40 protein-coding genes and 1 other RNA gene (2 of these 41 running past the window's edge) are annotated in these 57,671 nt (G+C 59.8%); 24 read left to right on the top strand and 17 right to left on the bottom strand.

Annotated elements, in window-relative coordinates:
- From prpC to prpD, 4 genes are all read left to right on the top strand, one after another.
- Window positions 1-395, top strand: the 3' end of a protein-coding gene (prpC, locus tag ACZ3HH_RS14775) for a bifunctional 2-methylcitrate synthase/citrate synthase (RefSeq protein WP_465805609.1). 733 nt of this gene lie to the left of the window's left edge; only the last 395 of its 1,128 coding nucleotides appear in the window; its start codon lies beyond the left edge, outside the window; its stop codon occupies window positions 393-395.
- 222 nt (window positions 396-617) lie between these two features.
- A complete protein-coding gene (acnD, locus tag ACZ3HH_RS14770; RefSeq protein WP_465805608.1) occupies window positions 618-3,215 on the top strand; it encodes a Fe/S-dependent 2-methylisocitrate dehydratase AcnD in 2,598 nt (865 codons plus the stop codon).
- Between the two features lie 52 nt (window positions 3,216-3,267).
- Window positions 3,268-4,458, top strand: a complete 1,191-nt coding sequence (gene prpF / locus ACZ3HH_RS14765; protein ID WP_465805607.1) for a 2-methylaconitate cis-trans isomerase PrpF — start codon at window positions 3,268-3,270, stop codon at window positions 4,456-4,458.
- A 213-nt stretch (window positions 4,459-4,671) separates the two neighbouring features.
- Entirely contained in the window at window positions 4,672-6,156 is a 1,485-nt protein-coding gene (gene prpD, locus ACZ3HH_RS14760) for a 2-methylcitrate dehydratase (protein ID WP_465805606.1), read from the top strand.
- Window positions 6,157-6,291: 135 nt separating this feature from the next.
- Here the strand turns inward: prpD and ppsR are convergent, their stop codons facing one another.
- Entirely contained in the window at window positions 6,292-7,110 is an 819-nt protein-coding gene (gene ppsR / locus ACZ3HH_RS14755; RefSeq protein ID WP_007902088.1) for a posphoenolpyruvate synthetase regulatory kinase/phosphorylase PpsR, read from the bottom strand.
- 174 nt (window positions 7,111-7,284) lie between these two features.
- Here ppsR and ppsA point away from each other — a divergent pair, with 174 nt between their 5' ends.
- From ppsA to ACZ3HH_RS14715, 8 genes are all read left to right on the top strand, one after another.
- Window positions 7,285-9,660, top strand: coding sequence for a phosphoenolpyruvate synthase (gene ppsA, locus ACZ3HH_RS14750; protein WP_465805605.1), 2,376 nt, complete (start codon window positions 7,285-7,287; stop codon window positions 9,658-9,660).
- Between the two features lie 251 nt (window positions 9,661-9,911).
- Entirely contained in the window at window positions 9,912-10,901 is a 990-nt protein-coding gene (locus ACZ3HH_RS14745) for an alpha/beta fold hydrolase (RefSeq protein ID WP_465805604.1), read from the top strand.
- A gap of 174 nt (window positions 10,902-11,075) precedes the next feature.
- The gene (rraA, locus tag ACZ3HH_RS14740; RefSeq protein WP_465805603.1) at window positions 11,076-11,567 is read left to right on the top strand and encodes a ribonuclease E activity regulator RraA; all 492 of its coding nucleotides are present in this window, start codon (window positions 11,076-11,078) and stop codon (window positions 11,565-11,567) included.
- A gap of 25 nt (window positions 11,568-11,592) precedes the next feature.
- Entirely contained in the window at window positions 11,593-12,588 is a 996-nt protein-coding gene (locus tag ACZ3HH_RS14735; RefSeq protein WP_465805602.1) for a zinc transporter ZntB, read from the top strand.
- Between the two features lie 63 nt (window positions 12,589-12,651).
- On the top strand, window positions 12,652-12,900 hold the full coding sequence (locus ACZ3HH_RS14730; protein ID WP_123360047.1) for a CrfX protein: 249 nt from the start codon (window positions 12,652-12,654) through the stop codon (window positions 12,898-12,900).
- Window positions 12,901-12,902: 2 nt separating this feature from the next.
- Window positions 12,903-13,727 (top strand): mechanosensitive ion channel family protein, encoded by an 825-nt coding sequence (locus ACZ3HH_RS14725; protein ID WP_007902078.1) that lies wholly within the window; start codon window positions 12,903-12,905, stop codon window positions 13,725-13,727.
- Window positions 13,728-13,813: 86 nt separating this feature from the next.
- A complete protein-coding gene (gene sigX, locus ACZ3HH_RS14720; protein WP_032834987.1) occupies window positions 13,814-14,404 on the top strand; it encodes an RNA polymerase sigma factor SigX in 591 nt (196 codons plus the stop codon).
- Between the two features lie 107 nt (window positions 14,405-14,511).
- Window positions 14,512-15,546: an OmpA family protein gene (locus ACZ3HH_RS14715; RefSeq protein WP_465805601.1), complete on the top strand. Its 1,035-nt coding sequence runs from the start codon at window positions 14,512-14,514 to the stop codon at window positions 15,544-15,546.
- A 172-nt stretch (window positions 15,547-15,718) separates the two neighbouring features.
- On the opposite strand, the gene cobA is transcribed toward ACZ3HH_RS14715, so the two are convergent.
- The 8 genes from cobA to ACZ3HH_RS14675 all read right to left on the bottom strand — a co-directional run bounded on the left by cobA (window position 15,719) and on the right by ACZ3HH_RS14675 (window position 27,471).
- Window positions 15,719-16,486: a uroporphyrinogen-III C-methyltransferase gene (cobA, locus tag ACZ3HH_RS14710; protein WP_367372272.1), complete on the bottom strand. Its 768-nt coding sequence runs from the start codon at window positions 16,484-16,486 to the stop codon at window positions 15,719-15,721.
- A 10-nt stretch (window positions 16,487-16,496) separates the two neighbouring features.
- Window positions 16,497-19,214, bottom strand: a complete 2,718-nt coding sequence (locus ACZ3HH_RS14705; RefSeq protein ID WP_465805600.1) for a nitrate reductase — start codon at window positions 19,212-19,214, stop codon at window positions 16,497-16,499.
- Window positions 19,214-19,531: a nitrite reductase small subunit NirD gene (gene nirD, locus ACZ3HH_RS14700; protein WP_038979922.1), complete on the bottom strand. Its 318-nt coding sequence runs from the start codon at window positions 19,529-19,531 to the stop codon at window positions 19,214-19,216. Before nirD ends, ACZ3HH_RS14705 begins: the two co-directional genes overlap by 1 nt.
- Window positions 19,528-21,981, bottom strand: coding sequence for a nitrite reductase large subunit NirB (nirB, locus tag ACZ3HH_RS14695; RefSeq protein ID WP_038979924.1), 2,454 nt, complete (start codon window positions 21,979-21,981; stop codon window positions 19,528-19,530). The genes nirD and nirB overlap by 4 nt, the downstream gene beginning before the upstream one ends.
- A 403-nt stretch (window positions 21,982-22,384) precedes the next feature.
- Window positions 22,385-24,055, bottom strand: coding sequence for a protein kinase domain-containing protein (locus ACZ3HH_RS14690; protein ID WP_465805599.1), 1,671 nt, complete (start codon window positions 24,053-24,055; stop codon window positions 22,385-22,387).
- A 7-nt stretch (window positions 24,056-24,062) separates the two neighbouring features.
- Entirely contained in the window at window positions 24,063-25,274 is a 1,212-nt protein-coding gene (locus ACZ3HH_RS14685; protein WP_008006983.1) for a nitrate/nitrite transporter, read from the bottom strand.
- A 394-nt stretch (window positions 25,275-25,668) separates the two neighbouring features.
- The gene (locus ACZ3HH_RS14680) at window positions 25,669-26,244 is read right to left on the bottom strand and encodes an ANTAR domain-containing response regulator (RefSeq protein ID WP_008006986.1); all 576 of its coding nucleotides are present in this window, start codon (window positions 26,242-26,244) and stop codon (window positions 25,669-25,671) included.
- Between the two features lie 15 nt (window positions 26,245-26,259).
- Window positions 26,260-27,471: a CmpA/NrtA family ABC transporter substrate-binding protein gene (locus tag ACZ3HH_RS14675; protein WP_465805598.1), complete on the bottom strand. Its 1,212-nt coding sequence runs from the start codon at window positions 27,469-27,471 to the stop codon at window positions 26,260-26,262.
- A gap of 230 nt (window positions 27,472-27,701) precedes the next feature.
- On the opposite strand from ACZ3HH_RS14675, the gene ACZ3HH_RS14670 reads away from it, so the two are divergent.
- A complete protein-coding gene (locus tag ACZ3HH_RS14670) occupies window positions 27,702-28,721 on the top strand; it encodes a quinone-dependent dihydroorotate dehydrogenase (RefSeq protein WP_258622590.1) in 1,020 nt (339 codons plus the stop codon).
- A gap of 300 nt (window positions 28,722-29,021) precedes the next feature.
- On the opposite strand, the gene rmf is transcribed toward ACZ3HH_RS14670, so the two are convergent.
- Window positions 29,022-29,237: a ribosome modulation factor gene (gene rmf / locus ACZ3HH_RS14665; protein WP_003223300.1), complete on the bottom strand. Its 216-nt coding sequence runs from the start codon at window positions 29,235-29,237 to the stop codon at window positions 29,022-29,024.
- 528 nt (window positions 29,238-29,765) lie between these two features.
- On the opposite strand from rmf, the gene rlmKL reads away from it, so the two are divergent.
- Together rlmKL and ACZ3HH_RS14655 are read left to right on the top strand one after the other, a co-directional pair.
- Window positions 29,766-32,036: a bifunctional 23S rRNA (guanine(2069)-N(7))-methyltransferase RlmK/23S rRNA (guanine(2445)-N(2))-methyltransferase RlmL gene (gene rlmKL / locus ACZ3HH_RS14660; RefSeq protein WP_465805593.1), complete on the top strand. Its 2,271-nt coding sequence runs from the start codon at window positions 29,766-29,768 to the stop codon at window positions 32,034-32,036.
- 144 nt (window positions 32,037-32,180) lie between these two features.
- The gene (locus ACZ3HH_RS14655) at window positions 32,181-34,571 is read left to right on the top strand and encodes a sensor domain-containing diguanylate cyclase (protein ID WP_465805592.1); all 2,391 of its coding nucleotides are present in this window, start codon (window positions 32,181-32,183) and stop codon (window positions 34,569-34,571) included.
- Between the two features lie 169 nt (window positions 34,572-34,740).
- Here the strand turns inward: ACZ3HH_RS14655 and dacB are convergent, their stop codons facing one another.
- A complete protein-coding gene (dacB, locus tag ACZ3HH_RS14650; protein ID WP_460146979.1) occupies window positions 34,741-36,201 on the bottom strand; it encodes a D-alanyl-D-alanine carboxypeptidase/D-alanyl-D-alanine endopeptidase in 1,461 nt (486 codons plus the stop codon).
- Window positions 36,202-36,435: 234 nt separating this feature from the next.
- Between dacB and ACZ3HH_RS14645 the strand changes: the two genes are divergently transcribed.
- Window positions 36,436-36,780, top strand: a complete 345-nt coding sequence (locus tag ACZ3HH_RS14645) for a YggL family protein (protein ID WP_007896965.1) — start codon at window positions 36,436-36,438, stop codon at window positions 36,778-36,780.
- Window positions 36,781-36,895: 115 nt separating this feature from the next.
- Here the strand turns inward: ACZ3HH_RS14645 and ACZ3HH_RS14640 are convergent, their stop codons facing one another.
- Window positions 36,896-38,086 carry a benzoate/H(+) symporter BenE family transporter gene (locus ACZ3HH_RS14640; RefSeq protein WP_030127887.1) on the bottom strand — a complete coding sequence of 397 codons (1,191 nt, stop codon included), beginning with the start codon at window positions 38,084-38,086 and terminating at the stop codon, window positions 36,896-36,898.
- A gap of 359 nt (window positions 38,087-38,445) precedes the next feature.
- Here ACZ3HH_RS14640 and ACZ3HH_RS14635 point away from each other — a divergent pair, with 359 nt between their 5' ends.
- Window positions 38,446-39,210, top strand: coding sequence for a GntR family transcriptional regulator (locus tag ACZ3HH_RS14635; RefSeq protein WP_465805591.1), 765 nt, complete (start codon window positions 38,446-38,448; stop codon window positions 39,208-39,210).
- A gap of 178 nt (window positions 39,211-39,388) precedes the next feature.
- Here the strand turns inward: ACZ3HH_RS14635 and guaD are convergent, their stop codons facing one another.
- The 4 genes from guaD to xdhA form a co-directional block, all read right to left on the bottom strand.
- Complete coding sequence (guaD, locus tag ACZ3HH_RS14630) at window positions 39,389-40,693, bottom strand: guanine deaminase (protein WP_465805590.1); 1,305 nt, start codon at window positions 40,691-40,693, stop codon at window positions 39,389-39,391.
- A 27-nt stretch (window positions 40,694-40,720) separates the two neighbouring features.
- On the bottom strand, window positions 40,721-41,566 hold the full coding sequence (xdhC, locus tag ACZ3HH_RS14625; protein ID WP_465805589.1) for a xanthine dehydrogenase accessory protein XdhC: 846 nt from the start codon (window positions 41,564-41,566) through the stop codon (window positions 40,721-40,723).
- A 117-nt stretch (window positions 41,567-41,683) separates the two neighbouring features.
- A complete protein-coding gene (xdhB, locus tag ACZ3HH_RS14620; protein ID WP_465805588.1) occupies window positions 41,684-44,083 on the bottom strand; it encodes a xanthine dehydrogenase molybdopterin binding subunit in 2,400 nt (799 codons plus the stop codon).
- A complete protein-coding gene (gene xdhA, locus ACZ3HH_RS14615) occupies window positions 44,076-45,530 on the bottom strand; it encodes a xanthine dehydrogenase small subunit (RefSeq protein ID WP_465805587.1) in 1,455 nt (484 codons plus the stop codon). Before xdhA ends, xdhB begins: the two co-directional genes overlap by 8 nt.
- Before the next feature lie 266 nt (window positions 45,531-45,796).
- Here xdhA and ACZ3HH_RS14610 point away from each other — a divergent pair, with 266 nt between their 5' ends.
- From ACZ3HH_RS14610 to ffs, 6 genes are all read left to right on the top strand, one after another.
- Window positions 45,797-46,456, top strand: a complete 660-nt coding sequence (locus tag ACZ3HH_RS14610) for a GntR family transcriptional regulator (protein ID WP_465805586.1) — start codon at window positions 45,797-45,799, stop codon at window positions 46,454-46,456.
- Window positions 46,457-46,458: 2 nt separating this feature from the next.
- Window positions 46,459-49,947 (top strand): chromosome segregation protein SMC, encoded by a 3,489-nt coding sequence (gene smc, locus ACZ3HH_RS14605; protein WP_465805585.1) that lies wholly within the window; start codon window positions 46,459-46,461, stop codon window positions 49,945-49,947.
- Window positions 49,948-50,205: 258 nt separating this feature from the next.
- The gene (gene zipA / locus ACZ3HH_RS14600; protein ID WP_465805584.1) at window positions 50,206-51,054 is read left to right on the top strand and encodes a cell division protein ZipA; all 849 of its coding nucleotides are present in this window, start codon (window positions 50,206-50,208) and stop codon (window positions 51,052-51,054) included.
- Between the two features lie 236 nt (window positions 51,055-51,290).
- On the top strand, window positions 51,291-53,648 hold the full coding sequence (gene ligA, locus ACZ3HH_RS14595; protein ID WP_465805583.1) for an NAD-dependent DNA ligase LigA: 2,358 nt from the start codon (window positions 51,291-51,293) through the stop codon (window positions 53,646-53,648).
- A gap of 195 nt (window positions 53,649-53,843) precedes the next feature.
- Window positions 53,844-55,007 carry a zinc-binding metallopeptidase family protein gene (locus ACZ3HH_RS14590; RefSeq protein ID WP_465805581.1) on the top strand — a complete coding sequence of 388 codons (1,164 nt, stop codon included), beginning with the start codon at window positions 53,844-53,846 and terminating at the stop codon, window positions 55,005-55,007.
- Between the two features lie 191 nt (window positions 55,008-55,198).
- Window positions 55,199-55,295: signal recognition particle sRNA small type (gene ffs / locus ACZ3HH_RS14585), an RNA gene on the top strand.
- A 186-nt stretch (window positions 55,296-55,481) separates the two neighbouring features.
- On the opposite strand, the gene ACZ3HH_RS14580 is transcribed toward ffs, so the two are convergent.
- Window positions 55,482-55,796 (bottom strand): helix-turn-helix domain-containing protein, encoded by a 315-nt coding sequence (locus ACZ3HH_RS14580; RefSeq protein ID WP_465805580.1) that lies wholly within the window; start codon window positions 55,794-55,796, stop codon window positions 55,482-55,484.
- A 399-nt stretch (window positions 55,797-56,195) separates the two neighbouring features.
- Here ACZ3HH_RS14580 and ACZ3HH_RS14575 point away from each other — a divergent pair, with 399 nt between their 5' ends.
- On the top strand, window positions 56,196-57,671 hold the 5' portion of the coding sequence (locus ACZ3HH_RS14575) for a putative bifunctional diguanylate cyclase/phosphodiesterase (protein ID WP_465805578.1). The gene runs 225 nt beyond the window's last position; 1,476 of the gene's 1,701 nt are visible here — the first part of the coding sequence; the start codon lies at window positions 56,196-56,198; its stop codon lies off the right edge, out of view.

The following is a 57,671-nucleotide window of genomic DNA, read 5'->3' as shown; positions in this document are numbered from 1 at the left end:
GCACCCTCGGCATGCTGGCGCGCAAGGACAAGATCATGGGCTTCGGCCACGCGATCTATAAGGACAACGATCCGCGCAACGAGGTGATCAAGGCCTGGTCGAAAAAACTCGCTGACGAAGTGGGCGACACGGTGCTGTTCCCGGTTTCCGAAGCCATCGACAAGACCATGTGGGAACAGAAAAAACTGTTCCCGAACGCCGACTTCTACCATGCGTCGACGTACCACTTCATGGGCATTCCGACCAAGTTGTTCACACCGATTTTCGTCTGCTCGCGCCTGACCGGCTGGGCGGCCCACGTGTTCGAACAACGTGCCAACAACCGCATCATCCGCCCGAGCGCCGAGTACGTCGGCGTCGAACAGCGCAAGTTCGTGCCAATCGAACAACGCTGACCGGGGGAGGGCGCCGGTAATGGTTATTGGGCAAAACGAGTAACCCTGTGGGAGCGGGCTTGCCCGCGATAGCGGTGGGTCCGTCGACATCTTTGTCGGATGTGACTCAGTCATCGCGGGCAAGTCGAATCGTCGCACCGCCGCTCCCACAGTGGATTGTGTTTGCTTCAATAGCTGCGCCAGGCGTCCACCCTTTGAAACCACCGTGACCGAGTCCTGACGATGAACACTGAATTCCGCAAACCGCTGCCCGGCAGCCATCTGGATTATTTCGACGTCCGCGCGGCGGTCGATGCCATTGCGCCCGGCGCCTACGACACCCTGCCGTACACCTCCCGCGTGCTGGCGGAAAACCTCGTGCGTCGCTGCGACCCGGCCACGCTCACTGAATCCCTGAAGCAATTCATCGAGCGCAAACGCGACCTCGATTTCCCATGGTTCCCGGCCCGCGTGGTGTGCCACGACATTCTTGGCCAGACCGCCCTGGTGGATCTCGCCGGCCTGCGCGATGCCATCGCCCTGCAAGGTGGCGATCCGGCGCAAGTGAACCCGGTGGTGCCGACGCAGTTGATCGTTGACCACTCCCTGGCCGTTGAACGCGGTGGCTTCGATCCCGAGGCGTTCGAGAAGAACCGCGCCATCGAAGACCGTCGCAACGAAGACCGTTTCCACTTTATCAACTGGACCAAAAAAGCCTTCAAGAACGTCGACGTGATCCCGCCGGGCAACGGGATCATGCACCAGATCAACCTGGAGAAAATGTCGCCGGTGATTCAGGTGCGTGACGGCGTGGCCTTCCCGGATACCTGCGTTGGCACCGACAGTCACACCCCGCACGTCGATGCGCTGGGCGTGATCGCCATTGGCGTCGGCGGTCTGGAAGCGGAAAGCGTCATGCTTGGTCGTGCATCGTGGATGCGTCTGCCGGAAAGCGTCGGTGTCGAACTCACTGGCAAGCTGCAACCGGGCATCACCGCCACCGACATGGTGCTGGCGCTGACCGAGTACCTGCGCAAACAAAAAGTCGTCGGCGCGTGGCTGGAGTTTTTCGGTGAAGGGGCTTCGGCTCTGACCTTGGGCGACCGCGCGACCATTTCCAACATGGCCCCGGAATACGGCGCCACGGCGGCGATGTTCTACATCGACCAGCAGACTATCGACTACCTGAAACTCACCGGCCGTGAAGACGAGCAAGTGCAGCTTGTGGAGAACTACGCCAAGCAGACTGGCCTCTGGGCCGATAGCTTGAAAGGCGCGCAATACGAGCGCGGGTTGAGCTTTGACCTGTCCTCGGTGGTGCGCAACATGGCCGGCCCGAGCAACCCGCACGCCCGTGTCGCTACGTCCGATCTCGCGGCGCAAGGCATCTCCGGCCAGTGGGACGATGTACCCGGCCAGATGCCGGACGGCGCAGTGATCATCGCCGCCATCACCAGTTGCACCAACACCAGCAACCCACGCAACGTGATTGCCGCGGGCCTGCTGGCGCGCAACGCCAACAAGCTCGGGCTGAGCCGCAAGCCGTGGGTCAAATCCTCGCTGGCGCCGGGCTCGAAAACCGTGGCGCTGTATCTGGATGAAGCCGGGCTGACTAAAGAGCTGGAGCAACTCGGGTTCGGCGTCGTGGCCTTCGCCTGCACCACATGCAACGGCATGTCCGGCGCGCTGGACCCGCTGATCCAACAGGAAATCATCGACCGCGATCTGTACGCCACCGCCGTGCTCTCCGGTAACCGTAACTTCGACGGGCGGATTCACCCGTACGCCAAAAACGCGTTCCTGGCTTCGCCGCCCTTGGTGGTGGCTTACGCCATCGCCGGGACCATTCGTTTCGACATCGAAAAAGATGTGCTGGGGCTGGACGCGAACGGCAAGGAAATCCGCCTGAAAGACATCTGGCCGAGCGACGAAGAAATCGACGCAGTGGTCAAGGCTTCGGTGAAACCGGAGCAGTTCCGCCAGGTGTACATTCCGATGTTCGCCATCCACGAAGACACCGGTCCAAAGGTCACGCCGCTGTATGACTGGCGCGAAATGAGCACCTACATCCGCCGTCCGCCGTATTGGGAAGGCGCGCTGGCCGGCGCTCGTCCGCTCAAGGGCATGCGCCCGCTGGCGGTGCTGCCGGACAACATCACCACCGATCACCTGTCGCCTTCCAACGCGATCATGCTCGACAGCGCCGCCGGTGAATACCTGGCAAAAATGGGCCTGCCGGAAGAAGACTTCAACTCCTACGCCACGCACCGCGGTGACCACTTGACCGCGCAGCGCGCGACGTTCGCCAACCCGAAACTGTTCAACGAAATGGTTCAGGAAAACGGCAAGGTCAAGCAGGGTTCCCTGGCGCGAGTCGAGCCGGAAGGCCAGGTCATGCGCATGTGGGAGGCCATCGAAACCTACATGGAACGCAAGCAGCCGCTGATCATCATCGCCGGCGCCGACTATGGTCAGGGTTCGTCCCGCGACTGGGCGGCCAAAGGTGTGCGTCTGGCGGGTGTGGAAGCGATCGCCGCTGAAGGTTTCGAGCGCATTCACCGCACCAACCTGGTGGGCATGGGCGTGCTGCCGCTGGAGTTCAAACCGGGCACCGACCGTCACACCCTGGCCATCGACGGCAGCGAAACCTACGACGTGATCGGCGACCGCACCCCGCGTGCGACGCTGACGCTGGTGATCAATCGCAAGAATGGCGAACGCGTCGAAGTGCCGGTGACCTGCCGCCTCGATACCGCTGAAGAAGTGTCGATCTACGAGGCCGGCGGCGTGTTGCAGCGTTTCGCTCAGGACTTCCTCGAAGAATCGGCGGTTGCCGTTTAACACGACGAGCCGCGCGGGATCTGAACTCCCGCGCTGGCCGACAAGGATCAATATGGCTCACGCACCTCAAATCAAAATTCCCGCCACCTACATGCGCGGCGGCACCAGCAAAGGCGTGTTCTTCAGCCTGAAAGACCTGCCCGAAGCGGCACAGATTCCCGGCCCGGCTCGCGACGCTTTGTTGCTTCGCGTGATCGGCAGCCCCGACCCTTATGACAAGCAAATCGACGGCATGGGCGGCGCCACTTCGAGCACCAGCAAAACCGTGATCCTGTCGAAAAGCATCAAGGCCGATCATGACGTCGATTACCTGTTCGGTCAGGTCTCCATCGACAAGCCTTTCGTCGACTGGAGTGGCAACTGCGGCAACCTGTCGGCGGCGGTCGGTTCATTCGCCATCAGCAATGGCCTGATGGACGCCAGCCGCATTCCACACAACGGTGTGGCGGTGGTGCGCGTGTGGCAGGCCAACATCGGCAAGACCATCATCGCCCATGTTCCGATCACCAACGGTGAGGTCCAGGAAACCGGCGATTTCGAACTCGACGGCGTGACCTTTCCGGCAGCCGAAGTGCAGCTCGAATTCATGGACCCGGCGGCGGAAGAGGAGGGGGGCGGTGGCTCGATGTTCCCCACCGGCAACCTCGTGGATGACCTCGAAGTACCCGGCGTCGGTACGCTCAAGGCGACGCTGATCAACGCCGGCATCCCGACCATTTTCATCAATGCCGAAGACATCGGCTACACCGGCACCGAATTGCAGGGCGCCATCAATGGCGACCTGAAGGCCCTGGCAATGTTTGAAACCATCCGCGCTTACGGCGCGCTGCGCATGGGGCTGATTCAGCACCTGGACGAAGCGGCCAAGCGTCAGCACACACCGAAGGTGGCGTTCGTCGCCAAACCGGCGGATTACATTGCGTCCAGCGGCAAGGCGATTGCGGCCACCGACATTGACTTGCTGGTGCGTGCGCTGTCCATGGGCAAACTGCACCACGCGATGATGGGCACGGCAGCGGTGGCCATCGGCACGGCGGCGGCGATTTCCGGCACGCTGGTCAACCTGGCGGCGGGCGGCATCGAACGCAACGCCGTGCGCTTCGGTCATCCCTCCGGCACCTTGCGCGTGGGCGCCGAGGCCACTCAGGTCAACGGTGAATGGACCGTGAACAAAGCCATCATGAGCCGCAGTGCGCGGGTGTTGATGGAAGGTTACATCCGCGTGCCGGGGGATTGTTTCTAACCCCAATCCAGACATACACACAAAACCCTGTGGGAGCGGGCTTGCCCGCGATGAGGCCTTCACATTCAATATCTATGTTGGCTGATACACCGCTATCGCGGGCAAGCCCGCTCCCACAGTGGACTGCATTTCAATAACAAGAATGGCATCACCCACTAAGATTGATCCTGAACCGAGGTCCCATCAGCGAACCACTGACCGAGTGAATCGAACATGAGCGCCAACGTCGACCTGAACAACCGCCCCGACTACGACACGGTCCTGCAGGACATCGCCGACTACGTCCTCAGCTTCAAAATCGAATCTACCGAGGCGCTGGATACCGCCCGCAATTGCCTGATGGACACCCTCGGCTGCGGTCTGCTGGCCCTGCGTTTTCCCGAATGCACCAAACACCTGGGACCTATCGTCGAAGGCACTGTCGTCCCTTTTGGCGCTCGCGTGCCGGGCACCAGTTACCGTCTCGATCCGGTCAAAGCCGCCTGGGATATTGGTTGCATCGTCCGCTGGCTCGATTACAACGACACCTGGCTCGCCGCCGAATGGGGTCATCCGTCCGATAACCTCGGCGCCATTCTCGCGGTGGCCGACCACCTGTCGCAAAAACGCCTGGCCAATGGCGATACCCCGCTGACCATTCGCGTGGTGCTGGACGCCATGATCATGGCTCACGAAATTCAGGGCGTGATCGCACTGGAAAACTCCTTCAACCGCGTCGGCATCGACCACGTCATCCTGGTGAAAGTCGCCTCGACCGCCGTTACCGCCAAGCTCATGGGCGCCAATCGCGAGCAACTGCTGTCGGCGTTGTCCCATGCCTTTGCTGACGGCCAGGCGCTGCGCGCTTATCGGCATGCGCCGAATGCCGGGTCGCGTAAATCCTGGGCGGCAGGGGATGCGTCCAGCCGTGGCGTGCGTCTGGCGGACATTGCGATGCGCGGGGAGATGGGCATTCCCGGTGTACTGACCGCCAAACAATGGGGTTTCTACGACGTACTGTTCAGCCACACCAACAGCGATCTGGCGCTCAAGCCTGAAGACAAGCGAGCCTTCAGATTCTCTCGGCCGTTCGGCAGCTACGTGATGGAAAACGTGCTGTTCAAGATCAGCTTTCCAGCCGAGTTTCACGCGCAAACCGCCTGCGAGGCCGCCGTTACCCTCCACCCCTTGGTCAGGAATCGCCTGCATGAAATCGACCGGATCGTCATCACCACCCACGAATCGGCGATCCGCATCATCTCCAAGGTCGGCCCGCTGGCCAACGCTGCGGACCGTGACCACTGCATCCAGTACATGACCGCCGTACCCCTGGTATTCGGTAATCTGGTGGCCGAACAATACGAAGACAACTTTCACGCCGTGCATCCGATTATCGACGTGCTGCGCGACAAAATGGTCATCGTCGAAGACCCGCGTTTCACCCGCGAATACCTGGAGCCGGACAAACGTTCCATCGCCAATGCGGTGCAGGTGTTTTTCAAGGACGGCTCCAGCACAGAGAACGTAGTGGTGGAGTACCCGATCGGCCATCGCCGTCGCCGAACCGATGGTATTGCGCTGCTGGAAGACAAGTTCAAGGCCAATCTGGCTACGCGATTTACGGTGCAGCGCAGTGCCGAAATCTTTGCGTTGTGCAAGGACCAGGCGCGGCTTGAGGAGACGCCGGTGAACCGGTTTGTGGATTTGTTTGTGATCTAGTTACACCGCGTCATCGTTCAATCGCGGGCAAGCCCGCTCCCACAGATTTTTGGGTTGAGTGCAAGATTTGCAAACGCCAGAAAAAGCTGTGGGAGCGAGCTTGCTCGCGATGAGGCCAGAGCAGGCAATAGAGAACTACTTGAAACGTCGCTCCACCCCTTTCTCCACGAGAATTTTCGCTGAGATCTCTTCTACGGAGAAATGCGTGGAATTGATGTGGGCAATGTTCTCGCGACGAAACAGATTCTCCACCTCGCGCACTTCGAATTCACATTGCGCGTAACTCGAATAACGGCTGTTGGGCTTGCGTTCGTTGCGAATCGCCGTGAGGCGGTCCGGGTCGATGGTCAGGCCGAACAGCTTGTGATGATGGGCGCGCAGCGCGGTTGGCAGTTGCAGGCGCTCCATGTCATCTTCGGTCAGCGGATAATTGGCGGCGCGGATGCCGAATTGCATCGCCATATACAGACACGTCGGCGTCTTACCACATCGCGACACACCCACTAGTATCAGGTCGGCCTTGTCGTAATAGTGCGTGCGGGCGCCGTCGTCGTTGTCGAGGGCGAAGTTCACCGCCTCGATGCGCTCCATGTAATTGGAGTTGCCACCGATGGAGTGGGATTTGCCGACGGTGTAGGAAGAATGCTCGGTCAGTTCCTGTTCCAGCGGGGCCAGGAAGGTCGAGAAAATGTCAATCATGAAACCATTGGACGTTGCGAGGATCTCACGAATGTCCTGATTGACAATGGTGTCGAAAATAATCGGACGAAAACCATCGTTTTCGGCGGCTTTGTTGATTTGTTGTACCATGGCCCGCGCTTTATCCGCGTTGTCGATGTAGGGCCGCGTGATTTTGCTGAAGGTAATGTTTTCGAACTGCGCCAACAGGCTTTGACCGAGGGTTTCGGCCGTAATGCCCGTGCCATCGGAGATAAAGAAAGCAGATCGTTTCATTTGCACCTTGGGCCTTAAGCTAGTGACGATTCTTGGATATAGTAGGCGCGATTTGTCGGCCGCCAGTGGCCAGCATTCTCACTTATTTTCCAGGTCCAGGCCATACAGCCGGCAAATGCTCCCCCGAGTCGCCGGCTTCTGAGCTTTTCCAACACAGTTAGTGGAGAGATCACCTTGGTAGAGTACGTAGTTTCCCTCGATAAGCTCGGCGTCCATGATGTAGAGCATGTGGGGGGCAAGAACGCATCCCTGGGCGAGATGATCAGTAACCTTGCAGGTGCCGGTGTATCGGTGCCCGGTGGCTTCGCCACGACAGCTCAGGCATATCGTGATTTCCTGGAGCTGAGCGGTCTGAACGATCAGATCCATGCCGCCCTCGACGCGCTGGATGTCGACGATGTCAACGCCCTGGCCAAAACCGGCGCCCAGATCCGTCAATGGATCATGGAGGCCGAATTCCCCGAGAAGCTCAACGCCGAGATCCGCACCGCGTTCGCCACGCTGTCGGCCGGCAACCCTGACATGGCCGTTGCCGTGCGCTCTTCCGCTACCGCCGAAGACTTGCCGGACGCTTCCTTTGCTGGCCAGCAGGAAACCTTCCTGAACATCCGTGGTGTCGAAAACGTTATTCGCGCCGCCAAAGAGGTGTTCGCTTCCCTGTTCAACGACCGTGCGATTTCCTACCGCGTCCACCAGGGCTTCGACCACAAGCTGGTTGCCCTGTCGGCCGGCGTGCAGCGCATGGTCCGCTCCGAAACCGGCACCGCCGGCGTGATGTTCACCCTCGATACCGAATCGGGCTTCCGTGACGTGGTGTTCATCACCGGCGCTTACGGCCTGGGTGAAACCGTCGTACAAGGCGCGGTGAACCCGGATGAATTCTATGTCCACAAAGGCACGCTGGAAGCCGGTCGTCCGGCCATCCTGCGTCGCAACCTGGGCAGCAAAGCCATCAAGATGATCTACGGCGAAGTGGCCACGGCCGGTAAATCGGTCAAGACCATCGATGTGGACAAGGCTGATCGCGCACGTTTCTGCCTGAGCGACGCCGAAGTCAGCGAGCTGGCCAAGCAAGCGATGATCATCGAAAAGCACTACAAGTGCCCGATGGACATCGAATGGGCCAAAGACGGCGACGACGGCAAGCTCTACATCGTTCAGGCCCGTCCTGAAACCGTGAAGAGCCGCACTTCGGCCAATGTCATGGAACGTTACCTGTTGAAAGAAACCGGCACCGTGCTGGTGGAAGGTCGCGCCATCGGCCAGCGCATCGGCGCCGGCAAGGTGCGGATCATCAAGGACGTGTCCGAGATGGACAAAGTCCAGCCGGGCGACGTTCTGGTTTCCGACATGACCGACCCGGACTGGGAACCGGTCATGAAGCGCGCCAGTGCCATCGTCACCAACCGTGGCGGCCGTACCTGCCACGCGGCGATCATCGCTCGCGAGCTGGGTATCCCGGCCGTGGTCGGCTGCGGCAACGCCACTCAGCTGTTGAAAGACGGCCAGGGTGTGACCGTTTCCTGCGCTGAAGGCGACACCGGTTACATCTTCGAAGGCGAACTGGGCTTCGACATCAAGAAAAACTCCGTGGATGCCATGCCGGATCTGCCGTTCAAGATCATGATGAACGTCGGCAACCCGGACCGCGCCTTCGATTTCGCGCAACTGCCGAACGCCGGTGTGGGCCTGGCCCGTCTGGAGTTCATCATCAACCGCATGATCGGTGTTCACCCGAAAGCGCTGTTGAACTACGACGGTCTGCCGCAGGACATCAAGGACAGCGTCGACAAGCGCATCGCCGGTTACGACGATCCGGTTGGCTTCTATGTCGACAAACTGGTTGAAGGCATCAGCACCCTGGCCGCTGCGTTCACCCCGAAAAAGGTCATCGTGCGTCTGTCGGACTTCAAGTCCAACGAATACGCGAACCTGATTGGCGGCAAGCTCTACGAGCCGGAAGAAGAAAACCCGATGCTGGGCTTCCGCGGTGCTTCGCGTTACATCAGCGAAGCGTTCCGTGACTGCTTCGAGCTCGAGTGCCGCGCCCTCAAGCGCGTGCGCAACGAGATGGGCCTGACCAACGTTGAAATCATGGTGCCGTTCGTCCGTACACTGGGCGAAGCTAGCCAAGTGATCGATCTGTTGGCCGAAAATGGCCTGGCCCGTGGCGAGAATGGTCTGCGCATCATCATGATGTGCGAGCTGCCGTCCAACGCGATCCTCGCTGAAGAATTCCTCGAGTTCTTTGACGGCTTCTCCATTGGCTCCAACGACCTGACTCAGCTGACGCTGGGCCTGGATCGTGACTCCGGGATCATCGCGCACCTGTTTGACGAGCGTAATCCGGCGGTCAAGAAGCTGCTGGCCAATGCGATTCAGGCCTGCAACAAGGCTGGCAAGTACATCGGCATTTGCGGTCAGGGCCCTTCGGACCACCCTGATCTGGCCAAATGGCTGATGGAGCAGGGCATCGAAAGCGTTTCGTTGAACCCCGATTCCGTACTGGAAACCTGGTTCTTCCTGGCTGAAGGTCAAGCTTCGGCTTGATGGTGTGAGTGAAAGGGCCGATCAGTGATCGGCCCTTTTAGAGATTCTGTGTCCTATCTCGGCAATGCGTTCAATTTTGACGTGTGGATTTTGCTGGCAGGCAAGGCGCCGTGCGAGTCATAGCTTGCTATGGGGAGGAACGGCAACGCAGCATGCCAGCAAAAGACGCCGTCAAAATTGAACAGTCATTGCCGAGATAGGACTCGTGGGCGGGCTCCTCTGGAAGCCGCCCTTTTTTGTGCAAGAGCATTATGCAAAGCAGCAGCAACCTATTTCCTGTCGCCCTGATCAGCGCCGAGCGGCGCGGTGATCTGAGCGAAGACGTCTATCGTTTGAAACCCGGTAACAGCCCCGACGGCACCGTCGAACTGGCTGTGACGCGCCTGGGTCTGGCCGATGAGCCGGCGGTGCGTGGTGTGCCGGTGATTCTGTTGCACGGCAGCTTTTCCAATCGACGATTCTGGTTCTCTCCCAAAGGTCTGGGGTTGGGGGCTTATCTGACGCGTCTGGGGTTCGATGTGTGGATCCCGGAAATGCGCGGTCATGGCCTGTCTCAGCGCAACCAGGACTATCGCAAGAACCGCGTCGCCGACTACGCACGTTACGATCTGCCGGCCATTGGCGCGTTCGTGCGCGAACAAAGCGGCCAGGTCCCACACTGGATCGGTCATTCGCTGGGTGGCATTACGCTGGCGGCGGCGCTGGGTGGGGAATACATCGGCGAGCCTGTCGTCGCGTCTGCGGCGTTTTTTGGCACACAGGTCAGCCGCACCTACTGGCCGTTGAAGTTTCCGCCGGTGGAGTGGAGCGGGCGCTTCATTCTCAAGCGATTTGCCCAACTGTCAGGTTCACGGCTCAAGCGCGGCCCGGAGGACGAGCCGATTGGCCTGGCCCTGGAAAGCATGCGCTGGTACGGGCTGTTCGGGCGTTTTGGCGATGCCGACAAAGACTGGTGGGCGGGTTTGGCCGAGGTTCGGTTACCGATGTTGGCCGTGAGTGCCGCGGGCGATCATCAGGACCCGACCTGGGCCTGCCGCAAGCTGTTCGATCAGGTCGGCTCCGAGCACAAGCAATTCATCACCCTTGGCCGCGAACAAGGCTTTGGCGATAATTTCGGTCATGTGGAAATGCTTGTCAGCAAAGCTGCGCAGACTGAAGTCTGGCCATTGGTGGCGCGTTGGCTGGCGGATCAACAGACGCCGTTGTTGGGTGGAAAGCCGGATTTGGCTGCGGCAGTTTGAGCCTGATGCTCCAAGAAGGGCATTTCGCTCGAAACGGCTTGCGGCTAAGATATGACGCATTAAGCGGTTCTGGTCACTTTTGGTGACTGTTTCGATCGGCGCGTTTGCAGCCGTTCAGCCCTGGCCCGCGTATGCTGCCTACTCGATTGTCTTCCTCTTCACAGGAGTTTCTCGATGAACCATTACATCACGCCTGACCTGTGCGACGCCTACCCGGAGCTGGTGCAGGTGCTGGAGCCGATGTTCAGCAATTTCGGTGGCCGTGATTCTTTCGGTGGCGAAATTGTGACCATCAAATGTTTCGAAGATAATTCGCTGGTCAAGGAGCAAGTCGCGCTCAAGGGTAACGGTAAAGTACTGGTGGTAGACGGTGGCGGTTCCCTGCGCCGCGCGCTGTTGGGCGACCTGCTGGCCGAGAAAGCCGCCAGTAACGGTTGGGAAGGGCTGGTGGTCTACGGTTGCATCCGCGACGTCGACGTCATCGCGCAAACCGATCTGGGGGTTCAGGCCCTGGCCAGTCACCCGATGAAAACCGACCGGCGCGGTGTTGGTGAACTCAATATTGCCGTGACCTTCGCGGGTGTGACCTTCCACCCGGGTCACTATGTTTACGCGGACAACAACGGCGTGATCATTTCGCCAAGCCCGCTGCAGATGCCTGAATAAAGCGCGTTTCATTAAAGGGGTGAGGATGTTCGAGGAAGAAAACGCGCAGTGGGGGCTGGTGCATGCCCTCGTGCTGGACGGTAAGGGCGGTGCGCGTTCGATAGCCCGGACTGAACTCGATGACTTGCAGTTGCAGGCCCATGAAAGCCTGTGGTTGCACTGGGATCGTAGTCATCCGCAAACCCAGACCTGGCTGCGTAAATACAGCGGTCTGAGTGAATTTAGTTGCGACTTGTTGCTGGAAGAGAACACCCGGCCGCGTCTTTTGCCGCTGCCGGACTCCGAGCTTTTGCTGTTTCTGCGCGGGATTAACCTCAATCCTGGTGCCGAGCCGGAAGACATGGTCTCGGTGCGGATCTTCGGTTCGGCCCAGCGGGTGATCTCCCTGCGTTTGCGGCCGTTGCGCGCCACTGATGAGTTGCTGGTGCAACTGGCCGAAGGCAAAGGGCCGAAAACCGCCTCCGAACTCATTCTTTATATGGCGCAATACCTCACCAATAAAGTGCAGGATCTGGTCAGCTGCCTCTCGGAAATCGTCGATGAGGAAGAAGAAAAGCTGGATACCGACGAACGGTATACACCGGAGCATGGGGCCGTTTTGCAGATCCGTCGCAGAGCGGCTGCGCTGAAACGTTTTCTGGCACCGCAACGGGATATTTTCGGTCAGCTAACGCGGATAAAGCTGCCGTGGTTCGTCGAAGACGATGGCGATTACTGGAACGAATTGAACAACAGCCTGACCCGTTATCTCGAGGAGCTGGAATTGACCCGGGAGCGCGTGGGGCTGGTCCTTGAGGCCGAAGACCGGCGTCTGACCGTGCGCATGAACCGCACGATGTACCGCTTCGGGATCATCACCGGGATCTTTTTGCCGATGAGTTTTCTGACCGGTCTTTTGGGTATCAACGTCGGCGGCATTCCGTTCTCCAGCAGCCCTTATGGCTTCCTGATCGCCTGCTTGCTGGCAGGTTCGGTAGCGCTGGCGCAGTGGTGGCTATTCCGACGTTTGCGCTGGTTCTGATGATGAGTCATGTGACCCGACCAAATTTGACCGCGTCTTTCACAGATATCACGAGAGGTGCGTATGCACGATCCGTTTGAACAATCTTTGCGTGACATGCTCAAAGCTTCGCCGTCCACCCGTGACGACGATGCCTGCCTGGGTCGCGTGCTGAAAACCGCCAACCGCCAGGTCGGTGCCGGCGATCTGTTCAGCCTGCTGGGCCGTTGGCTGCCCGCGCTGATGATCGCCCTGAATAACGGATCGGCCCATGTCTCGCCGGTTTCCCGCCTTCGTAAACCTACCGCTCGCACTGCTGATAAGGCTGATTGAATATGGAACTTGATCTCTGGACTCAGAGCCTCGTCACTGCAATGACTGCGTTATGGACCAAAGTTGCGAACTTCATTCCGAACCTGTTCGGCGCACTGGTTGTGCTGCTGCTGGGTTTTGTCGTGGCCAAACTGCTGGACACGCTGCTTTCCAAATTGCTTGCCAAACTGGGCCTCGATCGCCTGATGGGTGGTACCGGGCTGACCAAATTGCTGTCCCGCGCCGGCCTTCAGGTGCCGATCTCGACGTTGATCGGCAAGATCGTCTATTGGTTCGTTCTGCTGATTTTTCTGGTTTCAGCCGCAGAATCACTTGGACTTGAGCGAGTTTCGGCTACGCTGGACATGTTGGCGCTGTATTTGCCGAAAGTATTCGGCGCTGCGCTGGTGCTGCTGGTGGGTGTCTTGCTCGCGCAACTGGCCAATGGGCTGGTGCGTGGCGCGGCAGAAGGCGTAGGGCTTGATTACGCCGCGGGCCTGGGGCGGATTGCCCAGGGCCTGGTGATCATCATCAGTATTTCGGTTGCGATCAGCCAGTTGGAGGTCAAGACAGACCTGCTCAACCATGTGATCGTGATCGTCTTGATTACCGTTGGTCTGGCGGTTGCGCTGGCCATGGGTTTGGGAAGCCGGGAAATTGCCGGTCAGATTCTTGCGGGAATCTATGTGCGTGAGTTGTATCAGGTTGGGCAACAAGTGCGTGTTGGCGAGGTCGAAGGTCAGATCGAAGAGATCGGCACGGTTAAAACCACCGTGCTGACCGATGAGGGTGAGCTAGTATCTCTCTCGAATCGGATTCTCTTGGAGCAGCATGTGAGTAGCCGCTAACCCGGCAAATCCTGCTAATGTATGCCGCCGCAAAATGCCCTGAAGGGCTGCGGCGGACATTGACCTGACTGTCGGCCAGACTTGTTTTGAATAAAGCTCAATCGCTCTCCACGCGCTACGACCCCCGCGAGCTCTCTGATGAGGAGTTGGTCGCGCGCTCGCATACCGAGCTGTTTCACGTAACGCGCGCTTATGAAGAACTGATGCGGCGTTACCAGCGAACATTATTTAACGTTTGTGCACGGTATCTCGGGAACGATCGTGACGCAGATGATGTCTGTCAGGAAGTGATGTTGAAGGTGCTGTACGGCCTGAAGAACTTCGAGGGCAAATCGAAGTTCAAGACGTGGCTGTATAGCATCACGTACAACGAGTGCATCACGCAGTATCGGAAAGAACGGCGAAAGCGTCGCTTGATGGACGCTTTGAGTCTGGACCCCCTCGAGGAAGCGTCTGAAGAAAAGACGCCGAAACCCGAGGAGAAGGGTGGACTTGATCGCTGGCTGGTGTATGTGAACCCGATCGACCGTGAAATTCTGGTGCTACGATTTGTCGCAGAGCTGGAATTTCAGGAGATCGCAGACATAATGCACATGGGTTTGAGTGCGACAAAAATGCGTTACAAACGCGCTCTAGACAAATTGCGTGAGAAATTTGCAGGCATTGCTGAAACTTAGTTCGGCGCAAATATCTCTTACGTGTAGGCAAGTTCTGATAGACTTGCCGCCGAGTTGTCCCCCGGTTTGCGGGACTGCTTCACAATCACCAGATGGGGATTTAACGGATGAAACTGAAAAACACCTTGGGCTTGGCCATTGGTTCTCTTATTGCCGCCACTTCGTTCGGCGCTCTGGCACAAGGCCAAGGCGCAGTTGAAATCGAAGGCTTCGCTAAGAAAGAACAATTCGACAGCGCTCGTAACTTCAAGAACAACGGCAACCTGTTCGGCGGTTCTGTTGGTTACTTCCTGACCGACGACGTTGAACTGCGTCTGGGCTACGACGAAGTGCACAACGTGCGTTCCGACGACGGTCGTAACATCAAGGGCGCTAACACCGCTCTGGACGCTCTGTACCACTTCAACAACCCGGGCGACATGCTGCGTCCATACGTATCGGCTGGCTTCTCCGATCAAAGCATCGGCCAGAATGGCAAAGGCGGTCGTAACGGTTCCACCTTCGCCAACGTTGGCGGCGGTGCCAAGCTGTACTTCACCGAGAACTTCTACGCCCGTGCCGGCGTTGAAGCTCAGTACAACATCGACCAGGGCGACACCGAGTGGGCTCCTAGCGTTGGTATCGGTGTGAACTTCGGTGGCGGCTCCAAGCCTGCTGCTGCTCCAGTTCCAGCACCAGCTGAAGTCTGCGCCGACAGCGACAACGATGGCGTTTGCGACAACGTTGACAAGTGCCCGGACACCGCCGCCAACGTAACTGTTGACGCTGATGGCTGCCCAGCAGTTGCTGAAGTTGTTCGTGTTGAGCTGGACGTGAAATTCGACTTCGACAAGTCGGTAGTCAAGCCTAACAGCTACGGCGACATCAAAAACCTGGCTGACTTCATGAAGCAGTACCCATCCACCACTACTACTGTTGAAGGTCACACTGACTCCGTCGGTCCTGACGCTTACAACCAGAAACTGTCCGAGCGTCGTGCAAACGCCGTTAAGCAAGTTCTGACCAACCAGTACGGTGTTGAATCTTCCCGCGTTCAGTCTGTTGGCTACGGCGAATCCCGCCCAGTTGCTGACAACAAAACTGAAGCTGGTCGCGCTGTAAACCGTCGCGTAGAAGCGCAGGTTGAAGCTAGCGGTAAGTAATTAGCTCGCAGCTCTGGAAAAGCCCGGCTTAGGCCGGGCTTTTCTTTGTCTGCGATTTGGGTTTCAGCGAGGGCTGTGCGCTGCTGCTAAGAGATCGCAGCCTGCGGAAGCTCCTACATGGATTTGGTATTTATCCCTGTAGGAACTGCCGAAGGCTGCGATCTTTTAATTCCTACAAGGATAAACACCGAGCCAATGCAGGAGCTGCCGCAGGCTGCGATCTTTTGATCTCATCACAGGCCGCCACTGCACCGATCACCAGAATCGCCGGGCTTTTGAGCTGGAAGTCGCAGGCATCGTCTTCCATGGCTGCCAAGTCGCTCCGACATTCCCGTTGGTGCGGCAGGGAAGCATTTTCGATCATCGCCACAGGCGTATCGGCAGCCATTCCGCCGGCCAGCAGTTGCTCGCGAATTTCACTGAGCTTCGCCACGCCCATGTAGATCACCAGTGTGGTGCCTCCTTGAGCCAGGGCCTGCCAATTCAGGCTGCTGTCATCCTGAGTGTGCGCCGTGACCAGTGTCACGCCACGCGCGACGCCCCTTAGCGTCAGCGGAATATCGCATTGGGTCGCACCGGCAAGACCTGCGGTGATGCCATTGACCAGCTCAACCTCGACGCCACGCTCACGCAGCCACTGTGCTTCTTCACCACCGCGCCCGAAGATGCACGGATCGCCGCCCTTGAGCCGCACCACGCATTTGCCGTGGCGGGTATAACGCAACATCAGGCGATGAATGAAGGCTTGAGGCGTTGAGCGACAGCCGCCGCGCTTGCCCACAGGAATAATTCGCGCATTCGGGCAATGCTCCAGCACCGCGTCATTGACCAGATCGTCGATCAGCACCACGTCCGCTTCGCGCAACGCTCGAACCGCCTTGAGGGTCAGCAATTCAGGGTCGCCAGGACCCGCACCCACCAGCCAGACTTTTGCGCTCATAGTGTTTTCCTCACGAGATGACGGCGACTGGCTGCGCAGTGGCGGCCAGCAAACGCTTGATTTCCGGAACGCAGGAGCCGCATTGCGTGCCGCAGCCCAATTCTTGTTTCAAACCCTGCAAATCCAGACCACGGCTGATGCCGGCACACACCGCGTTCTGGCTGACGTTCATGCAGTTGCACAGGGTTTTGGTGCCCGATGCCGGACCGCCAGCGCTGCCCGGTGGCGCACTCAAAGGCGCCAGCAGCCAACGGCGTAGCTGTTCGTCGGCGCGACCTTCCAGCCACAGGCTTTGCAGCCAGTGCTGAGCGAGGGTTTCACCGGCCAGGCGAATCGCGGTGATCCGACCGTTCTCGATCCGTACTCGCTTGCCGATCGAGCGCCGAGGATCGTCGTAGGCCAATACCGGGCCGTCGTTGAGCCCCAGGCATTGATCGATATCACGCAACAGCTGCGGCTCTGGCGCGGTGGCGCTGGCAGCGCGTATCAGCAGCGCTGGGCGTTCACGGCCGGTGAGGCTGAGGCTTGCGTAGGAAAACGCCTCGCAGAGCGGTCGCAACGTCTCTAGGTGCTGTTGAACATCACCCTCTATCAGGGCGAAAAGCTGCCAAGGCAATTGCACGGGCTCGAGTCGCACACCGCTGTGTTTGAGTTCCGGTTGTTTCGACAATGGGTCGAAGGCGGGAAGGGTGAGGGTGTTCACGCCGCCCTTGAGAAAGCGGTCGCCCCAGTGCATCGGCAGGAAGGCCTGGCCCGGACGTACGCTGTCGTCGCTGCTGACTGGCACGATCACCGAGCCTCGGCGACTTTTCAGATTGATCAGATCGCCAGGTTGCAGGCGATGCCGACGCAGTTCATCCGGGTGCAGGCTCAACACGGCTTCGCTGACATGGCCGAATAGCTGCGCGGCGGTACCGGTGCGGCTCATGCCGTGCCATTGATCGCGCAGACGGCCGGTGATCAGGGTCAGCGGGAAGCGCGCATCGCGTTGCTCCTTGGCGGCGCGATACGGGTCGGTGACGAACTGTGCACGCCCGCTGGCGGTCGGGAAAACTCCGTCGAGATACAGCCGCGCCGTGCCTTCGCGGGCACCAACGGGGAAGGGCCATTGCTGCGGACCGAGCTGGTCGATCAATTCATGACTGATCCCGGACAAGTCGAGGTCGCGGCCGCGAGTCAGGTGTTTGTATTCATCGAAGACCTGCGCCGGGGTTTCAAAGGCAAACAGGCTGGTTGCTCCAGGGCGCAGATGTTTTTCCAGGCGCTGTGCGAAATCCACGGTGATCGCCCAGTCGGGCCGTGCTTCACCGGGTGCGCCGATGGCCTGACGGACGTGGGAAATGCGTCGTTCGGAGTTGGTGACCGTGCCGTCTTTTTCACCCCAACTGGCGGCGGGCAGCAGCAGGTCGGCGAACGCGGCGGTTTCGGTGGTGTGAAAGGCTTCCTGCAACACCACGAACGGGCAAGCTTGCAGTGCCGCGCGTACAGCGGTCTGATCCGGCAGCGACTGTGCAGGGTTGGTGCAGGCGATCCACAGGGCTTTGATCTTGCCGCTGCGCATCTGCTCGAACAGCTCGATGGCCGTTAGGCCGGTGTTCGCGGGCAGTTGATCAACGCCCCAGTAGTCGGCCACTTGTGCGCGGTGGTCGGCATTGGCCGCTTCGCGATGGCCTGGCAGCAGGTTCGACAAACTGCCGGTTTCCCGGCCACCCATGGCATTCGGCTGACCGGTCAGTGAGAAAGGTCCTGCACCAGGCCGGCCGATTTGCCCGGTGGCCAGGTGCAGGTTGATCAGCGCGCTGTTCTTCGCGCTGCCGGCGGTGGACTGATTCAGCCCCATGCACCACAGCGACAGAAAGCTCGATGAAGTGCCGACCCATTCCGCGCATTGATGCAGTTGCTCGACGCTGATCCCACAGAGTTGCGAAACCATTGTCGGGGTGTAATCGCGGACCAGGTTTTTCAGCTCGGCGAGGCCTTCGGTGTGGGCCTTGATGAAGTCGCGGTCGACCCAGTCTTCCCACAGCAACAGGTGCAAAATCCCATGAAACAAGGCGACATCGGTACCGGGCAGAATCGCCAAATGCAGGTCGGCCAAATCGCAGGTGTCGGTGCGCCGCGGATCAATGACGATGACTTTCATCTGTGGACGGCGGGATTTGGCTTCTTCCAGGCGACGAAAGAGGACCGGGTGGGCGTAGGCCATGTTGCTGCCGACGATCATCACGCAGTCGCTCAACTCCAGGTCTTCGTAGTTGCAAGGCGGAGCATCGGCGCCGAGGCTGCGCTTGTAGCCGACCACAGCAGAAGACATGCACAGCCGCGAATTGCTGTCGATGTTGTTGGTGCCCACCAGCGCTCGCGCCAGTTTGTTGAAGGCGTAGTAATCCTCGGTCAGCAATTGCCCGGAGATGTAGAACGCAACACTGTCCGGGCCATGCTCGGCGATGGCCTCGGCGAAGACGCTGGCGGCGTGATCGAGCGCAGTGTCCCAGTCGGTGCGGCTGCGGGCCAGGCCTTTACCCAAGCGCAGTTCCGGGTACAACGCCCGTGCCGCAAGGTCGCCGGTCAGGTGCAGGGTCGAACCTTTACTGCACAATTTGCCGAAGTTGGCCGGGTGTGCCGGGTCGCCGCTGACGCCGAGGATGCGCTCGCCGTCGTGTTCGATCAGCACGCCGCAGCCGACCCCGCAGTAGCAGCAGGTGGAGGCGGTGATTTGACGGTCCATCAGCTTGCTTCCCGTAGGGCCAGCAGCACGCGGCCGTTCTCGACTCGTGCCGAATGATGGTGGGCGCAGCCGACATCCGGGGCCTGGGCCTCACCGGTTTCCAGATCGATCTGCCAGTTGTGCAGCGGGCAGGCCACCCGCTTGCCGTAGATCAAACCTTGGGACAGCGGTCCACCCTTGTGCGGGCAGCGGTCGTCGAGGGCGAAAACCTCATCGTCGCTCGTACGAAAAATCGCGATGTCACCTTTCGGGCCGGCGATGATCCGCGAGCCAAGGGTGTTGATCTCTTCCAGTGCGCAGATATCCAGCCAGTTCATACCGACACCTCCAGGTTCTTCACGGGAATGACCTCGAATTCTTTTTTCAGCAGCGGCTGCTCGAGGCGTTCCTTCCAGGGGTCCTGCTCGAACGACAGGGAAAATTGCAGGCGATCGTTCAATGCCTTGCGCCGCTCCGGGTCTTCCAGCACGGCTTTCTTGATGTGTTCCATGCCGACCCGTTGCAGGTAGTGCACGGTGCGCTCGAGGTAGAAGGCTTCTTCGCGATACAGCTGCAGGAACGCGCCGTTGTACTCGCGCACTTCTTCGGCGGTTTTCAGTTTGACGAAGAACTCCGCGACTTCAGTTTTGATCCCACCGTTGCCGCCGATGTACATCTCCCAGCCGGAGTCCACGCCGATAATTCCGACGTCCTTGATCCCCGCTTCCGAGCAGTTGCGTGGGCAACCGGAGACGGCCAGTTTCACTTTGTGTGGCGACCACATGTTGAACAGGTCGTGCTCAAGCTCGATGCCCAGTTGCGTGGAATTCTGGGTGCCGAAGCGGCAGAACTCGCTGCCGACACAGGTTTTTACGGTGCGGATGGATTTGCCGTAGGCGTGACCGGACGCCATATCCAGGTCTTTCCAGACGCCTGGAAGGTCCTGCTTTTTGATTCCCAGCAAGTCGATGCGCTGGCCGCCGGTGACCTTGACCATCGGCACGTTGTACTTGTCGGCCACGTCAGCAATGCGTCGCAGCTCTGAAGGATTGGTCACACCGCCCCACATCCGCGGGACTACAGAGTAAGTGCCGTCTTTCTGAATGTTGGCGTGGGCGCGTTCGTTGATCAGGCGCGATTGCGGATCGTCCTTGGCCTCGCCTGGCCAGGTGGAAATCAGGTAGTAGTTGAGTGCCGGGCGGCACGTGGCGCAACCGTTCGGGGTGCGCCAGTTCAGGTAGCTCATGGTGCCAGCGATGGTCAGCAGGTGCTGGTCGCGGATGGCCTGGCGGATTTGCCCGTGGTTGAGGTCGCTGCAACCGCAGATGGCTTTTTCGCTTTTCGGTTTGACGTCAGCCGCGCCGCCCACGGTGTTGATCAGGATCTGTTCGACGAGGCCGGCGCAGGAACCGCAAGAACTGGCAGCCTTGGTGTGTTTCTTCACGTCATCGACGCTGAACAGTCCGTGTTCCTGAATGGCCTTGACGATGGTGCCTTTGCACACGCCGTTGCAGCCGCAGACTTCGGCGGTGTCGGCCATGCTCATGGCTTTGTCCTGGCCTTGATGTCCTACGTCGCCCAAGGCGTTTTCGCCGAACATCAAGTGATCGCGGATCTCGCCGATGCCATGGTTCTCACGGATCTGCCGGAAATACCAACCGCCATCTGCCGTATCGCCGTACAGACAGGCGCCGACCAGCACGTCATCCTTGATCACCAGTTTTTTGTAGACCCCGCCGATCGGGTCGGAGAGGGTGATGGTTTCGGTGCCTTCGCCGCCCATGAAGTCGCCAGCGGAAAACAGGTCGATGCCGGTGACTTTCAATTTGGTCGACGTCACCGAGCCCTTGTAGGTGGCGAAGCCCAGTTGGGCGAGGTGGTTGGCGCAGACCTTGGCCTGTTCGAACAATGGCGCAACCAGGCCGTAGGCGATGCCACGGTGGCTGGCGCATTCGCCGATGGCGTAGACCCGAGGGTCGTAGGTTTGCATGGTGTCGTTGACCAGAATCCCGCGGTTGCACGGGATGCCGGATTTTTCCGCGAGTTCGGTATTGGGGCGAATACCGGCGGCCATCACCACCAGATCGGCGGGGATGATGTCGCCGTTCTTGAACTGCACCGAGCCGACCCGGCCATTGCCGGCGTCGTGCAGGGCCTGGGTCTGTTCGCACAGGCGGAAATGCAGGCCTCGGGCTTCCAGGGCGGTTTGCAGGAGTTGGCCGCTGGTTTTGTCCAGTTGCCGCTCCAGCAGCCATTCGCCGATGTGCACCACGGTGACGTGCATGCCGCGCAGCATCAGGCCGTTGGCGGCTTCAAGACCTAGCAGGCCGCCGCCGATGACCACGGCGTGCTTGTGGGTCTTGGCGGTGTCGATCATCGCCTGGGTGTCGGCAATGTCGCGGTAGCCGATCACGCCCTGCAAGGTGTTGCCGGGGATCGGCAGGATGAACGGGGTCGAGCCGGTGGCAATCAGCAGGCGGTCGTATTCGGCCTCGGTGCCGTCCTCGGCGATGACCCGGCGTTTGACCCGGTCGATCTCCACCACTTTGCGGTTGAGCAGCAGCTTGATGTTGTTTTCCAGGTACCAGTCCAGATCGTTGAGCACGATCTCTTCGAAGGTCTGTTCGCCGGCCAGAACAGGCGACAGCAGGATGCGGTTGTAGTTGGTATGGGGTTCGGCGCCGAAGACCGTGATGTCGTACAGCTCATTACTCAGCTTGAGCAGTTCTTCCAGGGTACGAACCCCGGCCATGCCGTTGCCGATCATCACTAGTTTTAGTTTTTTCATCAGGTTCTCCGGGGAGCTCGGGCCTGCCTCATCAGGGCATTCAGGCCTTGCTCGACAAAATTTTGCGCAAACAAAAAAAGGCGTCCCGCTAGTTAACTAGCGAGGACGCCTTTGTCCTTGTCCCGTTCTCTCGGGCAGCGCAGCCTTCTACGTTGAAGGTTGGGCTTTATGTATGTTGGGAAAGGTAATGCAGTGGTTGTGCCAAGTCGGGCAAATGCCGAATTTATGGGCTCTCACCGTGGGAGGAGGGTGTTTGCGTGCACCGGTTCAATGCGCCATGCCCGGTTTTGAAGCAGAAAAGTCAAAAGATCGCAGCCTGCGGTAATTCCTACAGGAGATCGTGGGCACCGGTAGGAGCTGCCGCAGGCTGCGATCTTTTGATCTTTTGGGTGAAGTGAAAAACTCAACCATGAAACAGCAAAAACAGCAGCACCAGATTCACCAGCAACGACACCAGCGCCAACGTCCGCCAGACTTTCAGCGGTTCGCGCTCCAGCAACGGTCTGGGGCGCACGCTCAAACTGCGTCGTTCTCCCTGTTCCAGTAGCAACAACCATTCTTCCGCCGTTTCAAAACGCTGATCCGGAGCCGCCGCCACCGCACGCTCCAGACTTTGCGCGATCCATTCCGGCAGGTCGGGCCGGTAGCGACTGGCGCTGACAGGCACGCCAAACCGAGGGCGCTGGAACGCTTCGATTTCGCCGTAGGGATAATGCCCGGTCAGCAGGTAATACAAGGTCACGCCGACTGCATACAAATCCTGTTGTGGTGTAGGAGCGTCACCTCGAAAGGCTTCCGGCGCGATATAGCTGGGCGTTCCGGGCAGGGCGCAGGCTTGATCTTCGGACAGGCCGGGGCAGTAGGCGAGGCCGAAATCCAGCAGGCGCAGCTCACCGTCGTCCCCTAGCAGCAGGTTCTCCGGTTTGATATCGCGATGCAGAATCTGCCGTCGATGCAATATGCCGATGGCCCGCAGCAAGCGTTCGGCCAGGTCCAGCCATTGAGCCAATGGCAGCGTTGCGACACGCTCATGCAGCTCAGCCAAGGTCGACCCGGAGTATTCCCGCATCACGTAGTACAAATGCTGACGCTGACTGGCGGCATGGACTTCAGGAAAATGCCGCCCGGCCACACGCTTGAGAAACCATTCCTCCGACAACAATGCCTGTCCGGCCTGGTGATCGTCACGGAGCGCACTGGGCAAGGTTTTCAGCAGCCAGGGCTGTTGTTGTGCATCGCGCACCCGGTAGAGCAGCGATTGCTGGCTCTGGCCGAGGATCCCTTCGACCTGCCAGCCTTCGAAGGTCTGGCCCTGCTTCAGCGCAGGCGGGAGTGGCCATTGCTGCAGATGAATCAGTGCGTCGCCAATGCTGGTTTCACCGAGGGCATCGACCCGCACCAGCAGGGCGCTGGCGTTGTCCTGACTGCCGGCCAGATGCGCAGCGCTGACCAGGGTCTGCGCGGCACTGTTCAGGTCAGGCTGATCGCGCAGAATCGCTGCAATGGCGGTGTCGCCCAGCACGGCCCAGATGCCGTCGCTGAGCAGCACGAAACTCTCGTTCAGGCGCAGTTCGCCATCGAGAAAGTCCAGCACCAGGTGTTGATCCAGCCCCAAGGCCCGTTTGAGCACATGCTGCATGCCCGGCTGGTCCCAGACGTGATCCTCACTCACCCGTTGCAGTGTGTCGGCGTGCCAGCGATAAACCCGGCAATCGCCGACATGCGCCAGGGTGAAGCGCCGGCCGCGTATCACCAAGGCACTGACCGTGGTCAGCAGCGGTTGCCCGCCACCGTTAGCCTGCAACCAGCGATTTTGCGCCAGTAGCAGGCGGTCCAGTGCCTGGGCGACGCCCCAGGTTTCCGGGGTGGCGTAGTAGTCCAGCGCCAAGGCCTGCAAGGTCGAGCGGGCCGCGAGACCGCCATCGGCACATTGGCTGACGCCGTCGGCGATGGCGAACAGGTAACCCTTGCTCGCCGCCAGCGCCGGGGCCGGAGTGACCAGGCGCAGAGCGTCCTGGTTCTCCTCGCGGGGGCCGATGGCGCTGTGTTCGGCGAAGCTCAGTTGCAGGCTCATGCAGTCCTCATACCCGTGCAGCGGTGACGGCTGCCGAACCCCAAGTGGTTCTCCAGCGACGTTTCACGCCATGCAGACCGAACCAGGCAAGTACACCGAGGCTTGCGAACAACCACAAGGCCAGTTGATAGCTGCCAGTGCTTTGTTTGATCGCGCCCATGCCGGCCGCCAGTGCGAAGCCACCGATGCCGCCGGCCATGCCGATCAGCCCGGTCATCACACCGATCTCCCGGCGAAAACGCTGTGGGACCAACTGGAATACCGCACCGTTGCCTGCACCCAAACCGAGCATGGTGCAGACGAAAAGTGCCAACGCGGCGTAGGAACTCGGCAGATTGAAACCTACCGTCGCAATACAGATCGCCGCCACGGTGTACATCGCCAGCAGGGTGCGAATCCCGCCGAAGCGATCCGCCAGCGCGCCGCCCAACGGACGCATCAGGCTGCCACCGAACACACAAGCAGCAGTGTAGTAGCCGGCGGTCACCGGGCTCAGGCCGTATTGGTCGTTGAAGTAGCCGGGCAGGGCGCTGGCCAGACCGATGAAGCCACCGAAGGTCACGCTGTAGAAAAACATGAACCACCAGCTGTCCCGGTCACCCAAGGCCTTGAAATAGTCAGACACGGACTTGGCTTTCGGGCGCTCGGGTGCATTTTTGGCCAGCCAGGCGAAGACGATCAAGGTCAGGATCAGCGGGATCAGGGCGAAGCCGAACACGTTGCTCCAGCCAAATGCAGCGGCCAGTACCGGGGCGATCAAGGCCGCGAGGACGGTGCCCGAGTTACCGGCACCGGCGATGCCCATGGCTTTGCCCTGGTGCTGGGGCGGATACCATTGCGAGGCCAACGGCAGGGCGACGGCGAAGGACGCACCGGCCATGCCGAGGAACAGGCCCAGCAACAGCGCTTGCTCGTAACTGTGGATGCCGACTTTCCAGGCGACGAACAGGGCGCAGATGACGATCACCTGGCCGATTATCCCGGCGGTTTTTGGCGACAGACGATCAGCCAGCAGGCCCATCGCAAAGCGCAATACGGCCCCGGCCAGAATCGGCGTGGCCACCACCAGCCCGCGCTGTTGGGTGGTCAGGTGCAGATCAGCAGCGATCTGCACCGCCAAAGGGCCGAGCAGGTACCAGACCATGAAACTCAGATCGAAATAGAGGAAGGCTGCGAACAGTGTCGGGGTATGGCCGGATTTCCAGAAGCTTGAATTCATCGCGCACCTCAGCTGTCAGGCGTATCAAGAAGGAGTCATGAGCTTGCAGGTGGGGCGCCACAATGGCCGCACCACCAGCCCCGGTCTCTGGGGCCAAAACGGAAAAACGCCGCTACCCGATCCGCCAAGGGGGCGAATGAGGTGAGCGACGTCTTTGTCGTAGGTGGGGCAACCGCCGTTGGTTACCTTGCAGGGTTTTACTTAGCGAGATTTGTGCCAACAGGCGGTTGTTGTGGCTATAGAGGTTGTTGTGGCGAGGGAGCTTGCTCCCGCTCGGCTGCGAAGCAGTCGTAAATCCTGCACCCGGTTTGCGTCTGATACACCGGATTGGCTGGTTTTGGGGCTGCTTCGCAGCCCAGCGGGAGCAAGCTCCCTCGCCACAGGAGTGAGGCAGTCAACCCAACAACTCACTCATGGCAATGATCTGCTCCGCCACCTGTATCAGCTTCTGCTGGCGGCTCATGGCCTGGCGGCGCATCAGGGTGTAGGCCTCTTCTTCGTTGCAGTCCTTCATCTTCATCAGTAGCCCCTTGGCCAACTCGATGCGCTTGCGCTCGGCCAGTTGCTGGTCGCGGGCGTGCAGTTGCGCGCGCAGGGCCTGGTCGCTTTCAAAGCGCGCCATGGCCACGTCGAGAATCGGCTGCAAGCGTTGTGCGTGAATGCCTTCGACGATGTAGGCACTGACGCCGGACTTGATTGCCCGGCGCATCACGTCGGGGTCGTGCTCGTCGGTGAACATCACAATCGGCCGTGGTTGGTCACGGGTCACCAGCACCACTTGCTCCATCACATCGCGGCTCGGTGACTCGGTATCGATCAGGATCACGTCCGGGCGCACCGTTTCGACGCGCGCGGGCAGGTCAATGGTCAGGCCGGACTCGTCGATGACCTCGAACCCGGCTTCGGTCAGGGCCGCTTTCAGACGTCCGACTTTTTTCGCAGTGTCATTGATCAGCAGGATACGCAACATATTCGTAGGCTCCTGTCAGCGGCTGGCGAGAAGGGGAGCGCTGTCGCTCATGGCGTGCAGCGTGAAGCTGCGGGCATAGCCGGCCGGGTCCGAACCGTCCCAGACTTTGCCGTCGATCAATTGACTGCTGCGCATTTCCTGACTCCGGGCGGGCACACCGACAGCAGTGGCGGCCTCACGGTATAAGTCTAGTTGCTGGACCTGACGGGCCACGCCGAGGTAATCCGGGTCGTCACGCAGTAAACCCCAACGCCGGAACTGGGTCATGAACCACATGCCGTCGGACAAATACGGAAAATTGACCTCGCCACCACCGTGGAAACGCATGGCGTGCGGGTCTTGCCAGCAATTGCCCAAACCGTCGGCGTAGTCACCGAGCAAGCGTGGTTCGATGCAATCGAGCGGTGCATCCAGATACTCAGGTGCGCTCAACAGTTGCGCGGTGCTGCGGCGATTTTCGCGGCTGGCTTCGATGAATCGGCTGGCTTCGAGGATCGCCATCACCAATGCCCGTGCGGTGTTGGGGTATTGCTCGACAAAGGCGCGGGTGCAGCCGAGGACTTTTTCCGGGTGATCGGGCCAGAGGGTCTGGCTGGTGGCCATCGTAAACCCGAGATTCTGCTGCACCGCACTGGCCGCCCACGGCTCGCCGACACAGAAACCGTCGATGCGTCCGGCTTGCAGGTGCGCGACCATTTGCGGCGGCGGTACCACCACGCTGTCGACATCCTGCAATGGATGAATACCCTGGCTCGCGAGCCAGTAATACAGCCACATAGCGTGGGTGCCCGTAGGAAATGTCTGAGCGAAGGTCAGTTTTGGGCGACTTTGGTGCACGTGCCGGTCCAATGCTTCAGGACTGGTCACGCCCAAGGCCTGCAAGCCGTGGGAGAGGTTGATGCTCTGGCCGTTCTGGTTCAGGCCCATGAGCACGGCCATGTCGGTGGACGCTACGCCGCCGATGCCCAGGTGCACGGCGTAAATCAGGCCGTACAGGCTGTGGGCGGCGTCGAGTTCGCCGCTGACCAGTTTGTCCCGCAGGTTGGCCCATGACGATTGGCGCTTGAGGTTCAGGGTCAGGCCGTACGGTTGGGCGAAGCCCTGAGTGGCCGCGACCACCACTGAGGCGCAGTCGCTCAGGGCCATGAAGCCGAGGTTGATTGCGGTTTTTTCCGGGGCATCGCTGCCATTGACCCAGGCCAGTGGGCCGGTTGATGGTTCGTTCATCGATTTCGCACCTTCCAAAAAAAAAGCGTCGTCCCAAGGCCCTTGCGTGGGCAAAGCCGGGTGACGACGCCATTGTCCTTCCACTCATCCCGCCGTTGGCATGAGTGCTGATGCCTGTGACGGTGCAAGGCATATGCCATCGCTGGCTGATTTTGTTGCGCGCCTCGCGTGAAGCCCTGATGCGCGGCTATAATCGCCGCCTCTCATCGCCAACCGAGTCAAGCCTGCCCATGTACACCCTGGCCCGTCAGCTGCTGTTCAAACTTTCCCCGGAAACCTCCCACGATCTGTCCCTGGACCTGATCGGCGCGGGCGGGCGTTTGGGCCTCAACGGCTTGCTGTGCAAGGCGCCGGCGAAACTGCCGGTAACGGTCATGGGCCTGGAGTTCCCGAACCCAGTGGGGTTGGCGGCCGGTCTGGACAAAAACGGCGCGGCGATCGATGGCTTTGCTCAATTGGGTTTCGGTTTCGTCGAAATCGGCACCATCACGCCGCGTCCGCAACCGGGCAACCCGAAACCACGGATTTTCCGCTTGCCGGACGCCGAGGCGATCATCAACCGCATGGGCTTCAACAACCTCGGCGTCGATCACTTGCTCGCTCGCGTGGCGGCGGCCAAGTACAAGGGCGTGCTGGGCATCAACATCGGCAAGAATTTTGATACGCCAGTTGAACGTGCGGTCGATGACTACCTGATCTGCCTGGACAAGGTCTATGCCCACGCCAGCTACGTGACGGTCAACGTCAGCTCGCCGAACACCCCGGGCCTGCGCAGCCTGCAATTCGGCGACTCGCTCAAGCAGTTGCTCGCTGACCTGGCCACGCGCCGGGCGGAACTGGCCCTGCGTCACGGCAAGCATGTTCCGCTGGCGATCAAAATCGCGCCGGACATGACTGATGAAGAAACCGCCCAAGTCGCCCAAGCGTTGATCGAAACCGGGATGGATGCGGTGATTGCCACCAACACCACCCTGAGCCGTGTTGGCGTAGAAGGCCTGGAACATGGTGACGAGGCGGGCGGATTGTCCGGTGCACCGGTTCGCGACAAGAGCACTCACACGGTGAAGGTGCTGGCGGCGGAACTGGCCGGTCGCTTGCCGATTATTGCCGTTGGCGGCATCACCGAAGGCAAGCACGCGGCTGAGAAAATCGCCGCGGGTGCGAGTTTGGTGCAGCTTTACTCCGGCTTTATCTACAAAGGCCCGGCGCTGATTCGTGAATCGGTGGATGCCATCGCAGCCCTACGCTGAAACCTGGGTAGCCTTGGGTAAAGGCTTTTGTGGCGAGGGAGCTTGCTCCCGTTCGGCTGCAAAGCAGTCGTAAATCCTGCAATCGCGTTTTACCTGATACACCGAGTTGATTGGTTTTTGGGGCCGCTTCGCAGCCCAGCGGGAGCAAGCTCCCTCGCCACAAAAGCCCACCGCAATTTTTGCAGGCATAAAAAAGGGCTCCTCGAAGGAGCCCCTGGGCCGAAGCCCGCCGTCCGGATGGGACGTGCGTGGTTAAGTCGTTGCGTAATCAGATTGTCGTGTCGGAGTGTGTGCCCTGTATTAGCCGACGGCGTGAAGTTCGTTGAGTCTGTGGATTCCCGCAGTGCCGGTCATACCGTCCCAGTTGTCGCCGCGTCCTTCTCGCCAGCCATTGATCCAGGCTTGGCGTACCGACGGTAGAGTAAAAGGGCAAAGCTCACGGGATTTACCACCAACGCCATATTGATATCCGCGCAAAAATGCTCTTTCCAACGGATCACGCTTAAGTCTTCTCATAGGGTGTTTCCCTCACTTGTTGACTGTATGTATCGCGTCGACCTCAATCGAGGTCAGGCAGAAAAATTCTGCCGTTGGTGGCTCGCTGCCGGCGTCGCGAGCCAAGGTGTTGACGCCGTTGCGACGTCAACCTGAGTTGAGTTCTAACCAATGCGTCACATCGAGGGAATGATCGTTTTGTCATAAGAACGTAACCATAAAGATGCTATGGCCATAAGTAACACGATATTTGGCCCGTGTTTATTGGCCAAAGCCCGGTATGATTGGCCCTGCGCTGGAGGATGGAGTAAGCCTTTAACGAGAATGACACCCGTTGCACTCGGGGACTATTCGACGAAGGGTCGACTTATGACATTTTGTTGCATCAACTTTTATATCTGTCCTGGCATCTAAGCTCTTTTAACCCGAGCAGTCAGGGTGGAAGGCACACCTTCGTGCCACGCGGGCGTTCTGTTAGAAAAACGCCTGATTGAAAACCGGATCGGCAATGCGTTGCCGGTTCACTTAGCTAAAGGCTCTGGAATTACCATGTCCGATCGTTTCGAACTCTTCCTCACTTGCCCCAAAGGCCTTGAAGGCCTGCTCATCGAGGAAGCCGTCGGGCTTGGCCTTGAGGAAGCACGTGAGCACACCTCGGCTGTGCGCGGCATGGCCACCATGGAAACCGCCTATCGCCTGTGCCTGTGGTCGCGTCTGGCGAACCGCGTGCTGCTGGTGCTCAAGCGTTTCCCGATGAAGGACGCCGAAGACCTCTACCACGGCGTGCTGGATATCGAGTGGCAAGACCACATGCTCAACGACGGCACCCTGGCCGTCGAATTCAGCGGTCACGGCTCGGGCATCGACAACACCCATTTCGGCGCCTTGAAAGTCAAAGACGCCATCGTCGACAAACTGCGTACTCCGCAAGGCGACCGTCCGTCCATCGACAAGCTCAACCCGGATCTGCGCATTCACCTGCGCCTGGACCGTGGCGAAGCGATTCTTTCTCTCGACCTGTCCGGTCACAGCCTGCACCAGCGCGGTTATCGCTTGCAGCAAGGCGCGGCACCGCTGAAGGAGAACCTCGCGGCGGCGATTCTGATCCGTTCCGGCTGGCCACGAATTGCCGCCGATGGCGGCGCGCTGGCTGACCCGATGTGCGGTGTCGGTACGTTCCTGGTCGAAGCCGCGATGATCGCCGCCGACATGGCGCCGAACCTGCGTCGCGAGCAATGGGGTTTCACCGCCTGGCTCGGTCACGTACCGGCGCTGTGGAAAAAGCTCCACGAAGAAGCCACCGAACGCGCCGCAGCTGGTCTGGCCAAGCCACCGCTGTGGATTCGCGGTTACGAAGCTGACCCGCGCCTGATTCAACCGGGCCGCAATAACGTCGAACGTGCTGGCCTGAGCGAGTGGATCAAGATCTACCAGGGCGAAGTCGCGACGTTCGAGCCGCGCCCGGACCAGAACCAGAAAGGCCTGGTGATCTGCAACCCTCCGTACGGCGAGCGTCTGGGCGATGAGGCGAGCCTGCTCTACCTCTACCAGAACCTCGGCGAACGTCTGCGTCAGGCGTGCCTGAACTGGGAAGCGGCGGTGTTCACCGGCGCCCCGGACCTGGGCAAGCGTATGGGCATCCGCAGCCACAAGCAGTACTCGTTCTGGAACGGTGCCTTGCCGTGCAAATTGCTGCTGATCAAGGTCACGCCGGACCAGTTCGTCACCGGCGAGCGTCGTACTCCGGAACAGCGCCAGATCGAGCGCGAACAGGTCGAGTCCGATGCGCCGTCGAACATCGAAGCGCCGGGCAAATACGAGAAGTACAACAAGAACGGTAACCCGATCAAACCGGCCCCGGTGGTGATCGAGCAACCGCGCTTGAGCGAAGGCGGGCAGATGTTTGCCAACCGCCTGCAAAAGAACCTCAAGGCCCTCGGTAAGTGGGTCAAGCGTGAAGGCATCGACTGCTACCGCGTCTACGATGCCGACATGCCGGAATATTCCATGGCCATCGACCTGTATCACGACTGGGTCCACGTTCAGGAATACGCCGCACCGAAATCCATCGACCCGGAAAAAGCCTCGGCGCGGATGTTCGATGCCCTGGCGGCAATCCCGCAAGCGTTGAACATCGACAAGAACCGCGTGGTGGTCAAGCGTCGCGAGCGTCAGAGCGGCACCAAGCAGTACGAACGCCAGAGTGCACAGGGCAAGTTCAATGAGGTCAACGAAGGCGGCGTGAAGCTGCTGGTGAACCTCACCGACTACCTCGACACCGGGCTGTTCCTCGACCACCGGCCGATGCGCATGCGAATCCAGAAAGAGGCGGCCGGCAAGCGCTTCCTCAACCTGTATTGCTACACCGCGACCGCCAGCGTTCATGCCGCCAAGGGTGGCGCGCGCAGCACCACCAGCGTCGATCTGTCGAAAACCTATCTGGATTGGGCGCGTCGCAACCTGTCGCTGAACGGTTTCTCCGACAAGAATCGTCTGGAGCAGGGCGATGTGATGGCCTGGCTCGATGCCTGCCGTGACGAGTACGACTTGATCTTCATCGACCCGCCGACCTTCTCCAACTCCAAGCGCATGGAAGGGATTTTCGACGTGCAGCGTGATCAGGTGCAGTTGATCGACCTGGCCATGGCACGTCTGGCGCCGGGCGGGGTGTTGTACTTCTCCAACAACTTCCGCAAGTTCCAGCTCGAGGAAAACCTCACCGAGCGTTATGCCGTTGAAGAAATCACCGCCCAGACCATCGATCCGGATTTCGCCCGCAATGGCAAGATTCACCGTGCCTGGAAAATCACCGCTCGCTGACCCTTAAGCACGATTGGATCCACAGGGCCTTGATTTTTAAAGGCTCTTGGGTCCTTTCAGTGCTGGTCAAATTAGTGGCTAATAGCTATAACTCAACTCATGGCCAATGGGCTTTTCCGGCACCTGGCGTTTTGAGTTGTATCTATGTCGTTACACGCCGTGCGCCCCAAGATCCTGGGTTTTATCCGCGAAGATGTTTCGGCCTGGCTGGTCGCGCTGCTGGCGTTGCTCGTCGGCGGGATTCTCACGGGATTGCTGGCCTGGGCGACGTTCAATCAATTCCATCAGCAATTGCGGCAACGTTTTCAGCTGCTCGCCAGTGAACGTTACAGTCGCATCGAAGAACGTTTCGAAGATCAGGAACAGCGCCTCGACGGCCTGCGCCGGTTCTTCATCAATTCCGGATCGGTGTCCCGCGAGGAATTCGACGGTTACGCCAGACCTCTTTTGCGTCGCACCCAGGCCTATTCCTGGGCCCCCCGGGTTTCCCGTGCTGAACGTCCCCTGCTTGAACGCGTGGTGCGTGAAGAAGGCTTGGGCGATTTCACCTTTCGCGAACTCACCGCCGATGGCCAGTTGCAACCGGCCACGGAACGGGACGAGTACGTACCGGTGCTCTACACCCAAACCCAAAGCCGACTGCCTGCGCCGCTGGGTTACGATTTGCTGGCTCAACCCCTGCGTCGTTCGACCCTGGAACGGGCCGATCGCAATGGCCGCATGACCGTGTCGCAACCGTTGCATCTGGTCGGCATCGAGCCCGCCTATTCGCGGGGCGTGTTGCTGGTAGCGCCAGTCATCCGTCAGAACCTCCCGGACGCCACGCCCGCCGGGTATGTCATGGCGGTGATCAGCATGCGCCAGCTGTTGGCGGACGGGCTGCCGGAAGAGAATCATGATTCTCTCTCGGTGCGTATTCTTGACTTGTCCACCCATGATCAACACGAAGTGTTGTACGAGTCGACCAACACGGCGGGGGCCAGTGACTTGTCCTCCACGCGCGTGCTACGTCTGGCCGACCATGATTATCAAGTGGATATGCGCCCCAGCGTCGCGTTCCTGCAAGCCAACCATTCCTCGGTGGCCAGCCTGGTGGTGCTCGGCGGTTTGCTCAGCCTGCTGCTCAGTGTGTTTCTCTATGTGCTGGTCAGCCAGCGCCAGCGGGCGCTGAAAATGGTGGAGCAGCGGACCCGGGAACTTCACGACCGTGAGCAAGAGTTGCGCGGCACGCATGGCCAGTTGCGCGGTGTGCTGGATGCCGCGACTCAGGTGGCGATCATCGCCACCGACCTGCGCGGAATCATCAGCACCTTCAATGCCGGCGCAGAGCAGATGCTTGGTTACTTCAGCGCGCAGGCCGTGGGCCACATGACCCTGGAAAACCTGCACCTGCCCCGGGAACTCGAAGCGCGCTCGGCGGAGTTGAGCGCGCGCTATGGCAAGCCGATCCCGACGTGTCAGGCGATGCTGGTCGAAGGCGGGGAAGAGGGCGGTCACGAAGCCCGGGAGTGGACGCTGGTCCGCCATGACGGCAGCCATTTGACGGTGAACATGCTGGCGACCCCGGTCCTCGACGAGCAAGGCTTGTGGGTCGGCCACCTGGCGATCTGTATCGATATCACCGAGCGCAAGCGTGTCCACGAGGCCCTGGCGGCACGCGACCTGTTGTTGAAGAAACTCAGCGCCCATGTGCCCGGCGGGATCTACCAGTTCAAGATGGAATTCGATGGGCGCTTCAGCGTGATCTACGCCAGTGACGGTATGCGCGATATCTACGAACTTGAGCCGGACGTGCTGTTGCTCAACGCCGAAGCGGTGTTCGCGCGGATTCATCCTCAGGACACGCGTCGGGTCCGCGCGTCGATCCAGGCGTCGGCGGACACCCTCAGCCCCTGGCGCGAGGAATACCGCGTGCAATTGCCCCAGCGAGGTCTGCGCTGGGTCCGCGGCGAAGCAACTCCAGAGGAACTGCCCGGGGGCGGTGTGCTATGGCATGGTTTCATCTCGGACATCTCCGACCTCAAGCGCGTGGAAGAGGAATTGCGCGCATTGTCAGTGACTGACTCCCTGACCGGAATCCATAACCGTCGCTACTTCCAGGAGCGCCTGACCACCGAAATGGCCCGGGTCGAGCGCGGCGGTGGCGAGTTGTCGGTGATCATGCTCGACATCGATCACTTCAAGCGCATCAACGATCAGCACGGTCATGCCATGGGTGATCGGGTGTTGCAGGCCGTGTGCGAGCGCATTGGCGGTCGCCTGCGGCGCACTGATGTGTTCTGTCGCCTGGGCGGCGAAGAGTTCATGGTGCTTTGTCCGGATATCGACGGCGAACAGGCCTATGTGTTGGCCGTGGAGTTGTGGCAAGGGTTGCGCAGTGCGCCGATCGACGAGGTCGGGATTGTCACCGCGAGTTTCGGGATTGCCAGCTGGCGGGCCGGAGAGGGCGCGGATGCGCTGCTGTTGCGGGCGGATTCGGGGGTTTATGCGGCGAAGCAGGCGGGAAGGGATCGGGTTGAGGGGCAGATGAGTTAAGGCCACGTGCAGGCCCCTGTGGGAGCGAGCCTATGTGGCGAGGGGGCTTGCCCCCGTTCGAGTGCGCAGCGCTCGCAGATCCTGGGTCCGCTACGCGGCCCAACGGGGGCAAGCCCCCTCGCCACACAGGTCGCTCCCACATTGGATCTAAGGCGTTCTACAGATCGGGTTACAACACCGAAGCCGTTTCCGGCAGTTTCGGCTGGCGATACAGATCCAGCAGCACCTGATCCAGTACCGAGGAGGCGCCAAACGGTGCCTTGTCGTTGAGGATCGCCACTACCGCCCACGTATTGCCATTGATGTCGCGGCTGAAGCCGGAGATGGCGCGCACGGTGTTCAAGGTGCCGGTCTTGACGTGGGCTTCACCGCGCATCGCGGTAGTCTTCAGGCGTTTGCGCATGGTGCCGTCGGTGCCGGCGATTGGCATCGAACTGATGAACTCGGCGGAGTATGGGCTGCGCCAGGCGGCTTGCAGCATCGCGGCCATCTCACGGGCACTCACTCGCTCGGCGCGGGACAGGCCGGAGCCGTTCTCCATCACCAGGTGCGGCGCAGTAATGCCTTTTCTTGCCAGCCACTGACGCACCACGCGCTGAGCGGCCTTGGCGTCGTCACCGTCGGCATCGGTGCGGAACTTCTGGCCCAGGCTCAGGAACAACTGCTGAGCCATGGTGTTGTTACTGTATTTGTTGATGTCGCGAATGATTTCCGCCAGGTCTGGCGAATAGGCCCGGGCGAGCACCTTGGCGTTGCTCGGCGTCGGTGCCAGACGATCCTGGCCCTGGATGCTGCCGCCCAATTCCTTCCAGATCGCCCGCACGGCGCCGGCGGTGTAGGTCGCGTGATCGAGCAGCGACAGATAGGTCTGGGAACTGCAACCTTCGCCCAACTGGCCACCGACAGTCACGGTGACGCTGCCATCAGCCTGGGTCACCGGGTTGTAACGCACCCCGCCGGTGCACTGTTTGGAGTTGAGCGCCTTGACCTGATTGTCGATGCGGATGCTGGCAATCGGCGGTTCGACCGACACCAGGACCTTGCCCGAGTCGTTGCGGGCCACGAAGCGCAGGGCCTTCAGGTTAACCAGCAGCGCGTCGGGTTTGACCAGGAACGGTTTGTTCTCGTCATTGCCGTCGTCGTTGAATTCAGGCAGTTGCGGTTGTACGAAGAAGCCGCGGTCCAGCACCAGGTCGCCGGTGACCTGGGTCACGCCGTTGGCGCGCAAATCGCGCATCAGCAGCCAGAGTTTTTCCATGTTCAGCTTCGGATCGCCGCCACCCTTGAGGTAGAGGTTGCCGTTGAGGATGCCACCGCTAAGGGTGCCGTCGGTGTAGAACTCGGTTTTCCACTGGTGGTTCGGGCCAAGCATTTCCAGTGCGGCATACGTGGTCACCAGCTTCATGGTCGAGGCCGGGTTAACCGAAACGTCAGCGTTATGAATGGTTGGGGTGCCCGGGCCATTGAGCGGGATCATCACCAGCGACAGGGCGCTGTCCTGCAGTTTGCTGGCCTTGAGAGCCTTTTCGACGTTGGGCGACAGGGCGGTGTTGATCGACGCGGCGGAAACGGGAAGGGCCAGGGGTAGAAGAAGACTGGCCAGCAGCAATGGACGCAAAGATTTGATCATCTGAAATAAAACCCTACAGCCGAGGGGAAAAAAGACGAGGGCATGGAAATAAATTCCCTCAGCGGTCATGAAAGTGTCGGCATTATGCCCCAAGGTGCAACAGCTTGTGCCTTACCCCGGTCGTCTAATCCGCTATTTTTTTACCGACGGTAGGTGTAGCGCTGTTCCGAGGCGGGCAATCGGCGTCTTAAACTGCTAAAGTGCGGCCCGTTATTACTTATGAGGATTGTTCCAATGGCGACTAACCGTTCCCAGCGTCTGCGCAAAAAACTGTGCGTCGATGAATTTCAAGAGCTGGGTTTCGAACTGAACCTGGATTTCAAAGAAGATTTGGCTGATGAAGCCATTGATGCTTTCCTCGACGCGTTCCTGAAAGAAGCCATGGAAGCCAACGGTCTTGGCTATGTTGGCGGCGACGACTTCGGTCTGGTTTGCCTGCAGAAGCGTGGCTCGGTTTCCGAAGAGCAGCGTGCCGCTGTTGAAGCCTGGCTCAAAGGCCGCAGCGAACTGACCGAAGCAACCGTCAGCCCGCTGATCGACGTCTGGTACCCGGAAAAGCCGATCAATCCGGTAGCTTGATGTTCTAAAAAACGGCGACCCAAGGGTCGCCGTTTTTTTATGCCTGCTTTTTGTAGGCACATGGCTTGGCCTGCGATGTCGATCTCGGCGATCCGACTTGTCCGCGAAGGGGCCCTCAGGCCTTGCGCCAATTCAGAATCACCAGCGTCAACACCCCCGCCACAATCCCCCAGAACGCCGAACCGATGGAAAACAGCGTCAGCCCCGACGCCGTCACCATAAAGGTAATCAGCGCTGCTTCCCGTTCCTGCACTTGCGCCATGGCAATGCTCAACCCATTGATGATCGAGCCGAACAACGCCAGCGCGGCAATCGACAGCACCAACTCTTTAGGCAATGCGGCAAACAACGCCGCCAGCGTCGCGCCGAACACCCCGGCAATCCCGTAGAAAATCCCGCACCAGACGGCTGCGGTGTAGCGCTTGTTGCGATCTTCATGGGCATGCGGTCCGGTACAGATAGCCGCGCTGATGGCGGCCAGGTTGATTCCATGGGAGCCGAACGGCGCCAACAGCAACGAGGCGATGCCGGTGGTGGTGATCAACGGTGAGGCCGGCACGTTGTAGCCGTCGGCGCGCAATACGGCGATGCCCGGCATGTTCTGCGAGGTCATCGCCACCACGAACAGCGGGATGCCGATGCTGATGGTCGCGGCCAGGGAGAAATGCGGCGTGGTCCAGACCGGCGTCGCGACTTCCAGATGAAAGCCACTGAAATCCAGCAGTCCCATGAACCCCGACAGTGCTGTGCCGATCAACAGCGCGGCGAGTACGGCGTAGCGGGGCGACAGGCGTTTGACCACCAGATACGTGAAGAACATCCCCAGGACCAGTGCAGTGCGGTGCTGGGCGGCGACGAAAATCTCGCTGCCGATCTTGAACAGAATCCCCGCCAGCAATGCCGCCGCCAATGAGGCCGGAATCTTTTTCACCAGCCGTTCGAAACTGCCGGTCAGGCCGCAAATGGTCACCAGCACTGCGCAAGTGATGTAGGCGCCGATGGCCTCGCCGTAGCTGACACCACCCAGGCTGGTGATCAGCAACGCCGCGCCCGGGGTCGACCAGGCGATGGTGATCGGGGTGCGGTAGCGCAGGGATAAGCCGATCGAGCACACCGCCATGCCAATGGAGATCGCCCAGATCCACGACGAAATCTGCCCGCTAGTCAGCCCCGCCGCTTGCCCGGCCTGGAACATCAGCACCAGTGAACTGGTGTAGCCGGTCATCATGGCGATGAACCCGGCGACGATAGCCGAGGGTGACGTGTCAGTCAGGGGGCGAAGCTGCGTGTGCGTGGCGTCGGTCATGACAGCGGTGTTCCTTGTTCTGATAAAGATGTCCGTAGCACCGCTGAACCCTGTGGGAGCGTGGCTTGCCCGCGAAGGCGTAGTGTCAGTCGACATCAATGCTGAATGACACTACGCCTTCGCGGGCAAGCCACGCTCCCACAGGGAATCGCGTTCAAGCTGCGGATTCTGCTTTAAAGCCTAAACTCAAACGTGATGGATCGTTGCAATACAGCGAGGGCGACAAACAGCCGTACAGTCGTGTTGCCACCGTCCATTGTGTACAATCGCGGTGTTTTTTACGCGATACTTGCCAGCGACCCACTGTGCCGTATTACAGTCACGGTCAATTCGCCGCAGTTCTCCCGACTCGAGTGCCCATGAACGAACAGTTGCAACCCCTCAAGAAACAACCGCGAACAGGCAAAGCCGGCCGCAGCGGTACCCAGGACGATATTGTCTACGCGCATATCTTCGAGGCCATCCTCGAACAGCGTCTGGCGCCCGGCACCAAGTTGAGCGAAGAAGCGCTGGGGGAAATTTTCGGGGTCAGCCGCACCATCATTCGCCGCGCGCTGTCGCGTCTGGCCCATGAAGGCGTGGTGTTGCTGCGACCGAATCGCGGCGCTGTCGTCGCCAGCCCGAGTGTCGAAGAGGCCCGTCAGGTGTTTCTGGCGCGGCGTCTGGTGGAGCGGGCGATCACTGAATTGGCGGTTCAGCACGCCACCGCCGAGCAACTTCTCGAACTGCGGCAGATGGTCAACGACGAGCGCGACAGCTTTTCCCGTGGCGATCGTGGTGCCGGTATCCGTCTGTCCGGCGAGTTCCATTTAAAACTGGCCGAAGCGGCGAAAAACGCACCGCTGATCAGCTTCCAGCGCAGCCTGGTGTCCCAGACTTCGTTGATCATCGCCCAGTACGAGAGCGGCAACCGTTCCCACTGTTCTTATGATGAACACACCCAGTTGATCGACGCGATCGAAGCGCGGGACGCGACGCTGGCGGTGGACCTGATGATGCATCACATGGACCACATCGACAGCAAACTCAATCTCGACGAAGAAAGTGCGTCGGATGATTTGCATGCGGTGTTTTCGCATTTGTTGCAGACCAAGAAGCCGGGGCGCTCGACTGCCAAGCTATAAGTCAGACCGAGTCGCGGCCATCGCGGGCAAGCCCGCTCCCACAGTGATCTGTGGTGTTCACAAGGTTTGCATCCCACCCCGAACCCTGTGGGAGCGGGCTTGCCCGCGATAGCTTTCTGACAGGCAAAAAAATCCCCCGGCTGTATGGCTACGGGGGGGTTTTTATGCCCGGAAGATCTTAGCGCTGATGCACCCGATTCCCCGCCGCATACGTCTGCAAAACAGTCCGGTCATCACCCAGCGTCATCAATACAAACAACGTCTCGGCAATGTTATTGGCCTGCTTCAGGCGATAGCCGAGCAGTGGCGTGGCGTTGTAGTCCAGCACCAGGAAGTCTGCGTCGCTGCCCGGTTGCAGGGTACCGATCTTGTCTTCCAGGCGCAGGGCGCGGGCGCCGCCGAGGGTGGCCAGGTAAAGCGACTTGAACGGGCTCAGCCGTGCGCCTTGCAGTTGCATGACTTTGTAGGCTTCGTTCAGGGTTTGCAGCAGCGAGAAACTGGTGCCGCCGCCGACGTCGGTACCGAGGCCGACATTGAGTTTGTGTTTCTCGGCCATCGGCAGATTGAACAAGCCGCTGCCGAGGAACAGGTTGGAGGTCGGGCAGAACGCAATCGCTGAACCCGTCTGCGCCAGTCGCGCACATTCGTCGTCGCACAGATGAACGCCGTGGGCGAACACCGAGCGCTCGCCGAGCAATTGGTAGTGATCGTAGACATCCAGGTAGCCCTTGCGCTCCGGGAACAGCGCCTTGACCCACTCGACTTCCTTCAAGTTTTCGCTGATGTGAGTCTGCATGTACAGATCCGGATATTCACTCAGCAACTGGCCGGCGAGGGCCAGTTGTTCCGGGGTGCTGGTTGGGGCGAAGCGTGGGGTGACTGCGTAGTGCAGGCGACCCTTGCCGTGCCAGCGCTCGATCAGCGCCTTGCTTTCGACGTAGCTCGATTCGGCGGTGTCGGTCAGGTAATCCGGCGCGTTGCGGTCCATCATCACCTTGCCGGCGATCATCCGCAGGTCCAGCTGTTCGGCGACCTCAAAGAACGAATTCACCGATTGCGGATGCACGCTGCCGAACACCAGCGCAGTGGTGGTGCCGTTGCGCAGCAGTTCCTTGATGAAAATGTCCGCCACTTCATCAGCGTGGCCCTTGTCGGCGAACTGGCTTTCACACGGAAAGGTGTAGGTATTCAGCCAGTCCAGAAGCTGTTCGCCATAGGCGCCGACCATGCCGGTTTGCGGCAGGTGGATGTGGGTGTCGATGAAGCCCGGGGTGATCAGCGCGTCCTGATAATGAGTAATCTCGATGTCGGCCGGCAGGGTCGGCAGCAATTCGCTGGCGTGGCCAATGGCACTGATCTGGCCGTTTTCGACCACCAGCAAGCCGTCTTCGAAATACTCATACGAGGCTTCGATGCCCACTTCGGCGGGGTCGGCGATGCTGTGCAGGAGGGCGGCGCGGTAGGCTTTGCGAGTCAGAGGCATGTGAGTTCTCAATTAGTTCGAAGCTTTTCAGTTCAAAGCTTGGCTGCGGCGTGAAGCAGGCAGCAGTTTGGCGATCGATGATCCGGCGCTGGCAGTGTGCTGGCCGAAATTCGCGTTATAGGTGGCGATGATCTCGCCGGCGATGGAGATGGCGATTTCCACAGGCAACTTGCCTTTGACTTCGCCGATGCCCATCGGGCAGCGCATGCGTTGCAGCACGCTGCTATCAAAACCACGGTCACGCAGACGGTGTTCGAACTTCACCCGTTTGGTCTTCGAACCGATCAGGCCGAAGTAGGCGAAGTCGTTGCGCTTGAGGATCGCAGCAGTGAGTTCAAGGTCGAGCTGATGATTGTGGGTCATGACAATGCAGTAGCTGCCGGTGGGCAGATCATCCACTTCATCCAGCGGTTCTTCGGTGACGATTTTGCGCACGCCGTGGGGAATCTGTTCAGGGAATTCTGCTTCCCGCGAATCGATCCAGCGTACCCGGCAAGGCAGGCTGGCGAGCAGCGGCACCAGCGCCCGACCGACGTGGCCGGCGCCGAACACCGCAATCTGCGCCTGGACCTGGCCCATCGGTTCGAACAGCAATACGGTCACGCCGCCGCAGCACTGGCCCAGGCTGGCACCGAGGCTGAAGCGCTCCAGATGGGTGTCCTGTCGGCCGCTGGCCAGCATCTCGCGGCCGATCTGCATGGCCTTGTATTCCAGGTGCCCGCCACCGATGGTGTCGAACGTTTGCGTGGCGCTGATGACCATTTTCGAGCCGGCATTACGCGGCGTCGAGCCGAGCTCTTCGATGATGGTCACCAACACGCAGGGTTCACCCCGGGTTTGCAGGTCGGCGAGGGCGTCGATCCAGTTGTACATGTTTCACCTCAACATCTCTGTTGTCTGTTGGGGCCTCTTCGCGGGCAAGCCACGCTCCCACAAGGATTGCATCGTACCTGTGGGAGCTGGCTTGCCTGCGATGGCCGCAACGCGGTCTTAAAGTGAAGCCAACTCCGGCTCAGCTTCGGCGGCCTTCGCCACCTTCAACTGCCGCATCTGCTCACAGCCCCACAACACCCGCTCCGGGGTCGCCGGTGCGTCGATTTTCGGTTGATGCTGGTAGTCGCCCAAACTGGCCACGGCGTCTTTGATCGCGCACCACGCGGCAATGCCGAGCATGAACGGCGGCTCACCCACGGCCTTGGAATGGAACACCGTGTCTTCCGGGTTCTTGCGGTTTTCCACCAGTTTCACCCGCAGGTCCAATGGCATGTCCGCCACCGCCGGGATCTTGTAGCTGGCCGGGCCGTTGGTCATCAGTTTGCCTTTGTTGTTCCACACCAGTTCTTCCATGGTCAGCCAGCCCATGCCCTGGATGAAACCACCCTCGACCTGACCGATATCGATCGCCGGGTTCAGTGAGTCGCCGACGTCGTGAAGGATGTCGGTGCGCAGCATCTTGTACTCGCCGGTCAGGGTATCGACGATCACCTCGGCGCAGGCTGCACCGAAGGCGTAGTAGTAGAACGGCCGACCACGGGCCTGACTGCGGTCGTAGTAGATTTTCGGGGTCTTGTAGAAGCCGGTGCTCGACAGCGACACCTGGGCGAAATACGCCTGTTGGATCAGCGATTCAAACGTCAGAATGTGATCGCGAACCCGCACGTGACCGTTGTGGAATTCCACGTCTTCTTCGCTGACCTTGTATTGCCGCGCGGCGAATTCCACCAAGCGTTTCTTGATGATTTCCGCCGCGTTTTGCGCCGCTTTACCATTGAGGTCGGCACCGCTGGAAGCGGCGGTCGGCGAGGTGTTTGGCACTTTGTCGGTGTTGGTCGCGGTGATCTGCACGCGGTCCATTTCCACCTGGAATACTTCAGCCACGACTTGCGCAACCTTGGTGTTCAGACCCTGGCCCATTTCGGTGCCGCCATGGTTCAGGTGGATGCTGCCGTCGGTGTAAATGTGGATAAGCGCACCGGCCTGGTTGAGGAAGCTGGCGGTGAAGGAAATACCGAATTTGACCGGGGTCAGCGCCAGGCCTTTTTTCAGGATCGGGCTGTTGGCGTTGTAGCGACGAATCGCTTCGCGACGCTCGGCGTACTGGCTGCTTTCTTCGAGTTCGGCGGTCATTTCCTCGAGCATGTTGTGCTCGACGGTCTGGTAGTAATGGGTGACGTTGCGCTCGGTCTTGCCGTAGTAATTGGCTTTGCGCACCGCCAGCGGGTCGAGGCCCAGATGCCGGGCAATCGCATCCATCACTTCTTCGATGGCAACCATGCCTTGCGGCCCGCCGAAGCCACGGTAAGCGGTGTTCGACGCGGTGTTGGTCTTGCAGCGGTGACCGTTGATGGTCGCGTCGCCGAGGTAATACGAGTTGTCGGCGTGGAACATCGCGCGGTCGACAATCGACGCCGAGAGGTCCGGCGAGCAGCCGCAGTTACCGGCCAGTTCCAGCGCAATGCCGTGCAGGCGGCCGGTGCTGTCGAAGCCCACGTCGTACTCGACGTAAAACGGGTGACGCTTGCCGGTCATCAGCATGTCTTCGACACGCGGCAGGCGCATTTTGGTCGGCTGACCGGTCAGGTGCGCAATCACCGCGCACAGGCACGCCGGGCTTGCTGCTTGAGTTTCCTTGCCGCCGAAACCACCGCCCATGCGGCGCATGTCGACGACGATTTTGTTCATCGACACGTCCAGCACTTCCGCCACCAGTTTCTGTACTTCGGTGGGGTTCTGGGTCGAGCAGTAAACGATCATGCCGCCGTCTTCGGTCGGCATCACCGAAGAGATCTGGGTTTCCAGATAAAAGTGTTCCTGACCGCCGATGTGCAGCGTGCCTTGAATACGATGTTCGGCAGTGGCCAAAGCAGTCGCCGAATCGCCGCGCTGATGGGTGTGGCTGTCGAGCACAAAGTGGCGTTTGCGCAGGGCTTCGACCACATCCAGAACCGGTTCCAGATCTTCGTATTCGATGATTGCAGCCATGGCTGCTTTGCGCGCGGTTTCCAGGTCTTTCGCCGCCACGGCCAGGACCGGTTGACCGACGAACTGCACATCATCGATTGCCAGCAATGGGTCGCCCGGCAACAGTGGGCCAATGTCTTTCAGGCCTGGCACATCTTTGTGAGTGATGGCGATGCGCACGCCTTCGAAGGCATAGCAGGGCTTGGTGTCGATGCTGATGATTTTCGCATGGGCGCGGTCCGACAGCCGTGCGTAAACGTGCAGCTGATTGGGGAATTCCAGCCGATCGTCGATGTACTGCGCTTCACCGGACACATGCTTGTCGGCGCTGTCGTGCTTGACGCTGCGGCCGACTCCGGTGGTCAGGTCCTTGGCGAACAATTCAGCCAGTTCGGCTTGGGTCTTCTCTACAGCGTGATGATTAGACATAAGCGGTCACCCGAGTCTCGATGTGCGGTGTTTGCAGTTCGATGAAGTATTTACGCAGCAGGTTCTGTGCGCTGAGCAGGCGGTATTCCTTGCTGGCGCGGAAGTCCGAGAGCGGCGTGAAGTCTTCGGCCAATGCAGCGCAGGCGCGTTCGATGGTGGCGTTGTTGAACGGCGCACCCAGCAGGGCGGCTTCGCAGTTTTTGGCACGTTTTGGAATGGCCGCCATGCCGCCGAAAGCAATGCGGGCGTCGGCGATCACGCCGGTGTCGATGCGCAGGTTGAACGCGGCACAAACGGCGGAAATGTCATCATCCAGACGCTTGGAAACCTTATAGGCGCGGAACAGTTGTTCAACGCTGGCGCGCGGCACGATGATCTTTTCGATGAACTCGCTTTCCTGACGCGCGGTGACCCGGTAATCGATGAAGTAATCTTCCAGCAACAGGGTGCGGCGGGTTTCGCCTTTGCACAGGACGATCTGCGCGCCGAGGGCAATTAGCAGCGGTGGCGAGTCGCCGATTGGCGAGGCGTTGCCGATGTTGCCGCCCAGAGTGCCTTGGTTGCGGATCTGCAAGGAGGCGAAGCGCTGCAGCAATTCGCCGAAGTCCGGGTACTCGGTCTTCAAGGCGTCGTAGCAATCGGAGAGGGCGGTAGCGGCGCCGATTTCCAGGCGATCGTCGAAGCGTTCGATGCGTTTCATTTCGGCGACGTTGCCGACGTAGATCATCACCGGCAAGGTGCGGTGGAACTGCGTGACTTCCAGCGCCAGATCGGTGCCGCCGGCCAGCAGGCGGGCCTGTGGATAAGCGTCATAGAGGTCGGCCAGATCGGCCACGGTCAACGGCACCAGGCAGCGCTTGTCGCCGCTGTTGAGTTCGCCGATATCGGTGGGGGCGATGGCTTTCAGGCGGGCGATAGTGTCCGCTTCGCGAGCATCGAATTGGTCGGGTTGTTTGCCACAGCAGGATTGCTCGGCGGCGGCCAGGATCGGCCGATAACCGGTGCAGCGGCAGAGGTTGCCGGCCAGCGCTTCGTGGGCCTTGTGAGAATCCGGTTGATCGCTGTTCTTTTGCAGCGCGAACAGCGACATCACGAAGCCCGGCGTGCAGAAACCGCACTGCGAGCCGTGGCACTCGACCATGGCTTTTTGCACGCTGTGCAGCTCGCCTTGGTGCTTGAGGTCTTCGACGCTGATCAGTTGCTTGCCCTGCAAGGAGGAGACGAACGTCAGGCACGAGTTGAGGCTGCGATAGCGAATGTGTTCGCGGCCCAAGTCGTCCGTCTGCAACTCGCCGACCACCACGGTGCAGGCGCCACAGTCACCGCTGGCGCAGCCTTCTTTGGTGCCGGGCTTGCCCACATGTTCGCGCAGGTAATTGAGCACGGTCAGGTTCGGGTCCAGGGCGTGCTCGCTACGGAGTTCCTGGTTTAGTAAAAACTGGATCACGGAAGGCCTCGCAAACTCATTATTGTTGTTAACCGACATGAGCCGAATTTATCAGGTCTGACTTTTCGGTCAATGATTTTCTGACTTAAAGGTCAGGAAATAGCATTTTGTCGATCAACGACTCGTTCCTTCATTATTGACCCTCACGGGATAGCTTGCCTTTTGCGTGAATCGTGCCAAAAACCGCTGGGTGGGCACTCCGCCATGACCCATCAATTGCGCTACACTGCGCCGCTTGTGCAGATCGAAGAGTTTGAAGGACAACCATGACGTTCAAGGCCCCGGACAGCCTCGCCGAGCAAATCGCTCACCACCTCGCCGAACGTATCATTCGCGGCGAAATGAAGCCGGGGGAGCGCATTCAGGAACAGAAGGTCACGCTGGCCCTTAATGTCAGCCGCGGTTCAGTCCGTGAGGCCTTGCTGATTCTCGAGCGCCGCCATTTGATCGCGATTTTGCCGCGACGTGGCGCCCACGTGACCGAGCTCACGGCGCACAAGGTGCAGAGCCTGTGCACGTTGATGAGCGAGTTGTACATTTTGCTCGGCAATGCCGTGGCCAGCGGCTGGCAAGTCCAGGCCGACATGGTGCCGTTTCTGCAGATCCAGCAGCGCCTGACCGACAGCTACGAACGCCAGGACATTCGCACGTTCGTCGACGACAGCTTCAGTGTGATGCGCGCCGCGTATCCGTTCGCCAACAACCCGTACTTGCAGGAAACCGTCGAGAATTTGCAGCCGGCCATGAGCCGCGCGTATTTCCTTGCGCTGGATCAGCGCAAGGCCTCGATGAGCGAGTTCCTCGAACTGTTCGAGCGCTTGCTCGCCGCCGTGCTGGCCCGTGACTTGCCGCAGATCCGCGTGGTGCTGACGGCGTATGCCCAGCGCAGCTGCGATCTGGTGGTTTCTGCCCTGACGGTCGCTTAAGCGTGCGGCTCAAGTGCATTAAACTGGCGGGGTTCAAATCCTTCGTCGACCCGACCACGGTAAACTTCCCCAGTAACATGGCGGCAGTGGTCGGCCCCAATGGTTGCGGCAAGTCGAACATCATCGACGCCGTGCGTTGGGTGATGGGCGAGAGCTCGGCCAAGAACTTGCGCGGCGAGTCGATGACCGACGTCATCTTCAACGGCTCGACCAGCCGTAAACCGGTGAGCCAGGCGAGCATTGAGCTGGTGTTCGATAACTCCGATGGCACCCTGCTCGGCGAATGGGCCGCCTATGCGGAAATTTCCATTCGCCGCAAAGTAACCCGCGACAGCCAGACCACCTACTACCTCAACGGCACCAAATGCCGCCGCCGCGATATCACCGACATCTTTCTGGGTACCGGCCTCGGCCCGCGCAGCTATTCGATTATCGAGCAGGGGATGATCTCCAAGCTGATCGAATCCAAGCCCGAAGACCTGCGCAATTTCATCGAAGAAGCCGCCGGTATTTCCAAGTACAAGGAACGTCGGCGCGAGACTGAAAACCGTATCCGCCGCACCCACGAAAACCTTGCCCGCCTGACCGACCTGCGCGAAGAGCTCGAGCGTCAGCTTGAACGCTTGCACCGCCAGGCCGAGGCCGCCAAGAAGTATCAGGAATACAAGGGCGAAGAGCGCCAGCTCAAGGCCCAGCTGTCGGCCCTGCGCTGGCAGGCATTGAACGAACAGGTCGGCCAGCGCGAGTCGATCATCGGCACTCAGGAAGTCACCTTCGAGGCCCTGGTGGCCGAGCAACGCAATGCCGACGCGGCCATCGAACGCCTGCGTGACGGTCATCACGATCTGTCCGAGCGCTTCAATCTGGTGCAGGGGCGTTTCTATTCGGTCGGTGGCGACATCGCCCGGGTCGAGCAGAGCATCCAGCACGGTCAGCAGCGTTTGCGTCAGTTGCAGGACGACCTGAAGGAAGCCGAGCGCGCGCGGCTGGAAACCGAGTCTCACCTGGGCCACGACCGTACCTTGCTGCTGACCTTGGGCGAAGAGCTGGACATGCTCACGCCGGAACAGGAAGTCACCAGCGCCGCCGCCGAAGAAGCTGCTGCCGCGCTCGAAGAATCCGAAACCACCATGCACGGCTGGCAGGAGCAGTGGGACACCTTCAACCTCACTGCCGCCGAGCCACGCCGTCAGGCTGAAGTTCAGCAGTCGCGAATCCAGCAGCTGGAAACCAGCATGGAACGTTTGGCCGATCGCCAGAAGCGCCTTGGCGAAGAGCGCGCGTTGCTGTCGGCGGATCCGGAGGACGCGGCGATCATGGAACTCAGCGAGCTGTTGGCTGCGTCCGAGGCCACGCTCGAAGACTTGCAGGCCAGTGAAGAGGCTCAGGTTGAACGTCTTGAACAACTGCGTCAGGAATTGCAATTAGCGCTGCAAAATCAGCAGCAAGCCCAAGGTGATTTGCAGCGGCTCAACGGTCGACTGGCGTCGTTGGAAGCCTTGCAGCAAGCCGCGCTCGATCCCGGCACCGGCACTGCCGAATGGCTGCGCGAACAGCATCTGACGGATCGTCCGCGTCTGGCCGAAGGCCTGAAGGTCGAGGCGGGTTGGGAGCTGGCGGTGGAAACCGTGCTCGGCGCCGACCTGCAAGCGGTGCTGGTGGATGACTTCGGTGATTTCGATCTGGCCGGGTTTGCCCAAGGCGATTTGCGCCTGCTCAGCCCGGCCACCGATGGCGTGCGCATGCCTGGCAGTTTGCTCGACAAGGTCGAGGCGCAGATCGATCTGTCGCCGTGGCTGGGGCAGGTCAAACCGGTCGACAGCCTTGAGCAGGCCTTGGCCTTGCGCGGGCAATTGGCCGCCGGCCAAAGCCTGATCAGCCGCGACGGTTACTGGGTCGGCCGACACTTTTTGCGTGTGCGCCGGGCCAGTGAAGCGGAAAGTGGCGTACTTGCCCGTGGCCAGGAAATCCAGCGGTTGGGCCTCGAACGCGAAGAGCGTGAAGCCACGGTCGAAACCCTGGAAACCCAACTTCAGAATCTCAGGGCACAACAGCGTCAGCAGGAAAACGGCCGCGAACATTTGCGCCGTCTGCTGCAAGACGAAGCCCGTCAGCAGGGCGAATTGAAAGCCCAGTTGTCCGCCGGCAAAGCCAAGGTCGAGCAGTTGACCCTGCGCCGCACCCGTCTCGATGAAGAACTCACCGAGCTGAGCGAGCAGCGCGCCCTGGAACACGAAAACATCGGCGAAGCGCGTCTGCAATTGCAGGAAGCCCTCGACAGCATGGCGCTGGACACCGAGCAGCGTGAGTTGCTGTTGGCCCAGCGCGACAGCCTTCGCGAACGCCTCGACCGGGTGCGGCAGGAAGCCCGACAGCACAAGGATCATGCGCATCAACTGGCGGTGCGCCTCGGTTCGCTGAAGGCGCAACACGATTCCACTCGTCAGGCCCTCGAACGGCTGGAAATGCAGTCCGAGCGCCTGACCGAGAAGCGCGAACAGCTCAGCCTCAATCTGGAAGAGGGCGAGGCGCCACTGGAAGAGCTGCGGCTGAAACTCGAAGAGCTGCTCGACAAGCGCATGACCGTCGACGAAGAGCTCAAAACCGCACAAATCGCCATGGAAGACGCCGACCGCGAACTGCGCGACGCCGAAAAGCGCCGCACTCAGGCCGAGCAGCAATCCCATTTGATTCGCAGCCAGCTCGAACAGCAGCGCATGGAATGGCAAGCGCTGACGGTGCGGCGCAAGACTTTGCAAGATCAATTGCTGGAGGACGGCTACGACCTGCACGGCGTACTCGCGACCCTGCTGGCCGAGGCCAACGAGAAAGACGCCGAAGAAGAACTCGAGCGCATTGCCGCGCGAATTCAGCGTCTCGGCGCGATCAACCTCGCGGCTATCGACGAATACCAGCAACAATCCGAGCGTAAACGTTATCTGGATGCTCAGAACGACGATTTGGTGGAAGCGCTGGACACGCTCGAGAACGTGATTCGCAAGATCGACAAGGAAACCCGAAACCGCTTCAAAGATACCTTTGATCAGATCAATGGCGGTTTACAGGCCCTTTTCCCAAAAGTTTTCGGTGGAGGACGCGCGTATTTGGAACTGACGGGCGAAGATCTACTCGATACAGGGGTGACGATCATGGCGCAGCCGCCAGGAAAGAAGAACAGCACCATCCATTTGCTCTCCGGTGGCGAAAAAGCCCTGACTGCATTGGCCCTGGTTTTTGCCATCTTCAAGTTGAATCCGGCGCCGTTCTGCATGCTCGATGAGGTTGACGCGCCATTGGATGACGCTAACGTTGGACGCTACGCACGGCTGGTCAAAGAGATGTCGCAGACGGTGCAGTTCATCTATATCACCCACAACAAGATCGCCATGGAAATGGCCGATCAATTGATGGGGGTGACGATGCACGAACCCGGTTGCTCGCGTCTGGTGGCAGTGGATGTGGAGGAGGCGATGGCCATGGTGGACGCCTGAATTATTGCTTGTAGGGCGGGTATTTTTGAGCTGTAGGGCTTTTAACCTGTCTTGACTTGCTGGCCAATCGACATAATTCGCGCAAGCCACTGTGACAGACGGTGTAAAGTTGCCTTTGGTCGTGCTAGTTTAATGTCAATTTTTCGTATACGTGGGCAAAACGCCTGTCAGAACATAGAGTTGGCGCCACGTTTTAAAGCGGTTTACACAATGTAAACCCCTTATTTTTCAGCATTTTTTATAGAGGCACGGGATTACATGGAAATCGGTCTGCGCGAGTGGCTGATCGTCATCGGCATTATTGTCATTGCCGGTATTCTTTTCGATGGCTGGCGTCGCATGCGCGGCGGCAAGGGAAAACTGAAATTCCGTCTTGACCGAAGTTTGTCCAATCTGCCGGATGAGGACACCAGCGCCGAGCTGTTGGGCCCGCCCCGCGTGCTGGATAACCATAAAGAACCGCAACTGGACGAGCATGATCTGCCGTCGGTGAGCATGCCTGCCCGTGAACCGCGTGAATCGGGTTCCAAGCGCGGCAAGCGTGGCCATGGTGAGCCTTCCCAGGGCGACATGAACCTCAGCCTGGACCTGGACGGCGGCCCGAGCTTCAATAGTCGTGACGATTTCCCGGATGACACCAAGCCCGCCAGCTCGGCCGATAAAGATCAGCCGCAAGCCGAAGAAGTATTGGTGATCAGCGTGATCTGCCGCGACCCGGCCGGCTTCAAGGGCCCGGCACTGTTGCAGAACATTCTGGAAAGCGGTCTGCGTTTCGGCGAGATGGATATTTTCCACCGTCACGAAAGCATGGCCGGTAACGGCGAAGTCCTGTTCTCCATGGCCAATGCGGTCAAGCCGGGCGTCTTCGATCTGGATGACATCGATCATTTCAGCACCCCGGCGGTGAGCTTCTTCCTCGGTCTGCCAGGCCCGCGTCATCCCAAGCAAGCCTTCGACGTGATGGTGGCTGCGGCACGCAAACTGTCCCAGGAGCTGAACGGCGAACTGAAAGACGACCAGCGCAGTGTGCTGACTGCCCAAACGATTGAGCACTACCGTCAGCGCATCGTCGAGTTCGAGCGTCGCGCTTTGACCCAGAAGCGTTAAATCGAATGACTGGGGCGGGCTCTTGTGGCGAGGGGGCTTGCTCCCGCTGGGTCGCGAAGCGGCCCCGTTCATTTCGGCAACTCCGCTTATTCAGATACACCGCATTAGCTGATTTTACGACGGCTTCGCCGCCGAGCGGGAGCAAGCTCCCTCGCCACAGTGTCCACAGCTTTGCGCTACCGTATTTAAAAGATTGAGCAGCCTCGGCTGCTCTTTTGCTTTATGAGAGAACACCCATGACCGCCGCCAAAAACCGCATTCTAGAGCTGCGCGCCGAGCTCGATCAGCACAACTATCGCTATCATGTGCTGGACGAACCCAGCATTCCGGACGCCGAGTACGATCGCCTGTTCCACGAGCTCAAGGCCCTCGAAGCGGCCCATCCCGAATTGATCACCAGCGACTCGCCGACCCAGCGTGTCGGCAGCGCAGCGCTGTCGGCGTTCACTCAGGTGCGTCATGAAGTGCCGATGCTCAGCCTCGGCAACGCCTTCGAAGAAACCGACATGCGCGAATTCGATCGCCGGGTGACGGACGGGCTGGACCTGCCGGTCGGCGACTTGTTTGGCAGTGGCGCAGCGGTGGAGTACAGCTGCGAACCCAAGCTCGATGGCCTGGCGGTCAGTCTGCTCTATCAGGACGGTGTGCTGGTGCGCGGCGCCACCCGCGGCGATGGCACCACCGGTGAAGACATCAGCGTCAACGTGCGCACCGTGCGCAATATTCCGCTCAAGCTGCATGGCACCGGCTGGCCGGCGACCCTGGAAGTGCGTGGCGAAGTGTTCATGTCCAAGGCCGGTTTCGAGCGTCTCAACGCCACGCAACTGGAAGTGGGCGGCAAGACCTTCGCCAACCCGCGTAACGCGGCAGCGGGCAGTTTGCGACAGCTGGATTCGAAGATCACCGCCAACCGTCCGCTGGAATTCTGCTGCTATGGCATCGGCCAGATTTCAGCCGATATTGCCGACACGCACATTGGCAATCTGCAGCAACTCAAAGCCTGGGGGATGCCGATCAGTCATGAGCTGAAACTGGCGCACGGCATCGAAGAATGCCTGGATTACTACCGCGACATCGGTGAGCGTCGCAATGCGCTCCAGTATGAAATCGACGGTGTGGTGTTCAAGGTCAACAGCATTGCTTCCCAGCGTGAACTGGGTTTCCGCGCTCGCGAACCGCGTTGGGCGATTGCCCACAAATTTCCGGCGATGGAAGAACTCACCGAATTGCTCGACGTGGAATTCCAGGTCGGTCGCACCGGTGCCGTGACGCCGGTGGCACGCTTGAAACCGGTCAGGGTTGCGGGCGTCACCGTGGCCAATGCGACTTTGCACAACATGGATGAAGTTGCGCGGCTGGGTCTGATGATTGGCGACACCTTGATCATTCGTCGCGCCGGTGACGTGATTCCGCAAGTGGTGCAAGTGGTCACCGAACGCCGCCCGGAGAATGCCCGTCCGGTGCAGATTCCCGAGCAGTGCCCGGTTTGCGGCTCTCATGTCGAGCGCACGCAACTGGTCAAGCGCAGCAAGGGTCGCGAGACCATCAGCGAGGGCGCGGTGTATCGCTGCGTCGGGCGTCTGGCCTGCGGTGCGCAACTCAAGCAAGCGATCATTCACTTCGTTTCGCGCCGCGCCATGGACATTGAAGGTCTGGGCGAGAAGAGCGTCGAGCAACTGGTGGATGAAGGCCTGGTGAGTTCGCCGGCCGATCTTTACGCCCTGACGTTCGAGCAGATCGTCGACCTGGAAGGCTTTGCCGAGCTGTCGAGCAAGAACCTGCTCAGTGCAATCGAAGACAGCAAGCAGCCGAGCCTGGCACGGTTCATCTACGCCTTGGGCATTCCCGATGTCGGCGAAGAGACGGCCAAGGTCCTCGCGCGCTCTCTCGGCTCGCTGGAGCGGGTTCAGCAGGCGTTGCCGCAAGTACTCACGTACTTGCCGGATGTCGGGCTGGAAGTGGCTCACGAGATTCACAGCTTCTTTGAGGACGCGCATAACCAGCAGGTGATCAAGGATCTGCTCAAGCATGGCCTGCAGATTCAGGATCAAGGCGAGCTGGGCGCCGAGTTTGCCGCCAGTACCACGCTGGGAGGCTTGCTCGACAAGTTGCACATTCCGTCGGTCGGGCCGGGTGGGGCGCAGAAGCTTGCGGACAAGTTCGGCTCGCTCGAAGCGGTGATGAGTGCTGATTGGCTGGACATGCGCCAGGCGCTGCCGGAGAAACAGGCGACTTCGGTTCGCGAGTTCTTTGCGGGGACCGAAAATCGTCAACTCGCCGAGGCGGCCGAAAAGCAGCTGCGTGATTTCGGCATGCATTGGCAGAGCGAGAAAAAGGTGGTCGAAGGGTTGCCGCTGGCCGGGCAGACTTGGGTGTTGACCGGTTCGCTGGAGCTGATGAGTCGCGATGTGGCCAAGGACAAACTTGAAAGCCTCGGCGCCAAGGTGGCCGGTTCCGTGTCGGCCAAGACCCATTGCGTGGTCGCCGGCCCGGGTGCGGGATCGAAGCTGGCCAAGGCCAATGAGCTGGGGTTGAAGGTGCTGGATGAAGAGGCGTTTGTGGCGCGTCTGAAGGAATACAACATCTCGATCTAGCGCGGGACCTGTGGCGAGGGGGCTTGCTCCCGTTCGGCGGCGAAGCCGTCGCAAATCCTGCTTGCACGGTATTTCTGACAGATCGCGGTTGCCGGTTCTGGGGCCGCTACGCAGCCCAACGGGAGCAAGCTCCCTCGCCACAAGATCTTCTTGTGGGAATGATCTAGTCTTGGCAGGCCTCAGGGAGAGATCGCCATGTACCGCTTCTTCGAACAGCTCAGTTCACGCATCGCCGCGCCCTTCATGGGTGAGCGTTTGCGCAACAGCAAGGTCTGGCATTGCCGTTGTGGGCAGTCGCTGTTCTTTCGCAACAGTCAGTGCCTGGCCTGTTCGGCAGCGCTGGGCTATCAGCCGCAGCAGAGTCGCTTGTCTTCGTTGCAACCTGGCCCACAAGTGGATACCTGGTTGCTCGACGCCGATCCTGACGCCGGTGTGTTCCGCCGCTGCGCCAATCTCGACTCTCCGGCCGCATGCAACTGGCTGCTGACGGCCAATGATCACGATGCGTTATGCATTGCCTGTAGCCTGAATCGCACCATCCCCGACCTGGCGATCCCCGAGAACCATGAGCGCTGGCGCAAAGTGGAAATCGCCAAGCGTCGTCTGGTGGCGCAGCTGATTAGCCTGGGCTTGTCAGTCATTCCGAAATCCATGGATGAAGACATTGGTCTGGCCTTCGACTTCATCGGTATCGACCTCGAAGGCAAGCCGCCTACCACCGGGCATGCCAACGGTCTGATCACCCTCGATGTCAAGGAAGCCGACGACGCCCATCGCGAGCAGGTTCGCGTGCAGATGCACGAACCTTATCGCACGCTGCTGGGGCACTTTCGTCACGAGGTCGGGCATTACTACTGGGACCGCTTGGTCGCCAACAGTCATTGGCTGGAACCGTTCCGCGATCTGTTCGGTGACGAGCAAGCAAGCTACGCCGAGGCCCTTGAGCGGCATTATCAGCAAGGCGCGCCGCTCGACTGGCAGCAACATTACGTCAGCGCCTACGCGACCATGCACCCTTGGGAAGACTGGGCTGAAACCTGGGCTCATTACCTGCACATGATGGATGCGGTGGACACCGCGCTGGGTTTTGGCATGAGTGCGCAGGAAATGGATTTCGATTACCAGCCGTTTCCGCCGAGCACGCTATTCGACCCGCAGCACCCCGGCGGCCCGGCGTTCCTGTCGTTCGTCAACGCATGGATCGAACTGGCTGGCATGCTCAATGAATTGTCACGCAGCATGGGTCAGCCGGATTTCTATCCGTTCGTCCTGCCGCCGGCGGTGATTGCCAAGCTGCACTTCATTCACCTGGTGATCCAGCAAGAGGGCGGCAGGGCGGATGAGGTGTTGGCGCAGTAGGATCAAAAAGATCGCAGCCTTCGGCAGCTCCTACGCGCCTGTGGGCGCCGCCGCAGGCTGCGACCATTTAAAGGTCAGCGCATGTCCTTGAAGCGGCTCATATTTTTTAATCCACCCGAACGGTTGTAACTTCGTCTCAGATAGGTACAATGGCGCGGCTCGCCGTCAGGTGAGCGTCGTTATGGTGACCCCATCGGTCCCCCCGCAACGATTACCCGTGAACCTGGTCAGACCCGGAAGGGAGCAGCCACAGCGGGAACATTGTGTGCCGGGGTGTGGCTGGTGGGGTTGCCTCCATAACGCAGCACGAACCCTCTTTCGTGTTTTCTATCTAAAAATACTGTTTTATTTCCCCTGCCATGGAGCTCATCCAGGGCGGTGTTTCGTCGTTTCCGAATTAAAAAGCGGATACAAAAAAAGGAGGCCGATCTGTCGCATTCGACAGATCGGCCTCTTTTTTTTCATTTACTGGCACTAAGGCTTGGACAAGGCCTGGTCAACCGCTGCGATCAGCTTTCCCAGATCCTTCGGGGTGGCTTTGTGTATGACGCTGAACAGGTATGCCCGCTGTTCATCTTCGTCTTCCAGATCTGCGAAAAAGGCTTTCAGTTTCACGCCCAGCGCGTCGGCAAGCAAAAACAATGCTTCCACGCTGGGGGTATAGGTGCCGGTTTCGAAGCGACTGATGGTTTTGGGGTCAAAACCGGTTTTTTCGCCGAGTTCAGCCTGAGTAAGCCCTGCGACCTTACGATAGCGTCGGATGGCCAGACCCAAACTTGAAATTTGCATCGCTCAATTCCCATTTAGAATCAAGAACTTAACGATAGTTTTTTGCATTAGGCAACCGCATGATCCATCACCTTGCTTTGCAAAATGTGATGCATTTCGTAGAATCGCCGCTTCGAACGAGTTTTTGGTGAGCTGCCTTCTGAAGTTTAGGCGATGCGAAACAGCCAGCATTGCATTTCCTGCCGGGTATACGTAGAGGCCGCTGGCGGTCTGAAGCCTCGCGAAATATTACCAGAGTCGGTGTTGTTACTTTGCCCTTGATCTTCGGTGGTCCGGGGGGGCATCAAATGCTGTTCATGGAGTGATAACGTGTCTCTGCGCAGTACGTCTCAAAACACCTCTTCCGGGCATCCTGCGCTGGTCGAGCGGTACCACCGCTAGCGACAGTGAGCCTGACTCATGGATGAGAAATACCGCAGGGCCGTGGATGCCGCCGCCATTTTTTCCGAGACCGATCTGGACGGCCGGATTACCTACGTCAACGATCAATTCTGTGACGTGTCCGGCTACAGCCGCGAGGAACTGCTGGGGCAGAATCATCGCCTGCTGAACTCCGGCTTGCACTCCGTCGACTTCTTCGCCGCCATGTGGCGCACCATCGCCTTGGGCAGTATCTGGAAGGGCGAGATCTGTAATCGCGCCAAGGATGGCAGCCTGTATTGGGTCGACAGCACCATGGTGCCGGTGCTTGATGATGCCACCGGGCGCGTTCACCGATACCTGTCGATTCGTTTTGACATCAGCGAAAAACGTCAACTGTTGCAAACCCTGCAATGGCGGGTCGGGCATGACGTGCTGACCGGGCTGCCCAATCGCGCGTTCCTCTCGGAATTGCTGGATCAGGCACTGGAATTCTCTCGACATGAAAACATTCCGTTGGCGGTGTGCATGCTTGATCTTGACGGATTCAAGGCGGTCAACGACGGTTATGGTCACGCCAGTGGCGATCTGTTGCTGGTGGAAGTGGCCAAGCGTTTGCGTGACATTGTGCGCGGCGAAGATGTGGTGGCGCGATTGGCCGGTGATGAGTTTGTGCTGGTGTTGCGCTATGTGCGTGATCTAGCGGAATTGCGCGCAGCACTGAATCGCGTGTTGGGGGCGATTTCGGCGCCTTACACACTGCACGGCAAGGACATCAATGTGTTTGCCAGTATCGGTGTCACCCTGTTCCCCCACGACAACGAAGATGCCGAAACCCTGCTGCGTCATGCCGATCAGGCGATGTACGTGGCCAAGCAGGGCGGGCGAAACCGCTTTCATCTATTCGATGTCTCACGGGATCAAGAGGTCAAGGCCACTCACCAGACCGTCGAGCGAGTACGTCAGGCGCTGGTCGCCGGTGAATTGCGCGTGCATTTTCAGCCCAAAGTGAACATGCGCCGAGGTGTGGTCGTCGGTTTCGAAGCGCTGTTGCGTTGGGAGCACCCGCAAAACGGCATGGTGCCACCCCGGGAGTTTTTGCCGCTGGTGGAGGACACCGACCTGATCATCGATATCGGTGAATGGGTAATGGATCAGGTTTTGTCGCAGTTGCACCGTTGGCAGCAAGCGGGGCAGGCCTGGCCGATCAGTATCAATATCGCGGCGCGACATTTTCAGCGCGCCGATTTTGTCGACCGGCTCAAGCACGTACTCGCTCGACATGCCCAGGTTGCCCCGCAGATGCTCGATCTGGAAATCGTCGAGTCGGTGGCGATCGAGAATATCCAGCATGTCAGTGCCTGTTTGCAGGCCTGTCAGGCGTTGGGGGTGCAGTTTTCGCTGGGTGACTTTGGCACTGGTTACTCGTCCCTGAGCTATCTCAAGCGTTTGCGAACCCAAACCATCAAGATCGATAAGTCATTCGTGCGCGACATTCTGATTGATCGTGACGAC

This window comes from Pseudomonas sp. PME37.24/025 (genome assembly GCF_055556615.1).
The sequence above is the reverse complement of the archived record's forward strand: the minus strand, read 5'-3'. Positions and strand labels throughout refer to the sequence as shown.

Bases quoted from the DNA above. Each gene is read 5' to 3' on its own strand.
- acnD (WP_465805608.1), top strand. From the start codon at position 618: ATGAACACTGAATTCCGCAAACCGCTGCCCGGCAGCCATCTGGATTAT.
- prpF (WP_465805607.1), top strand. From the start codon at position 3,268: ATGGCTCACGCACCTCAAATCAAAATTCCCGCCACCTACATGCGCGGC.
- prpD (WP_465805606.1), top strand. From the start codon at position 4,672: ATGAGCGCCAACGTCGACCTGAACAACCGCCCCGACTACGACACGGTC.
- ppsR (WP_007902088.1), bottom strand. From the start codon at position 7,110: ATGAAACGATCTGCTTTCTTTATCTCCGATGGCACGGGCATTACGGCC.
- ACZ3HH_RS14745 (WP_465805604.1), top strand. From the start codon at position 9,912: ATGCAAAGCAGCAGCAACCTATTTCCTGTCGCCCTGATCAGCGCCGAG.
- rraA (WP_465805603.1), top strand. From the start codon at position 11,076: ATGAACCATTACATCACGCCTGACCTGTGCGACGCCTACCCGGAGCTG.
- ACZ3HH_RS14735 (WP_465805602.1), top strand. From the start codon at position 11,593: ATGTTCGAGGAAGAAAACGCGCAGTGGGGGCTGGTGCATGCCCTCGTG.
- ACZ3HH_RS14730 (WP_123360047.1), top strand. From the start codon at position 12,652: ATGCACGATCCGTTTGAACAATCTTTGCGTGACATGCTCAAAGCTTCG.
- ACZ3HH_RS14725 (WP_007902078.1), top strand. From the start codon at position 12,903: ATGGAACTTGATCTCTGGACTCAGAGCCTCGTCACTGCAATGACTGCG.
- ACZ3HH_RS14715 (WP_465805601.1), top strand. From the start codon at position 14,512: ATGAAACTGAAAAACACCTTGGGCTTGGCCATTGGTTCTCTTATTGCC.
- cobA (WP_367372272.1), bottom strand. From the start codon at position 16,486: ATGAGCGCAAAAGTCTGGCTGGTGGGTGCGGGTCCTGGCGACCCTGAA.
- ACZ3HH_RS14705 (WP_465805600.1), bottom strand. From the start codon at position 19,214: ATGGACCGTCAAATCACCGCCTCCACCTGCTGCTACTGCGGGGTCGGC.
- nirD (WP_038979922.1), bottom strand. From the start codon at position 19,531: ATGAACTGGCTGGATATCTGCGCACTGGAAGAGATCAACACCCTTGGC.
- nirB (WP_038979924.1), bottom strand. From the start codon at position 21,981: ATGAAAAAACTAAAACTAGTGATGATCGGCAACGGCATGGCCGGGGTT.
- ACZ3HH_RS14690 (WP_465805599.1), bottom strand. From the start codon at position 24,055: ATGAGCCTGCAACTGAGCTTCGCCGAACACAGCGCCATCGGCCCCCGC.
- ACZ3HH_RS14685 (WP_008006983.1), bottom strand. From the start codon at position 25,274: ATGAATTCAAGCTTCTGGAAATCCGGCCATACCCCGACACTGTTCGCA.
- ACZ3HH_RS14680 (WP_008006986.1), bottom strand. From the start codon at position 26,244: ATGTTGCGTATCCTGCTGATCAATGACACTGCGAAAAAAGTCGGACGT.
- ACZ3HH_RS14675 (WP_465805598.1), bottom strand. From the start codon at position 27,471: ATGAACGAACCATCAACCGGCCCACTGGCCTGGGTCAATGGCAGCGAT.
- ACZ3HH_RS14670 (WP_258622590.1), top strand. From the start codon at position 27,702: ATGTACACCCTGGCCCGTCAGCTGCTGTTCAAACTTTCCCCGGAAACC.
- rmf (WP_003223300.1), bottom strand. From the start codon at position 29,237: ATGAGAAGACTTAAGCGTGATCCGTTGGAAAGAGCATTTTTGCGCGGA.
- rlmKL (WP_465805593.1), top strand. From the start codon at position 29,766: ATGTCCGATCGTTTCGAACTCTTCCTCACTTGCCCCAAAGGCCTTGAA.
- ACZ3HH_RS14655 (WP_465805592.1), top strand. From the start codon at position 32,181: ATGTCGTTACACGCCGTGCGCCCCAAGATCCTGGGTTTTATCCGCGAA.
- dacB (WP_460146979.1), bottom strand. From the start codon at position 36,201: ATGATCAAATCTTTGCGTCCATTGCTGCTGGCCAGTCTTCTTCTACCC.
- ACZ3HH_RS14645 (WP_007896965.1), top strand. From the start codon at position 36,436: ATGGCGACTAACCGTTCCCAGCGTCTGCGCAAAAAACTGTGCGTCGAT.
- ACZ3HH_RS14640 (WP_030127887.1), bottom strand. From the start codon at position 38,086: ATGACCGACGCCACGCACACGCAGCTTCGCCCCCTGACTGACACGTCA.
- ACZ3HH_RS14635 (WP_465805591.1), top strand. From the start codon at position 38,446: ATGAACGAACAGTTGCAACCCCTCAAGAAACAACCGCGAACAGGCAAA.
- guaD (WP_465805590.1), bottom strand. From the start codon at position 40,693: ATGCCTCTGACTCGCAAAGCCTACCGCGCCGCCCTCCTGCACAGCATC.
- xdhC (WP_465805589.1), bottom strand. From the start codon at position 41,566: ATGTACAACTGGATCGACGCCCTCGCCGACCTGCAAACCCGGGGTGAA.
- xdhB (WP_465805588.1), bottom strand. From the start codon at position 44,083: ATGTCTAATCATCACGCTGTAGAGAAGACCCAAGCCGAACTGGCTGAA.
- ACZ3HH_RS14610 (WP_465805586.1), top strand. From the start codon at position 45,797: ATGACGTTCAAGGCCCCGGACAGCCTCGCCGAGCAAATCGCTCACCAC.
- zipA (WP_465805584.1), top strand. From the start codon at position 50,206: ATGGAAATCGGTCTGCGCGAGTGGCTGATCGTCATCGGCATTATTGTC.
- ligA (WP_465805583.1), top strand. From the start codon at position 51,291: ATGACCGCCGCCAAAAACCGCATTCTAGAGCTGCGCGCCGAGCTCGAT.
- ACZ3HH_RS14590 (WP_465805581.1), top strand. From the start codon at position 53,844: ATGTACCGCTTCTTCGAACAGCTCAGTTCACGCATCGCCGCGCCCTTC.
- ACZ3HH_RS14580 (WP_465805580.1), bottom strand. From the start codon at position 55,796: ATGCAAATTTCAAGTTTGGGTCTGGCCATCCGACGCTATCGTAAGGTC.